This is a genomic window from Deltaproteobacteria bacterium, assembly GCA_035063765.1.
Classification (GTDB): Bacteria; Myxococcota_A; UBA9160; order UBA9160; family PR03; genus CAADGG01.
Genome location: JAPSFT010000031.1, coordinates 1 through 41,578, shown reverse-complemented (window position 1 = coordinate 41,578; position 41,578 = coordinate 1). Strand labels below are relative to the sequence as shown.

Below are 41,578 nucleotides of genomic sequence, written 5' to 3'. Positions count from 1 at the left end.
TCGCGGCGACGGGCCGACGCAGCGTTGCGCTCCCTCCCCATGGCGACGGCCATGGCTCGGTCGCGCGCCTTGCGAGCGGCCCGTCGCCGCGATCTCGGTGCACACCCAGCCGCCCGCGACGGCTCGAGACTTCGACGGCGAACTTCCGACACCGGACACTAGAGCTCCACCAGGGCCGCGAGTGCGGCGCGCAGCTTGAGCCGCGTCTCGGCAAGCTCCGCCTCCGGCTCCGAGCCCTCGACGACCCCGGCGCCGGCCCAGAGCGTCGCGCGGCCCCCCTGGAGGAGCGCGCAGCGCAGCGCCACCGCGAGCTCGCCGTTGCCGCCGGCGGCGAGCCAGCCGACGCCCCCACCGTACAGGCCCCGGTCGAGCGCCTCGTGCCGGGCGAGGAAGGCGCGCGCGGCCGCGCGCGGCGCGCCCCCGATCGCGGGGGTCGGGTGCAGGCGCCCGGCGAGCGCGAGCAGATCGGGCGGCGCGCCAGGCTGCAGCCGGCCCTCGATCGCCGTGTGGAGGTGCTGGACGCCGTCGAGGCGCAGCAGATCCGGCGCCTCGGGGACGTCGAGCTCTGCGCACACGGGAGCCAGGGCCGCGGCGATCGCGCGCCGCACCACCGCGTGCTCGGCCTGCTCCTTCTTGCTCTCGCGCAGCGTCCGGGCGAGCTGCGCGTCCTCGTCGGGCGTGCGGCCGCGCGGCGTGGAGCCGGCGAGGGCGCTCACCCGCACGCGCAGCGCGTCGCGGCGCACGAGCCGCTCGGGGCTCGCGCCGACGAAGCAGGCCGCACCCGTGCCGATCCCGAACACGAAGCAGCCGGGATGCTGGCGGGCGAGCGTCGCCAGCACGCGCGCGGCGTCGAAGCGCCCGCGCCGGGCGACGCGGCAGGCGCGGGCGAGCACGACCTTCTCGAGCTCGCCGCGCGCGATCGCGGCGAGCGCGGTCGCAACGCCGCGCCGGTAGGCCCGGGGGCTGCGGTCGGCGCGTACGGCGAAGCCGGGCGCCGCGTCCTCGCCGGCGGGGTCGGCAGGCGCCCGCGCCGGCGGATCCGGCGTGCGCAGGCGGGCCGCGATGCGCTCGGGATCGTCCGCGGGCCCGACCTGCGCGCACAGGATCCGCCAGGCGCGCGCGCCGGCGCGCACGAAGGTGCGCTCGGGCAGGGTGAAGCGCAGCGGCGGGAGGCCCGCCCAGGGTGCGTGCGTGCTCGCCTCGTCTCCGTGGGCGAAGGCGCCGAGCAGGAGGGGGCTCGCCTCGGCGGGAGCCGTCCCGTCACCCGGCTCGGTGCCGCTGCGCAGGCCCGCAAAGAGCGCGCGGGCGCGCGCGGCGGCGTCGGCGAAGCGGGCGGCGCCCGCGGCCTCGACGGCCGCGACGGCGCCCTCGCCCGCGATGGCGAGGCCCTGCGCCGGCACCGACCAGTAGCAGCGCTCGGTGCCGGCCGCGGCGAAGCACGCGAGCGGATCGAGCGTCCCGGGCGCCCGCTCGCGCCAGGCGGCCAGGAGCGGCCGGCCCGTGCGGCGCGCCTCCGCCGCCACGCGCGCGAGGTGCGCGGCGAGCGGGTCGCTCATCGTGCGGCTCCGGCCCGCGTCGCGGTCAGGAGCTGCGCCGCGCCGAGCAGGAGCGGGCGCTTCGCGGCGCCCGCGAAGCCGGCCGCCCCGAGCCGCGCGAGCAGCTCGGTGGCGGGCGGCAGGTAGCCGGTCGAGCGGGGCAGGTAGGCGTAGGCGGCGCGGTCCGAGAGCAGGCCCCCGATCCGGGGCACGACGCGGTCGAAGTAGAGCGAGTGGGCAGCGGCGAGCGCGCGCCCGCGCGGGCGATCGACGTCGAGCAGCGCCACGCGCCCGCCGGGCACGAGCACGCGCGCCAGCTCGGCGAAGACCGGCGCCAGGGTCTCGAAGTTGCGCAGCGCGAAGCCACACACGACGGCGTCGATCGACGCGTCGGCGAGCGGGAGCCGCTCGGCATCGCCCTGCGTGAGGCCGGCGGCGACGCCGCGCCGCCGGGCGCCGCGCAGCATCCCGCGCGAGAGGTCGATCCCGACCACGTGCGCCCCCCGCCGCGCGGCCGCGGCGGCGAGGTCGCCGGTGCCGCAGGCGAGATCGAGGACGCGGTCGCCGGGCCCGACGCGCGCCGCCTCGAGCGCGAGCCGCCGCCAGCGCTGGTCGAGCCCACCCGTGAGCAGCCGGTTCAGCGCGTCGTAGCGCGGCGCGATGCGATCGAACATCGCCTGGACGGTGGCGCGCTTGGCTCCGGCGGCCGGTAGCACGCTCACTTCCAGCGCACCTCCAGGCGCGCGGACTCGGTGGCCGCGATCGCGGCGCGCAGCGCCTCGCCGTCGCCGGCGCCCTCGAGGCGCGCCAGGGCGCGCGTGACGAGCGTGCGCTGGAAGAAGAGCGCCACGAGCCGGGTCGCCTGTGGCAATAGCTCGCGGAAGCGGGTGGTCACGGCCTCGACGTCGGTGGTGGTGCCGTCCGGGCGTCGCACGTGGCGGTCGAAGAGGTCGATCGCCCGCTCGGCGAGCTCCTGGGTGGCGCGCGCGTGCTGCACGGCGAGCTCGATCAGCTGGCCGAGAGGCAGACCGGCGCCGAGCAGCGCGAGGCCCGCGCGCGCCATCTGGAGATCCGCCTCGCTGAAACGCTCCTCGTCACCGATCCGCAGCGGCTGCACGAGGCCGGCGGCCTGCGCCGCCCCGATCAGCGCTTCGGGAACGCCCGCCTCGCTGGCGAGCTCCGCCCGGCAGAGCGTGCGCCGCCCGACCTGCTCCTCGACGAGCGCCGCGAGGAGCGGCTCGCGATCGGGAGCGGCGCTCGCCTCGGCCGCGAGGACGCGCCGGATCAGCTGGAGCGAGAGGCCGTCGGCGAGCAGCCGGCGGATCCGGCGCAGGCGCTCGAGGTGCGCCTCGTCGTAGAGCGCGATGCGGCCTTCGCGCCGGGGCGGGGGCAGCAGGCCGCGGCCCTGGTAGAAGCGGATCGTGTCGACGCGGACGCCGCTGTGGCTGGCGAGAGCCTCGATCCGATATTCCATGTAGTGACTATGAGAGTATTCACTCCTATTGTCGACCCGTGGATCCCCGTGGGGTCGATCGCAGGTCGATCGCACGGTTCGCTAGGCTCGGCGCCCGTCGAGTCGCGGGCGCGAGGAGCAAAGCCGCTCGCGGCCCGTTCCGCGATTCCGCAAGGGGGAAGCCAGTGAGCGGCGGCGCCACGGCCTTCGCACCCTCGGTCGACGCCGCGGCCTACGTTCCGAACGCGGCCGCCGCGCGCGTCCTTGCGGCGCTCGAGGGCTGGGCGGCCGCCGGCGAGCCTCCGGTCCGGGTGCTGCGCGGGCCCGAGGGCGCCGGCAAGTCGATGCTGCTGGCCGTGCTCGCCGAGCGCACCGGGCGGCGCACCGTTCCGGTCCTGGTGTCGGCCGTGAGGCTCGATCCGGATGGGCTCGCGCGCCGCGTGCTCGACGCGCTCGGGGCGCCCTGGGACGGCTCTCCGCGCGTTGCGGTGGCCCGTGCGGTCGAGCAGCTCGGTGCGCGCCGGGTGCTGCTCCTGGTCGACGACGCCGACGCGCTCGCACCGCGCACCGAGATGTGGCTCTTCGACTCCGTGCGGCGGAGCGGGGGCGGACTGCTGGCGCTGCTCGCGGTCCGCGACGGGCGCCTTGCCACCGAGCTCGCGAACGCCTTCCAGGGGGGCACCGAGGTGGTAACGATCGAGCCCGCCCTGAGCCGCGAGGAGATCGAGACCTGGCTGCGCGCCGAGCTCGTCCGCTGCGGGGCCGGGCCCGAGGCACGTGCCCGCTTCGACGCACCCGCGCTGGCGCGGATCCACGAGCGCTCGGGCGGCGTTCCGGGCCGGGTGAGGATGGAAGCGGCCGCATTCCTCGCGGCCGCCGGCGAGGCTGCGGCCCGACCGAGCGCCCGCGAGGCGGCACCCGTGCCGCCGGCCCGCGAGGCGGCACCCGTGCCGCCGGCAAGGGACGCGGCACGCGTTCCGCGCGCGGCCACGCCGCCTGCGCGGGACGTCGCAGCGCCCGCGCGCGCGAGCACCTCGCTGACACCGGAAGATGTCACTGGCGGGCGCGAGGTGCCGCGCGGCGCGAACGGCGCACCGTCCCCGCTCGCCGCGCCGAGATCGCGGCCGGCGGCGCGAGCCGCGGTCGCGGCCCGCCGCGACTCGCTGCTGCGCTGGCTCGTGCTGCCCGTTGCCCTCGCGGCCGCCTACGTCGCCGGCTTCCTGACCGCGCAGATGCTCGAGGCGCTGCGCGCGGGGCCCGCGGCGGTGCCCGCGCTCGCGACCGAGGCGGACTCCGCCGCGGCCGCGCCCCCCGTCTCGGCGCCGCCCCCGCTTGCGTCCGGCGCGGCTTCCGCCGCGCTCTCGCCTCCCGCGGAGGCGGATCCCGCAGTGGCGCCGGCCCCGCCGCCGCCCACCGCGCTCCGTGGCCACGATCCCTTCGCGTCGCCCGTCCTGCCCGCAGCCGGTGCCCAGACCTCCGCTGCCGCGCCCGCCGCGCAGGCCGCCGCCGCCGCGCCGCCCGCAGTGTCGGCTCCGCCGCGCACGCTCGCGAGCGAGCCGCGAGCGGCAGGCGACCCGCTCGCGCCGCCGCCGGCCTCCGCTGCCGCGCCGCCCGCGCTCGCGCCCGAGCAGCCGGAGCAGCCCGAGCGGCCACGCCGCCGCGCCGAAGCCCCGCGGAGCCCCACCGCCGTCGACGTGGAGGCCGAGCCCGGCGCCTCGATCCTGGTCGACGGGCGGCCGGTGGGCTCGGGCACGGTGCGCGACCTGCGCCTTGCACCGGGACCGCACCGGGTCGAGGTGTGGCTGCCGGACGGGCGCGTCGTCGAGCGCGTGGTCGAGGTGCGCGGCACCCGCTACCAGATCCACGTGCGCTGACGCGCCTCCGTGTCGCCTGGCGCAACGGGAGGGGCGCCGCGCCGTGTCCTCGCGGTGGGGCATCACAAGTGCCAAGGTAGGGGGCGTGGCGAGGCTCGACGCACGGACCGGTCAGGCCGCGCTCGACGGGCGGCTCGCACGCTCCGAGCGCAGCCGCCATGCGATCGTCGAGGCGATGCTCGCGCTGGTGGGCGAGGGCGAGCCGAGCCCCACCGCCGAGCAGGTGGCGGCCCGCGCCCGGGTCGGGATCCGGACCGTCTTCCGCCACTTCCGCGACATGGAGGGCCTGTTCGCCGCGATGGACGCGCGGCTCGAGGCGCGGGTGGCGCCGCGCTTCTCGGGGCCGCCCGTGCCCGGTCCTCTCGAGCAGCGCGTGCGCGCCCTGCTCGAGCGGCGCTGCCGGCTCTACGAGACGATCGCCCCCTACGAGCGCGCGGGCGCGCGGCGCCGCGCCGGCTCGCCGTTCCTGCGCGCGAGCCACGCCGCGCTCGCGCGCCGCCTGCGTGCCGAGCTGCGCCGCTGGCTGCCCGAGCTCGCCCGTGCGCCCGAGCCCCTGGCCGAGGCCTTCGAGCTCGTGACCTCTTTCGAGGCCTGGGACCGGCTGCGGGCCGAGCAGCGCCTCGGGCCCGCACGGGCCCACGCCACGCTCGAGCGGATGGCGCTCGCGCTCGCGAAGGCGCTCGCGCGCTGACGCGCCGCGGGTGCAGCCGCGGCGCTGCGCCGCGTGCGTCCTGCGAGCCGGCCCGCCGCCATGCCCCGACGCGCGCGGGGGCGGCCCGCGCGACCGCGACACGCGCACGCTCGGCTCGAGAGGGACCGCGCTGCCGCTCTCCGCGCGAGGACGATCCACCGCCGCGTCACGCGGCGAGCCGGTAGCCTTCGCCGCGCACGGTCTCGATCAGGCGGCGCCCCGTGCCGAGCTTGCGGCGCAGCTTCGCGATGTGGACGTCGACGGTGCGGGTCTCGACCCGCTCCGGCGCGCGGCAGCCCCAGACCTCGGCCAGCAGCCGCCGGCGTCCGACGATGCGCCCGCGCTCGCTCGCGAGGAGGCGCAGGATCTCGAGCTCGCGGCGCGAGAGCCCGACCGACGCGCCCGCGCGCGTGGCGGCGAGCCGCACGGGCTCGATCCACCAGTCACCGAAGGGGAAGGGCGCCGGGGCCGGCTCGCCCCGCCCGCTGCGGCGCAGGAGCGCGTCGATGCGCGCCAGGACCAGCGGGACGGAGAAGGGCCTGGTGACGTAGTCGTCGCTCCCGCAGCGGAAGCCTTCGAGCACGTCCTCCTCCCGCGCGCTGGCGGCGAGCATCAGGATCGGCAGGCGCGGGTCGCGCGCGCGGAGCGCGCGGCACAGCTCGAAGCCGTCGAGCCCGGGAAGGAGGGGGTCGAGGATCACGAGGTCGACGCCGCCCGCGAGCCCCTGGCGCAGGCCGTCGTCGCCCGAGGTCGCGGCGGCGGGCTGGTAGCCGCGATAGGCGAGCACGTCGCACAGCCCGCGCCGGGTCGCGGGCTCGTCCTCGATCACCAGGATCCGCGGGCGCGCTGCCGGCATGCTGCTCTCCGGTGTAGGAAGCCCCGTGCCTCGCCTGCGTAAACCGCCCGTAACGGGATGGGTTGCGCTCTTTACCGCTCTTTTCCGGACGGCGCCCCGGGCGCCGGGTACTTCCGGCAGGAGCGCACGGGAGCGCTCCCCGACCCGCTGGAGGAGATCCCATGACCGCCCACGATCCGACCCGAGCCCCGTCGCGCCTCGGCCGCCGGCCGCTGCGCCTGGCCTGCCTGCTGCTGGCCCTCACTGCCGCGGCCGGCGCCGCGGCGCGCCTCGTCGAACGCCCGGCGCCCGCGCCGGCGCCCATCGACCTCCCGCGCAGCTTCCGCGCGCCGGGCGGCGGTGCGCTGCACTTCTCCGGAGCCCTCGAAGGGACGGCGGTGCTCCCCGGCCAGGACGGGCTCGTGCGCATGGAGCTCGTGCTCGGCGCCGCGGCGCGCGAGGCGAGCACCCCGCCGGTGCGCGTCCCGACCGACCTCGTGGTCGTCCTCGACCGCTCGGGGTCGATGATGGGCGAGAAGATCGTGCACGCGCGCGCAGCGGTGCGCGGGCTCGTCGAGGCGCTCGGTCCGGCAGACCGCTTTGCGCTCGTGGCCTACGCCGACACCGCCGTGCCGGTACTCCCGCTCGGGAGCCCCGGCGCCTCGTGGCGGGCTGCGGTCGAGTCGATCGCGGCCGAGGGCGGCACCCACCTCTCGAGCGGGCTCGACCTCGGGCTCGCGATCGTGGACGGCGCTCGCGTCGAGGGCCGGAGCCCGCGCGTCGTGCTGATCTCCGACGGGCTCGCGAACCAGGGCGACACCTCGCGCGAGGGCCTGCTGGCCCGTGCCCGGCGCGCCGCGCACGGCGAGTACGCGCTCTCGACCGTCGGGGTCGGCGCGGACTTCGACGAGGGTCTGATGGCGGCGCTCGCCGACGCCGGCACCGGCAACTTCCACTTCCTGGCGAGCGCGGGCGGCCTCGGGTCGATCCTGGAGGCCGAGCTCGCCACGGCGCGCGAGACGGTCGCCACCGGCCTGCAGGTCACCATCGAGCCCGGCCCCGGCGTGTCCGTCGTGGACGCGTCCGGCTACCCGCTCACGCGCGCGGAGGGCCGCACGAGCTTCACGCCCGGCGGCCTCTTCGCCGGCCAGGAGCGACGCATCTGGGTGACGCTTCGGGTGGCGCCCGGGGCAAGGGGAGTGGTCCCGCTCGGCGCCTTCTCGCTCGACTACCGCATGGCCGGCGAGCCCCATCGCCTGGCCTTCTCCGAGACCCCGCGCGTCGCCGCCGTCGCCGACGAGGCGCGCTACGTGGCCTCGCTCGACCGCGCGAGCTGGGAGCGCAGCGTGATCGTCCACCAGTACAACGCGCTGCGCCGTTCGGTGGCCGAGGCCGTGCAGGCGGGCCGCGAGCAGGAGGCCGTCGCCGAGATCCAGCGCTATCGCACGCAGGTCGAGCAGCGCAACCGCGAGCTGGCCTCGCCCGCGGTCGCTGCCCAGCTCGACGAGGCCGCGAAGCTCGAGACGCGCCTGCGCGACGCGGCCAGCGGGGCCGCGCCGATGGCGCCGCTCGAGACCAAGGAGCTGCGCGCGCGCTCGGAGAACGAAGGCCGCCCGGGCAGCCGGAAGTAGGGAAGGAGGACGCCATGGGCCTGCGACTGCTCGACCGCATCGCGCTGCTCCTGCGCGCCGACGCGCACGCCGTGGTGGGCGCCCTCGAGGAGCGCTCGCTGCTCCTCGAGCAGACGCTGCGCGACGCGGAGCTGGATCTGCTCGAGAAGCGCGCGCGCGTGGACGCGCTCGCCCAGGAGGAGGAGCGCGTGCGCGCACGCGCGGCGCGCTCCGCCGCGGCGGGCGCGGCGCTCGACGAGGACGTCGAGCTCGCGCTCGCCGGCGGCCGCGAGGAGCTGGCGCGCTTCGCGATCCGCAAGCTCCTCCCGCTGCGCGCCGAGGGTGCTGCGCTCGCGCGCGAGGCGGCCTCGCTGGCCGCCTCGCGCGCGGCGCTCGCCGAGCGGCTGGCAGCGCAGGAGGGCGAGCTCGAGGAGCTGCGCGCGCGGGTGCGCGCGCGCCTCGCCGAGGGTCCCGGATGCGCGGGCGCGCCGGGCACGCCGCCGCCCGTGGACGAGGCCGAGGTCGAGCTCGAGCTGCTGCGCCGGCGCGGCCCGGCTCCGGAGGCCGGGGGGGCCGCCCCTGGATCCGGGGACCCTGCATCCGGTGCAGCGAGCAGCGCGCGCGCCGCGGGGGGCTTCGAGGGCGCGCCCGAGGAGACGGCGCGATGAGGGGGAACGACTTCGGGACCAGCGTCGTCTTCGCAGCCACGGTGGCCATCGCGTGGCCGGCGGTCGCGCTGGTCGCGGCGCCGCTCCTCGGCGCACGCGGGGCGCTCTCGCTCTACCTGGTTGCAGCCGCCGCGCTCTACGGCTACGGGATCGCGCCCGATCGCGTCCGCGGGACGGGAGCCGCGCTCGCCACGGCGGCGCTCGGCGCGCTCGTGCTCCTGTTCGCGCGTGACGCCTGGGAGGCGGCGGTGGGCGCCGCGGTCGCGCTCGGCGTGGTCCGCAGCGCGCTGCTCTACCGCTCGCGGCCGGCGCGCGCGCTCGCGATCGAGACGGCGCTCCTCGGGGGCGGCCTCCTGCTCGCGCGCTGGCTCGCCACCCCCGGGCCGCTCGGCATCCCGCTCGCGCTCTGGGGCTTCTTCGCCGTCCAGGCGGGCTTCTTCGCGATCGGTGGCGTACGCGAGCGGGCGCCCGAGGCGGGCCCGGGCGACCGCTTCGAACGGGCCCGGCGGCGGGCGCTCGCGCTGCTCGACAGTCCCTGAGGCGAGCCGCCGGGCGGGCGATGGCGGTTCGGCTATAGAGCGGCCATGAGCAGCGAAGAGCGGCGCCGCGATCCCGGCGCGCCGCTGCGGATCGGCGACCTGCCGCTGCGGATCGGCGTCTCGAGCTGCCTGCTCGGCGAGCGGGTGCGCTGGGACGGCGGCCACAAGCGTGACGCCTTCCTCGCCGGCGAGCTCGCGCCCTTCGTCGAGTGGGTTCCGGTGTGCCCGGAGCTCGAGCTCGGCATGGGCGTACCGCGCGAGCCGATCCGTCTCGTTGGGCGCGCGGGCGGGGCCCGCGCCCGCGCGCCTGGCGGTGCCCGCGCCGCGGGTGCGCACCCGCGGCTCGTGGGCGAGCGCAACGGGCGGGATTGGAGCGGTCCGATGCGTGCCTGGGCGCGCCGGCGCGTGCGCGCGCTCGCGGCGCTCGGGCTGTGCGGCTACGTGCTGAAGCAGGGCTCGCCGAGCTGCGGGCTGGAGCGGGTCGCGGTGTGGAGCGCCGCGGGCCGCGCGGCTCGGCGCGGTCGCGGCCTCTTCGCCGAGGCGCTCCTCGAAGGCCTCCCGCTCCTCCCGGTCGAGGAGGAGAGGCGCCTCGCCGACCCGTGCGTACGCGATCACTGGCTCGAGCGCATCTTCGCCCAGCGCCGCCTGCGGGCCTTCTTTGCCGGCCGCTGGTCGCGCGCCGGGCTCGCCGCCTTCCACGGCGCGCACGAGCTGCAGCTCCTCGCGCACTCGCCCCGGCACCTCGCGGAGCTCGCGCGGCTCGCGGCGGGCGATCCCGCCCTCGGGCGCGCAGCGCTGCGCGCGCGCTACGAAGCGGGCTTCGCGGCGGCGCTGCGCGTGCCGGCGACACCCCGGCGCCACGCCCGCGCGCTCCGGCACGCCGCCGAGCGGCTGCGCTCCGGGCTCGACCCGCGCGAGCAGCGCGCGCTCGCGGCGCGGATTGCGGACCATGGCCGCGGCGAACTGCCGCTGCGCGCGCCCCTCGCCTGCGTGCGTGCCCACGCCGCCCGGCTCGGGATCGAGGCGCTCGGCGGGCAGCTCTACCTCGCTCCGTCCGCGGCGGAGCGGACGCTCCGCAAGCTCGGCTAGGGCCTCGCAGCGCTGCGATCCCCGGGCGAAGCGCGGGCGGCGCGATCCGCGCGGCGGCCCGCGGGTGCGCCGGCGCTCGCGTCAGCAGAGCACGATCAGCAGGATGATCCCGGGGATGATGAAGAGCAGGAAGCCCAGCACGATCGCGATGATCTCGACCGTGTCGTAGTGGCAGCGGCCGCTGTTGCCCGAGACCGTCACGCCGTTGCCCGCGAGCCGGACCAGGCCTTCGAACTCGCGGGCGGCCTCGGCGGGGGTCGCGGCCTTCGCCACCCTCGCCTCGTAGGCGGCGAGCGTCCCGTGCGCGCGGCGCAGGCTGCCGCTCCAGGGCGCAAGCCTCCGCGCAGCGCCGAGCGCCCGGCGCGCGAGGCCGCTCGGGCGGATCGCGAGCCGGCGCGCCTCCTCGGCGCTCCGCGCCTGCGCGACGAGGTCGCGGTAGCGCACGAGCTCGGCGACGTCGATCTCGCAGGCGCAGTCGGGCACGCCGAGCGCACCGAGCAGCTCCGGGAAGGTCGCCGCCGGCGCGGCCGCCGAGGCCCCGGCGGGCGGGAGCGCGGCCCGGGCCGGCGCGCTCGCGAGCGCGAGCGCCGCGCACGCGGCCCCGAGCGCCGCCACGAGGCGTCCTGCAACCCGACGCCGCCCACGACCGATGGCGCTGCGCATGCCGAGCCCTCCCTCTCCGTGCGGGCGCACAACGATAGCCGCGGCGCCCCGGGCCGGCAGCGCTTCACGCCGCGCCGAGTCGCGCCGCGCCGCGCCGCGCTTGCCCCGCGCACGCCCCGCCCTGTCGCGCGGGCGCGCGGGCGCGCGGGCGCGCTGCGGTCCTCGTCGGCGAGGACGGCGGAGCGACCGCACCCGATCGCGGGCGGCCGGGGCTACTTCCGCGGAAGCCCGCGCAGGACGATCTCGGTCACGGCGTTCGCGCTCTCCTGCGCCGGCTGGGCGAGGACGCTCGCGACCCGCGGCTGCGCGAACTCGCGGCCCAGCCCGCCGAGCACGTGCGCCAGCGCCGCCGGGTCGACGGGCGCGATCTCGCCCTCGGCGATGGCGCGCTCCACGAGCTTGCGCGCGACCGCGACGATGTAGGCCTCGTGCGCGTCGATCAGCTCCCGACTCCCGGCGATCCCCTCGAACTCGCGCGCGAACGCGATCGTGGCCGGCTGCAGCGCCTCGTTGACCGCGCGGAGGTAGCGCCGCAGCGAATCGAGGGCGCCGTCGCCGCGGCCGATCGCCTCGATCGCGCGCCGGCCGATCCGGCGCAGCCTCCGGTCCATCACGGCGAGCACCAGCTCGTCCTTGCTCGGCGCGATGCCGTAGAGGGTGCGCAGCGAGCAGTTCACGCGCGCGGCCATCTGCACCATCGTGAGCTCGGCGAAGCCCCCGCCCACGACCAGCGCCTCGAGCTGGTCGAGCACCTCGCGCCGCCGCGGCGTGAGGCGCGCCTCCGCCTCGGGGCGCAGGCGCGGCTTCGGCGTCCGCACGCCCGCCACGGTGAAGCGCGCGGGCGGGCGCTCCGCCCGCTTCACGGGAGCAGGGCTCGGGGGATCTCCACGAGGCGCGCGCGCAGCCACTCGCCGAGGCCCTTGGCCTGCGGGTCCTGGCGCGTGGACGCGGCGACCCCTTCCTCGAGCAGCCCGTGGATCACGAAGTTGAGCGCGCGCAGCGCGGGGAGCCGGTGGCGCTCGATCGCGAGGCCCGCCGTCTCGGGCAGGAGCGCGCGCAGGCGCTCGACGTCGAGGAAGGCGTCGAGCCACGCCCAGGCCGCGTCGCTGCGCGCGAAGATCCCGAGGTTGGCGTCACCGCCCTTGTCGCCCGAGCGCGTGCCGAAGAGCCGGCCGAGCGGCACGCGCTCGGTGGGTCCGCCGGGGGCCGTGGCGCGGGGCTCCGGCGCGGGCGTCACGGCCGACGGCGCCGGCGGGATCACCGAGGACACGCTGTGCCGCTCGCCGTTCCAGAGCGTCACCACCTCCTGGGGGGCGGCGGCGGCCGCGATCCGTGCCGGCTCGTACACGCCGTAGGGTCGCCCCTCGTTCGGCCCGCCCGAGAGGCCGAAGAAGCCCGGGATCGAGGCCAGCGCGGTCTCGATGATCGCGTTCGAGAAGGCGCGCCCCACCTTGTTGGCGTCGGGGTCCTTGACGCCCAGCACCCACATCGCGACGGCCTGCTCGTTGCACTCCGGGTCGGGCTGGTCGGTGCGTACGAGCCGGGTCGTCACCTTCGCGAAGTCCTCGGGGCGGTAGGGGCAGGCGGCCCAGAAGGTCTCCTCGACGAGCTTCGCCTTGGCCTCGATGTCGAGCCCCGTGAGCGCCATCCGCAGGTCGCTGCGGAAGCCGCCGTGGCGGTTCAGGCAGACCTTCAGGGTCGGCGGGGGCGGCTCGCCCTGGGTGCCGTGGAGGCGCACGCGGTCGGGCGCGATCGCCTCGAGCTCGATCGTGTCGAAGCGCGTGGTCACGTCGGGCCCGAGGTAGCGGGGGCCCCCGATCTCGTAGAGGAGCTGCGAGGTGACCGTGCCGATCGAGACCTCGCCGTCGGTGCCCTCGTGCTTGCCGATCACCGCCGAGCCGTCGGCTGCGATCTCGGCCCACGGGAACCCCGCGCGCGCGAGCTTCGGGATCTCGCGGAAGAAGGAGTAGTTGCCGCCCGTGGCCTGGCAGCCGCACTCGATCACGTGGCCGGCGGCGACGGCGCCGGCGAGGGCGTTCCAGTCCGTGCGTTGCCAGCCGTGGTGCCACGCGGCCGGGCCGCAGACGACGGCCGCGTCGGTGGTGCGGCCCGTGATCACGACGTCCGCGCCCTGCGCGAGCGCCTCCACGATGCCCCAGCAGCCGAAGTAGGCGTTGGCGGTGAGGAAGCTCGCGTCCCCGATCGGCTCGTCCGTCGCGAAGCGGCGCAGCGCCCCCTGCGCGAGCAGCTCGGGCATGCGCGGCATCAGGTCGTCGCCGCGCACGTAGGCGATCTTCGGGTGCAGCCCGAGCTTCTGGGCGGCGCGGGCCACGTCCTCGGCGCAGCCGTCGGGATCGAGGCCGCCCGCATTCGACACCACCTTGATCCCGCGCTCGAGGCAGGCGCCCATCACCTGCTCCATCTGCGTGACGAAGGTGCGCGCGTAGCCGCCGCCCGGCCGCTTGCTGCGCGTGCGCGCCAGGATCAGCATGGTGAGCTCGGCGAGCCAGTCGCCGGTGAGCACGTCGATCGGCCCGCCTTCCACCATCTCGCGGGCGGCCGAGAGCCGGTCGCCGAAGAAGCCCGAGCAGTTCGCGATGCGGATCGGATCGGCCATCAGGTGCTCCCCTCGTCCGCGGCGGCCGCTCCCTCGATCACGAGCAGCAGCGCGCCGTTCTCCACCTGCTCGCCGAGGGCCACGCGCAGCTCGCGTACGACGCCGTCCTCGGGCGCGCGGATCGGGTGCTCCATCTTCATCGCCTCGAGCACCAGCAGGGTCTCGCCGGCACGCACGGAGCGCCCCACCTCGACGAGGAGCTGCGCCACCTTGCCGGGCATCGGCGCCACCAGCCCCCCGCTCGGCCCGCTCGCCCCGGGCGGCTCGAAGCGCGGCTGGATCCCGAGCTCGACGTCGCCGTGCGGGGTCTGGATCCAGAGCTGCTGGCCGGCGCGCGTCACCCGGCCGCGCCAGCGCCGGCCGCCGATCTCGACGTCGATCGCCGTCGGGCTCCAGCCGTGGACGCGGGCCGGGGTGTCGCCGGCGATCCGGAAGCTCCCGTCGCGCAGCGCGCGGTAGGAGACGCGGTGCTCGCGGCCCTCGTGGAGCAGCACCACCCAGGGGTCCGGCAGGCGCGCGTTGCGCCAGCCGCTCGGCGCCGCGGCGAGGACGGGCGCCTCCGCGCGGTTCGCGCCCTGGAGCCAGAGCGCGGCGGCCGCCCCCGCGCGCGCGAGCTCGTCCTCGCCGAGCACGCGCTGGCGCGGCGGGTCCACGCGCTCGATGAAGTCGGTGGTGGTGTCGCCGGCCCCGAACGCGGGCGTGCGCAGCGCGGCGACCAGGAAGTCGCGGTTGGTGGTGACGCCCGCCAGGTGCGTGCGCTCGAGCGCGAGCGCGAGGCGGGCGGCCGCCTCGGCGCGGGTCGGCGCGTGCGCGATCACCTTGGCGAGCATCGGGTCGAAGCGGGTGCCGATCACCGAGCCGCTCTCGACGCCCGAGTCCCAGCGCACGGCGGGCGCGGCTGCCGGCTCGAAGGCGTGGAGCGTGCCGGTGGCGGGGAGGAAGTCCGCCGCCGGGCTCTCGGCGTAGAGCCGCGCCTCGATGGCCGCCCCGGCGAAGCGCAGGTCGTCCTGCGCGAAGCCGAGCGGATGGCCCGCCGCGATCCGGAGCTGCTCGCGCACGAGGTCGATCCCGGTGACGGCCTCCGTCACCGGGTGCTCGACCTGGAGGCGCGTGTTCACCTCGAGGAAGTAGAAGCGGCCGCTCGCGTCGTCGAGCAGGAACTCGACGGTGCCGGCCGACTCGTAGGCGAGCGCCCGCGCGAGGGCGAGCGCCGCCTCGCCGAGCGCGCGGCGCAGCGCCGCGTCGACGCGCGGCGAGGGGCACTCCTCGAGGATCTTCTGGTGGCGGCGCTGGATCGAGCACTCGCGCTCGCCGAGGTGTACGAGGTTCCCGTGGCGGTCGCCGAGAATTTGGATCTCCACGTGCCGGCAGCGCGGCACGTAGCGCTCGAGGAAGACGCGCTCGTCGCCGAAGCCGCTCTGCGCCTCGCGCCGGGCGGCGGCGACCGCCTCGGCGAGCTCCGCGGGCGCGCTGACGACGCGCATGCCCTTGCCGCCGCCGCCGGCCGCGGCCTTCACGAGCAGCGGGTAGCCGATCCGGCCGGCCTCGGCGGGATCGGTGGCGCTCGGGAGCGTCGGCACGCCGAGCTCCTCGGCGAGCGCCTTGGCCGCGAGCTTGTCGCCCATGCGCTCGATCGCGGCCGGCCCGGGGCCCACCCAGGTGAGGCCGCGGGCGAGGACGTCGGCGGCGAAGCCCGCGTTCTCGGAGAGGAAGCCGTAGCCCGGGTGGATCGCGCCGGCCCCGCTCGTGCGCGCGGCCTCGAGGATCGCCTTGCCGTCGAGGTAGGAGCCGCCCGGCAGGCAGACGGCCTCCGTGGCCTCGCGCACGAAGGGCGCCCGCGCGTCGGCGTCGGTGTAGACCGCCACCGTGCGCAGCCCGAGCGCGTGGGCGCTGCGCAGGATGCGGCGGGCGATCTCGCCGCGGTTCGCGACCAGCAGCGTCTCGAAGCTCACAGCCGGAACACTCCGTAGCCCCGCGCGCCCTCGATCGGCTGGTTGCGCACGACCGAGAGGCAGATGCCGAGCACCGTGCGCGTGTCGCGCGGGTCGATGATGCCGTCGTCGCTGATCGCGCCGGTGGCCTCGAGCGCGCGCGAGCCCTTCTCCTGCACCGCCTCGACGGCGGCCACGAGCTTCGCGTCGGCCTCCTCGTCGAAGGGCAGGCCCTTGCGCGCGGCCTGGCCGCGGCGCACGATCGACATGACGCCCGCGATCTGCTTGCCGCCCATCACCGCGATCTTCGCCGAGGGCCACAGGAAGGTGAAGCGGTTGTCGAAGGCGCGCCCCGACATCGCGTAGGTACCGGCCCCGTAGGAGTTGCCGATGATCACCGTGAAGTGGGGCACGGTCGAGTTCGTGACCGCGTTGATCAGCTGCGAGCCCTTCTTGATGATGCCCGCGCGCTCGTAGTCGCGGCCCACGATGAAGCCGGTGATGTTCTGCAGGAACAGCAGCGGCAGGTCGATCTGGTTGCAGAGCTGGATGAAGTGGGCGCCCTTCTCGGCCGACTCCGGGTAGAGGACGCCGTTGTTCCCGAGGATCCCGATCGGGTAGCCCTCGATCGAGGCGAAGCCGCACACGAGGGTGCTCCCGTAGCGGGGCTTGAAGTCCTCGAAGCGCGAGCCGTCGACGATGCGCCCGATCACGTCGCGGATCTCGACCGGGCGGCGCAGGTCGGGGCTCACGATCCCGAGCAGCTCCTCCGGGTCGAGGCGCGGCGGGTCCGGGCGCAGGCTCGGGGGCGGCCCCGGCTTGCGCCAGTTCAGGTGCGAGACGATCTCGCGGCACAGCCGCAGGGCGTCCGGCTCGTCCTCCGCCAGGTACTCGCCGAGGCCCGACACCTCGGCGTGGAGCTGCGCGCCGCCGAGCGTCTCGTCGTCGGAGTCCTCGCCGGTCGCCATCTTCACGAGCGGCGGTCCCGCCAGGAAGATCTTCGACTGCCCGCGGACCACGACGTTGTAGTCCGACATGCCGGGCTGGTAGGCGCCGCCGGCCGTCGAGGAGCCGAAGACCACGCACACGGTGGGGATGCGCAGCTTCGAGAGCTCGATCATCTCGTAGAAGAAGCGCCCGGTCTCGGCAAAGTGCAGGGTCCGCGCGGGGCGCCGGCGCTTGCCGCCGCCGCCTTCGTCCGGGTTCATGCGCAGGTCGGCGCCGGCCGACTCGACGAAGCTCACGTAGGGGATCCCGTTGTCGCGCGCGATCTCGAGCGCGCGCATCCACTTCTTGCTGACGTAGGGGGTGAGCGCTCCGCCGAGCACGGTCGGGTCGTTGGCGAAGATCACGCACTCGATGCCGGCGATGACCCCGATGCCGAGGACCGCGCCGCCGCCGATCGCGTAGTCCGAGTCGTAGGCGGCGAGCGCGCTCAGCTCGAGGAAGGGGCTGTCGGGGTCGAGGGCGAGCGCGATCCGCTCGCGCACGGGGAGCTTGCCGCGCTGGGCGAGGCGCGCGTGCGCCTCGGGCCCGCCGCCGGCGGCCGCCTCGTCGAGCAGGCGGTCGATCTCCGCGAGCTTCTCGAGCATCGCGGCGCGGTTCTCCGCGAACTCCGGCAGCCGCGGGTCCAGGCTCGAACGCAGGGGCGGGGCATGGAGCACGTTCATGGTCGGCGTCCCTCGGCTCGCGGTGCGATTGACCGAGCGTGGCACGGCCGGTAATGTGCCGCAAGGCCGATTACCGAAGCCGCGGGGAGCCCAGGATGGAGCCGGTACGGGTCACGATCGAGCGCGGCGTGATGACGGCCACGCTCGCCGATCTCGACAACCGCAACGCGCTCGGGGCGGCGCTGGTCGCCGGCCTGCGCGAGGCGCTGCAGGCCGCCAACGCCGACCCGGCGATCCGCGCCCTCGTCGTGACGAACGAGGGCACGACCTTCTGCGCCGGCGCCAACCTGAAGGAGCGCGCGGGCGCGCCCCGGGGCCGCGCGGGGCTCGGCGCCTTCGAGGAGCTCCTCGGTGAGATCCAGCGCTCGCCGACGCCGGTGGTCGGGCGCATCGCGGGCCACGTGGTGGGCGGCGGCAACGGCCTGGCGGCGGCGCTCGACATCGCGATCGCGGCCGACGACGTGCACTTCGGCTTCACCGAGGTCCGGCTCGGCGTGGTGCCGGCCATCATCTCGGTGGTGTGCCTGCCGAAGCTGCGCCGCGGCGACGCCCTCGAGGTCTTCCTGCGCGGCAACCGCTTCCCCGCGGCGCGCGCCGCCGAGCTCGGCCTGATCAGCCGCGCGCTGCCGCGCGCGGAGCTCGACGCGGCCGTGGACGAGGTGCTCGCGGACCTGCGCAAGGGAGGGCCCCAGGCGCTCGGCGCCGCCAAGCGCCTGGTCTACGAGGTGCCGGCGATGCGCGACGAGGAGGCCTTCGCCTACACGGGCGCGCTCTCGCGCGAGCTCTTCGCCGGCGACGAGGCCCGCGAGGGCATGGCGGCCTTCCTGGGCCGCCGCCCCGCCGCCTGGGCGAAGCAGGAGCCCTAGCGTGTTCGAGCAGGTCACCGACTTCCTCGCCGAGAGCGAGGCGCTCCACGCGCTGCTCGCGCCGCTCGCCGACCGCGACTTCGAGCGCGAGACCCAGTTCCGCGGCTACACGATCGGCGACGTGGTCGGGCACCTCCACCACTGGAACGTGGCGGCCGACCTCTCGCTGCGCGACCCGGAGGCCTTCCAGGCCTTCTTCGCCGGGATCGCGCAGGGCATCGGGGCCGGGCGCCGGCTGCCGGAGCTCTGCCGCGAGTGGCTCGCCGGCCTCGCCGGCCGCGCGCTGCTCGAGGAGTGGCGCCGCTTCGCGCACGAGCTCGCGCGGCACTTCGGCAGCGCCGACCCGAAGGCGCGCGTGCGCTGGGCCGGGCCCGACATGAGCGTGCGCTCGAGCATCACGGCGCGCCTCATGGAGACGTGGGCCCACGGCCAGGAGGTCTACGACGTGCTCGGCGCCGAGCGCACCGACACCGACCGGATCCGGAACATCGCGCAGCTCGGGGTCGGCACCTTCCGCTGGACCTTCGTCAACCGCAAGCTCGAGGTCCCGGCCGAGGTGCCCTACGTGCGCCTGCGCGCGCCCTCGGGCGCCAGCTGGGAGTGGAACGATCCCGGGTCGGCCTCGCGCGTGGAGGGCGACGCCACCGCGTTCTGCCAGGTCGTGACGCAGGTCCGGAGCATCGGCGACACGCAGCTCGTCGCGACCGGCGAGAGCGCCCGGCGCTGGATGGCGATCGCGCAGTGCTTCGCCGGGGCCCCCGCCGACCCGCCCGCGCCGGGCACGCGCTTCCGCCAGCCGCGCTGAAGCGCTTCGCGCCGCGGGCCCCTCCTCGCGCGTCGCGCTCCGCGGGCGACGACGCCCGGCAACCTCCTCAGCTCGCCTCGAGCACCCGCTGCCAGGCCTCCTCCAGGCCGCGCTGTCGCAGCTCGGTGTCCAGGAAGGCGCGGTCGAGCTCCAGGCCTGCCGCCAGCATGGCGCGCACGTCGCGGAGGTGCTTCTCCGAGCTGCCCTCGCGCCAGAACTCGAGCTTCCGCAGGATCACGTACTCGGGTGGCGCCAGGGCGAGCTGTCCCTCGCCGAGCCCGACCCGGCGCCGATGCGCGAGCCCCCAGCGGCGCAGGGGGTCGCGCGCGGCCAGGTAGACGTCCGCCCTCATCCCGCTCGCGTGGTGGATCAGGTTGAAGTGTCCTCGCGCCGGCCGCGCGCACTCGAGACGCAGCACCTCGAGGGGGGGGCGGTAGAACTCGGAGTCCGGGAAGGCGGCGAGGAGGTCCGCGGCGCGCTCGGCGCCGAGGTCGAGGACGATGTCCACGTCGAGCGTCAGGCGTGGCTCGCCGTAGATCATCGAAGCGACCGAGCCGGTCACCATGTACGGCAGGTCGAGCGCCTCGAGGCGCTCGACGAAGAGCTCAATCCAGCCGGGCGCTGCCATGGAGCTGCCAGGCGCGGAGCCGCCGCTGGATCGACGCGTCGTCCTCGCCCGGATGCTGCTGGCGCAGCCAGGCCTCCTTCAGGGCCAGCGCCTCCTCGCGCAGGCGCCGCGCGATCTCGAGCTTGCGCGCCGGGGGGAGGCCGGCCAGCACCCGCATCTGCTCGGGATCGGGACGGTCCGGGGGGCTCATGGTGCGGCGGAGGGTACTCGCCGTGCACACGGCCTGCCGTCGGGTCCGGACGGGAGGGCCGCGGCGCGGGCGCGCCCGCGAGGCTCCGGCTGGCTCAGCTCGCCCGCAGCACCGGCGCGCCCGCCGAGCGCACCTGCTCGTACGCGGGCGGCTCGCCGACGGCGAGCTCGCGGCGGATCTCGTCGATCGGGCGCTCGAGGAGCGCTTCCCAGTCCTGGTCGACGAGCCACGCCGCACGCCGGCCGCGCTGGAAGCCCTGGCGCACCAGCCGGCCCATGTCGGAGCGCCAGCCCGCTCCCCAGAGGATGCGCGCGACGAGGTAGGCGATGCCCGGGCTCCGCGTCTGGGGCAGCGTGAAGGCGAGCACCGCGGCTTCGCCGCGCAGGTCGCGGTCGTAGCCCGCGAGCACGTGGAAGATGTCGTGCATGTTGAGGAGCCGCGTCGTGAAGACGCGCTCGTCGTCGCCGGCCGGGTCCGCCATGCCGAGCTGCGAGCGCGCCATCCCGGCGGCCTGCGCGAGGCCCTGCGCGCCGATCTGCTCGCGCGCGAACCAATCGCCGATCGCCCGGCCGAGCGATCCCGGCGGCATCGCGCGCAGGCGGTCGAGGTCGCTCAGGATCGCGTAGAGGTCGCGGCGTTCGCGCAGGATCGCCGCGGAGCGCGGCGAGCGGCGGAAGCGCTGGAAGAGGCGCTTGCCCGAGTTCCCGGCGAGCGCCCCGACCACCACGATCGCCTGCGCCGTGTCGTCCGGGTTGTCGACGAGCTTGCGCATGGCGCGCAGCGCGACGAGGGGACGGATCCGGTTGCGCGCTTCCATGGGATCGCCTCCTGCGGAACACCCGAGGGCGCCCTCGGCAATCGCGGGCACGCCGCTGCGTCCCAGGGTGCGACGAGCACGCTAGGACCGTGGGCCCGGGCGGAATATGACGTTCGTCATACCGGAGGTGCGCCCCGTGAGAGGGCCGCGTCCCTTCAGCGGGTGCCCGGCGCGGGAGGCGGCAGGCCGCCCTCCAGGCTCGCTCTCCGCAGCTCGGCCGCGGCGAAGCGCCGGATCGGCTCCACGCCGCTCGCAGCGGCGTCCTGCAGGACGGCCCGCGCCGGCTCGCTGCCGATCTGGGCGAGCGCGCGCAGCGCCGCTCGCGCGACACGCTCGTCGGGATCGCCCGTTGCCGCGGCCAGCGCCGGAACCTGCTGTCCGTGCCACGGCTCGCCCAGGGCCGCTGCCGCATCGCGGCGGACGAGGGGATCGGGGTCGCCGAGCTCCCCGGCGAGCCAGCGGGAGAGCCGGGGATCGCGCGAGCGGCCGGCGGCGCGCGTCAGGGCGGCGCGCTCGCCCGGCGCGAGCGGCTGGCCGGTGAGGGCGAGCAGGTGGGGCGCGGGCTCGAAGCCCCCCTGCCGCTCGAGGAGGCCGGCGAGGACGATGCCCTCGGCCACCGGGAGCGCCGGCACCAGCGCGGCGAAGGGAGCCATCTCCCCGGGGTCCTGGAGGAGGGGAGCCCGCCCGAGGCGGATCCACTCGCGAAGCGCGTCCTCGCGAAGCCGGGGGTCGGCCGCGCGCAGCTCGCGCAGGAGGATCGCCCGGAAGCGGGCCGTGCCCTCGCTTCCCTGCGCCCCGCGGAGCGCCAGGTACTCGCGCACGACGGCGACGAGCTCGTCGCCGTGGGGACCGAGCCGCCACTCCTGGCGGGGGTCCTGGAGCGAGGCGAGCGAGAAGCTGCCGGCCCGCTCGAGCGGGCTCGCGAGGTGCTCGAGGAAGAGGAGCGCGCGCTCGCCCGCCGCGAAGCCCGGGGAGCCCTCGGCGTGCGACGTGATTTCGAGGTGCGGCGACGGTGCCACACCGAAGAGCGTCGACAGGACCTTCACGGGGAAGACCTCGTGGCTCTGCGAGCCGTCGCCGGCGCGCCCCTGCCGGCGCGGCCCTTCGAACTCGACGACCACCGCCAGGTCGCAGCGCGCGGCCAGCTCCCGCAGGCCCTCCGCTCCGTAGGCCAGATGGGCCCGGGCCGCCGCCGGCCCGGAGAGCAGCGCGGCAGCGAGGGCGAGGAGCCGGAGCCGGAGCCGGGTGCCGGGAGGCCCGTGCGTCCGGGGCCGTGCCTTCACTCGTTCGTCTCCTCGAGCAGGGGCTCGAGGAGGCCCCGGAAGAGCGGGTCGGTCCCCGGGCCGATGTTGTTCAGGAAGACGGTGCCGCAGTCGAGCGTGTCGAAGAGGGGGCACGACTCCGGGTCCCCGAGGACGGCCTCGGCGAAGCACAGGAAGCAGGTCGGGTTGAACTTCTCCTCGGGCATCTGGTAGCCGAGCTCGTCGTTGGCGAGTCCCGCCACGAAGCGGTGCTCGGCCCGCGTCATGAGCGCGCGGTAGCCGTCGCCGATCTGGGGGTCGAGTTCGTTCGGGGTCAGCACGACCTGCGCCGGCCCGATCCGCAGCACGTGGACCTCGCTCAGGAAGGCCACGTCGAAGGGTCCCTGTCCGGGTGCCGGCGTGACCCGCCGCCGCCCGAGGAGCCCGAAGCCGCCGAGGAGCGCCATGCCGGGGTTCTCGATCGGGACCTGGACGGGCGCGACCGTGCGCAGCTCGATCTCCGGCGCCCCGAGCCAGTCGTGGCTCGCGTCGAGCGCCTCGGCGGCCCGCTCGGCGAGCAACGTCCCCATCCGCTCGGCGAACGCGAAGGTGTTGTACGGGATCTCGTGCCCGGGGTTCGCCGGGTCGGCGAGGTCGACCCGCGGGCTCTGGAGCACGCCCACGTCGGCGCTCATGTGGATCGCGGTCCCACCGTAGCGGGCCTCCAGGACCTCTCGCGTGTAGTGCGGGAAGTCGGAGCTCACGAGCGTGTTGTCCCCGCCCAGGGCCTCCGGGTGGCTGGCGAAGTTCACGAGGGTCGCGATCACCTCGCGCTCGGGGTGGGGCCCCGGCCCCGGCGCGCGCGCCCCGCGCCGCCGGCCGTGCGCTCCGTGCTCCCGGCGCTCGCGGATCTGGAAGGAGGGCACCGTCGGGTTGGTGAACTCCTGCCCGTCGTCGCCCTGGACGACGATCGTTCCCTCCCGGCCGATCGGTGCGAGGTCGATCGTGAGTGCCTCGAGGATCTTGGTGTCGCGCACGAGATCCGGGTGGGGCGGCAGCGAGGCACCTCTCGTCGATCCCGTCGCGAACTTGATCTTGGCGGGCGTGAGCCGCGTCGAAGCCTCGCTCACGCAGTCGGCGATCTGCTGGTTGACGAAGTCCAGGTATCCGAAGTCGACACCCGGCGTGAAGAGGTTGGGGCCCCAGAGCCCGAGCGTGTCGGCCGACTCGTGGGTGTGGGTGCTGGTCACGAAGATGGCGTCGAAGCCGAGGGCCGGGTCCACGAGGCTCCGGGCCGCCAGGACCTCGTTGTGGAAGTAGCCGACCACGTCGAGGGTCACGAGGGCGAGCTTGATCCCCGCATCCTCGAGCACGACCCCCCGCGCCCAGGTGTCGTCGTGGACGCCGGTGGCGGGCCGGTTCTGGTCGAAGCCGGCGATGTAGACGGGGTCCGAGTGGTTCACGCCCGCGATGGGCGTGATCCGCCTGGCGCAGGCCGCCGCGCGGAAGCCCGGGCGGTAGGTGAAGCGGGCTTCGCGGTGGGTCTCCGGGACGCCGTCGCGGTCGAGGTCGGCGTCGAGGAGGAGCGTGTGGGGGCCCTGTCCGAGCAGGCCCGAACGCAGGCGCGCCTTGGCGAGCGGCCCGTGGACCGTGAACTGGTCCGTGACGTCGGTCGCCGGTCCGGATCCGGCCCGCAGGGAGACCTCGAAGGGCGGCGTCGGGACGCGGGGCGGGCCGAGCGCGATCACCACCCGGACGTCGCCCGCGTGCTCGAGCACGGCGCCGTCGCGGGGGTGCAGGATCGCGGCGCCGTCCCGGCAGCGCCCGAAGCCGAGCCCCGAGGCAGCGAGCACCGCACAAGCCAGGAGCAGGGTTCTCTTTCCGTTGGTCATGGCGACCTCCCTCGTGGGCTCGGCGGGCCGGGCTCCGCACCCGGGGGCTCGGCTACATCCCGAGCTCCCGCGCGATCATCTCGCGCTGGAGCTCGCTCGAGCCTTCGCCGAGCTCGAACACCTTGCAGTCGCGGTAGAGGCGCTGGATCGGCGAGTCCGCCAGGAAGCCCGCCGCCCCGTGGTAGTGGAGCGCGCGCTCGGCGATCTGCGTACACGCCTCGGTGGCATAGAGCTTCGCCATGCTCGCCTCGCGGCCGTGGGGGAGGCCGCGGTCGGCCGCGAGCGCGGCGCGGTGGCAGAGCAGGCGCGCCGCCTCGATCCGCACCGCCATGTCCGCGATGCCGAAGCGCACGGCCTGGAACGACGCGATCGGCTGCCCGAACTGCACGCGCTCGCCGGCATGGGCGCGGGTGGCTTCGAAGGCCGCGCGGGCCACGCCCGTGGCGAAGGCCGCCGAGGCGATCCGGCCGAGGGTCAGCGTGCGCAGGGCGTCGAGGAAGCCGTGGTGCTCGCGGCCGATCCGGTGGGCGCCGGGCACGCGGCAGTCCTCGAAGACGAGCTCGGCCATCTCCGAGGCCCGCACGCCGAGCTTCGCGAGGGTGCCCGCCACGCGGAAGCCCGGCCGGTCGCGCTCGACGAGGAAGAGCGAGAGGCCCTTGAGCTTGCGCTCGGGGGCGGTGGAGGCCACCACGACGAGGAAGTCGGCGATCGGCCCGTTCGTGATGAAGAGCTTCGCGCCGTTCAGGACGTAGTCGCCGCCGTCGGCGACGGCGCGCGTCGCCACGCTCCCCGCGTCGGAGCCCGCGCCGGCCTCGGCGAAGGCCCAGGCCCCGATCCGCTCGCCGCGCAGGGCGGGCGGCAGCCAGGCCTGCTTCAGCGCCTCGCTGCCGAAGGCCTCGAGCGCCGCGCAGGCGAGCGCCATGTGCACGTAGACGCCGAGCGCGATGCCGGCGGAGCCGTAGGCGAGCTCCTCGCACAGGATCGCGTAGTCGAGGTTCGAGCCCCCCGCTCCCCCCACGGCCTCCGGGAAGCGCAGGCCCAGGTACCCGAGCGTGCCGAGCTTCGGGAAGATCGACACCGGAAAGCGTTCCTCGGCGTCGCAGCGGGCCGCGATGGGCGCGATCTCCTTCGCGACGAACTCGCGCAGCGCGCGCTGGAGCTCGCGCTGCTCGGGCGAGAGGTAGAAGTCGGGCTCGGCCATCTCAGCGCCCCTGGAAGGCGGGGGCGCGCTTCTCGTCGAAGAAGGCGCGCACGCCTTCGCGGTGGTCCTCGGTCTGGATGCACTGCACCTGGGCGAAGACCTCGTAGTCGAACTCGGCGTTCCGATCGAGGTCGAGCGAGCGGCGGATCGCGCGCTTGGTGAAGGCGAGCGCGATCGGCGGGCCGTTGCGGAGCTGCGTGGCCAGCTCGGCGACCGCCCCGTCGAGCTGCGCCGCCGGCGCCACGCGGTGCACGAGCCCGAGCGCCAGCGCCTCGTCGGCGCGCACGAGCCGGCCGGTCATCATCATCTCGGTGGCCGCGCCGAGCGGGATCAGGCGCGGCAGGTAGTAGCCGGCCGCCATGTCGCAGCCGGCGAGCCCGATCCGCACGAAGGGCGCACCGAGGCGGATCCCCTCGGCGGCCACCCGGAAGTCGCAGGCGATCGCGAGCCCGAAGCCGCCCCCGACCGTGTCGCCCTGGAGGCGCGCGATCACCGGGATGTCGAGATCGGCGATCCGGCGCACGGGCTCGAGGTAGCGCGCGACGATCGGCGCCCACTCGGCGGGCTTGCGCTCGATCATCTCGCTGCGGTCGGCGCCGGCGCAGAAGGCGCGCCCTTCGGCGGCGAGCACGAGGACGCGGTCGCCACCGCGCGCGACGGTGTCGAGCGCCTCGACGAGGGCCTCGAGCATGGGGAGGCTCAGCGCGTTCAGGCGCTCGGGCTGGGCGAGGGTGATCGTCGCGATGCCGTCCTCGCTCGTGAGTCGCAGGGGGGCCGTCATGGGATCTCCAGGGGCTGGTAGGCGCAGGCGAGGCCGCGGCCGGCCACGGTCGCGCCGGAGGTGTCGTGTGCGCCGGTGTCCACCCTCAGCGCTCCAGGCCGAAGGCGCGCAGCGCGTTGTCGCGCACGATCTTGCGGTAGGCGGTGTCGGAGACCCCGAGGGCGCGCAGCTCCCGGAGCGTGCGGTCGAAGGTGAGGAGCGGGTAGTCCGTCGCCCAGAGCACCTTGTCCTGGCCGTAGCCGCCGGCGAACTTCACGAAGGACTCGGGCCAGTGCTTGGGCGCGCGCGCGCTGGTCTCGATGTAGACGTTCGGGTGCTTCCAGGCGAGGATCATCATCTCCTCGTGCCAGGGCTGGCCCAGGTGGCAGCCGAGGATCACGAGCTCCGGGAAGGCGAGGGCGACCTCGTCGAGGTAGATCGGGCGCCCCGCCTCGGAGGGCAGCAGCGGCCCGGTGTGTCCGACCTGGATCGCCACCGGAAGCCCGAGCTCCACGCACTTGGCGTAGACCGGCCAGTACATCTTCTGGTTGGGCGGCGCGCCGACCGTGCCGTCGCCGTAGGCGTAGGGCTCGAGGCGCAGGCCGCGCAGGCCGAGCCCGGTCGCGAGCCGTTCGATCTGGCGCACCACGTCCATCGGCTTGCCGCGCGGGTCGACGGTCCCGACGCCCGTGAAGCGGTCGGGGTGCTTGCCGCAGATCTCGGCGACCTCCTCGTTCGTGATGATGTGGTGGTTGCCGTAGCCGAAGGCCGAGAGCAGCAGCCGCTCGACGCCCGCGGCATCCATCTCGTCGAGGATCTCCTCGACCGTCATGCCGCGCTCGAAGAGCGGCAGCGTCCCGTAGCGCCGGAAGATGGAGAGGAACTCGGCGGGCCAGCGGTCGAGGGTGCCGGGCCGCACCAGGGTGGCCCAGGCGTCGATCGCGCGGACGGTCTCGGGCATCGCATCTCCTTCGCTCGGCCTCGGGGCCACGGGGTCCAGGCCTTCCTTTCTATCAACTTGACAAAAAGACGTCAACTGTTAACTTGCCCCTCCGATGAGCGACCACGCCGCCGCCGACGCTCCGGGCCGCACCCGCGACGCCATCCTGGAGGCCGCGCGCCGCCGCTTCCTCCGCTTCGGGCCGCGCAAGACGACGGTCGACGAGGTGGCGCGCGAGGCCGGCTGCTCGCGCACGACCCTCTACGCGCACTTCCGCAACAAGGAGGACCTCTACCGGAGCCTCCTCGAGCAGGACGCGGAGGCCTTCATCCGCGAGGCCTCGGCCGTGCTCGAAGCCGAAGGCAACGCGCGGCGCAAGATCCGCCGGATCGTCGAGATCACGCGCCGCACCTACGCGCGCAACCACGTGATGCGCCTCGCCCTGGCCGGCGACGCCGAGATGACGCTCGAGCCCGTCGCCCACGCCTTCACCCGCGACCAGGAGCGGCGCATCGTCGATCTCCTGCGCCAGGTCCTCGAGCAGGGCGTTGCGGAGGGCTCGCTGCGCGCCGTCGACCCCGAGCGGGTCGCCTACCTGATGTTCCACCTCGGGAGCTTCCTCGTCGAACGCGAGGCGTCCGGGATCGGCGACTACGACTTCGACGAGATCATGTCGGTCATGGACGACGTCTTCTCGCGCGGCATCGCGAGCGAGGCGGCGCCGCGCGGCCGGCGCCGGTAGCGGGAGGTCCACGCGGTGGCGTTTCCCGAATGGAGCGAGGAGCACGAGGCCTTCCGCCGGACCGTGCGGAGCTTCGCGGCCGAGCGGATCCGGCCGCACGCCGAGCGCTGGCAGGCCGACGGCCACTTCCCCGACGCGCTCTTCCGCGAGGCCGGCCAGCTCGGCCTGCTCGGCGTGCGCTTCGATCCGGCGTGGGGCGGGAGCGGGCTCGACTACTGGTACACGGTGATCCTCGTCGAGGAGCTCGTGCGCGGCCGCGATCTCGGCTGCGTCGTGGGGCTCCTCGTGCAGTGCGAGATGGCGACCTCCGTGATCCACGCCCACGGGAGCGACGAGCTGCGCCGCGAGTGGCTCGTGCCCGCGATCCGCGGCGAGCGGATCGCCGCGCTCGGCGTGACCGAGCCCGGCGGCGGCTCCGACGTCGGGTCGCTCCGGACGAGCGCCAAGCGCGACGGCGACGACTACGTCGTGCGTGGCTCGAAGATCTTCATCTCGAACGGCGCGCGCGCCCACTTCGTGACGCTCGCGGTGCGCACCGGCGAGCCCGGCCCCGGCGGCGTGAGCCTCCTGGTCTGCCCGACCGACGCCCGGGGCTTCTCGGTGGGCCGGCGGCTCGAGAAGGTCGACCTCGAGTCGAGCGACACGGCCGAGCTCTTCTTCGACGACGTGCGCATCCCGCGCCGGAACCTGATCGGCCAGGAGGGCCACGGCTTCCGCTACATCATGGGCGCCTTCCAGGGCGAGCGCCTGGTGCTCGCGACGATGATGAACGCGCTCTGCCGCGACGTGCTCGAGGAGACGCTCGCCTACCTGGCGGAGCGCCGCGCCTTCGGGCAGCCGATCGCCTCGATGCAGGCCTGGCGCCATCGCATGGCGGACCACATGACGGAGCTCGAGGCCTCGGAGCTCCTCACCTACCGCGCCGCCGGGCAGCTCGCCGCGCGCGATCCCGAGGGCGAGGTGGGCGTCAGCATGGCGAAGCTCTACGGCGCCGGGCTCGTGCGCCGCCTGCTGCTCGACTGCGCGCACGCCCTCGGCGGCTACGGCTTCATGAAGGAGAGCTACGTCGCGCGCGCGACGCGCGGCGTGCAGAACTGGGGGATCGGCGCGGGGACGAGCGAGATCATGCGCGAGATCATCGCCAAGCGGCGCATGCCGGCGGCAGCGCGCGCGTGAGCCGGCGCGCCGTGATCGCGGGCGTCGGGCACACGGCCTTCGGGAAGCTCGCGGGGCGCACGGCCTGGGAGCTCGAGGCGGAGGCGGCGGCTGGCGCCGTCGCCGACGCAGGGCTCGAGCCGGCGGACGTGGACGGCCTCCTCACCGACCCGGGCCCGGCGCAGGGGATCCTCGACGGCATCACGCCCCACTTCCTCCGCCTCGGCGCCCAGCTCGGCCTCGCCCCCGACTTCGCGGGCTCGGAGCTCCTCGGCGGGGCCGGGAGCGTCGCGATCGTCGAACGCGCGGCGCTCGCCGTGGAAGCGGGCCTGTGCTCGGTGTGCCTGTGCGTCTACGGCGACAGCGCCCTCTCGAGCCCCGGCTCCTACGGCTACGGGCGCGGCGACGAGGCGGCCTTCGGTTTCTTCGGCGCGGTGGGGCTCCACGCGCTCGCGGCGCGCCGCCACCTGCACCGCTACGGCACCCGCCCCGAGCAGCTCGGGGCGGTGGCCGTGGCCGCGCGCGCGCACGCGGCCCGCACGCCCCACGCGCAGCTGCGCCAGCCGATCACGATCGACGACTACCTGGACTCCGAGCCGGTGGTCGAGCCCCTGCGCCGCCTCGACTGCTGCCTCGTCTCCGACGGCGCCGCGGCCGTGGTGGTGACGACCGCCGAGCGCGCGCGCGACCTCGGGCGGCCGGCGGCCCGCATCCTCGGCCACGCGCAGGCGCACCGCCTCGCGACCTACACGTCGCCGGAGCACTTCGAGACCCTTCCCGCGGCGCGCTGCGGGCCGCGCGCCCTCGCGCGCGCGGGCCTCGGCGTCGCGGACGTCGACGTGGCGCTCCTCTACGACTGCTTCACGATCGTGGTGCTCCTCCAGCTCGAGGACTACGGCTTCTGCAAGAAGGGCGAGTCGGGCGCCTTCGTCGAGGGCGGGCGCATCGGGCCGGGCGGGAGCCTGCCCCTGAACCCGAGCGGCGGGCTCCTCGCCGAGGGCTACGGCGGCGGCATGCTCCACGTGATCGAGGCGGTGCGCCAGCTCCGCGGCGAGGCGGAGGGCCGCCAGGTCCCGGACGCCGAGGTGGCGCTCGTCTCGGGCCACGGCCTCGGGATGAACACCCACGCCACCCTCGTGCTGGGGCGCTGAGCGCGATGGCCGGCGCGCCCCCGCTGCCGCGGCCGGACCCGCTCACGCGGCCCTTCTGGGAGGCGTGCCGCCGGCGCGAGCTCGTGGTGTCGCGCTGCGAGGCCTGCGGCCACGCCTTCCTCCCGCCCGGGCCCTGCTGCCCGCGCTGCTGGAGCCGGCGGCTCGCCTGGCGGCGCGCCTCGGGGCGCGGCCGCGTGTGGAGCTTTGCGGTGTACCGGCGGACCTACGACCCCGCGCTGCCCGCCCCCTACGTCGTCGCGCTCGTGGAGCTCGAGGAGGGCGCGCGCCTCGTGTCGAACCTGGTGGGCTGTGCGCCCGAGGCGGCCCGCGTGGACCTGCCGGTGCGGGTGCGCTTCGACGAGGTCGGCGAGCTCGTGCTCCCGCGCTTCGAGCCGGCGCCGGGCGAAGGGGAGCGCCCGTGACGATCCGCTTCGAGCGCGAAGGCCCGCTCGCGATCCTGACGATCGACCGCCCGGAGGTCCACAACGCGCTCGACCCCGAGACGAGCCGCGCGCTCGCCGAGGCCTGGATCCGCTTCCGCGACGACGACGAGCTGCGCGTCGCGATCCTGACCGGGGCCGGCGAGCGCTCCTTCTGCGCGGGCGCCGACCTGCGCGGGGTCGGCGCGTTCTACCGCAGCCAGACGCCCGCGCAGCGCCTGCGCCGCGCGGAGCAGGAGCCGGGGCTCGGCGGGCTCACGCGGAACCTCGCGATCGACAAGCCGGTCCTCGCGGCCGTGAACGGCCACTGCCTGGCCGGCGGGCTCGAGCTCGCGCTCGCCTGCGACCTGCGCATCGCCGCCGAGCACGCGAGCTTCGGCCTGCCCGAGGTGACGCGCGGGATCGTCCCCGGCGCCGGGGGGACGCAGCGCCTCCCGCGCCTCGTCGGGCCCGAGCGCGCGCTCGACCTCATCCTGACGGGCCGGCGCATCGACGCCGCCGAGGCCCTGCGGATCGGGCTCGTGAGCCGCGTCGTCCCGCCCGCGGAGCTCCTCGCGCAGGCCCGGGCCCTCGCCGGCGCCATCGCCGACAACGCCCCGCTCGCGGTGCGCGCGGCCCGGGCCGCCGTCTGGCGCGGCCTCGACCTCGCGCTCGAGGAGGGCCTGCGCCTCGAGCAGCTCCTCGCCGAGCCGGTGCGCCAGAGCGAGGACGCCCAGGAGGGCCCGCGCGCCTTCCTCGAGAAGCGCAAGCCCGAGTGGAAGGGGAGATAGCGCGATGCCGACCCCCCGGCGCCGACACATCGGCGAGTACGTCGCCTCCGGCGACTGGAGCGACTACTGGACGACCCGCATCAGCCGCGCCGAGAGCGGCCGGATCCGGGTGCGCGGCTACCCGGTCGAGGAGCTGATCGCGGGGCTCTCCTACACCGAATCGGCCTTCCTGCTCCTGCGCGGCGAGCTCCCGGACGCGCGCGAGAGGGCGCTCTTCGACCTCGCCCTGCGTGCCGGCATGGACCAGCAGCTCGTCAGCTCGGCCGCCTGCGCCGCGCGCTTCACGGCCTCCGCGTTCCCCGATTCGGCCGTGCCGGCGCTCGCGAGCGGGCTCCTCGCGAGCGGCTCGGTCACGGGCTCGCCGCAGGAGCCGGCCGAGATGCTGATCGAGGCGGTGGGCTGGCATCTCGCCGACGACGCGGCGGCGGCCGCGCGCGCGATCGAGGCCTGGCTCGAGAGGCGCGGGGCCGTCCCGGGCCTCGGCCATCCCCTCCACAAGGCGGCCGAGCCGCGCGCGGAGGCCGTGCGCCGGCTCGCGCGCGAGCACGACGGCTGGCGCGCGCACGGGCGGGTGCTCGACGCGATCGAGGTCGAGCTCGCGCGGCGCAAGGGCCGCCCGATCCCGGTGAACCTCGCCGGCGCCCTCGGCGCGCTGCTCGCGGACCTCGGCTTCGACCCGCTCGCGATCGGTGGCCTCGGCGCGCTCGGCTACGGGATGGCGCTCCTCGCGCACGTCGTCGAGGAGATCCGCGAGGGCGTCCCGCTCCGGATCATCCCCGACGCCCTCGGCGCGCACTACGCGGGCCCGCCGGAGCGGCACCTCCCGAAGGGCCGCCGCGGGGGCCCGCCGTGATCCATCCCTACGCGCACTACCCGGCGCGCGCCGCGCAGCGCTGGCCCGAGCGCACGGCGCTCGTGGACGGCGAGCGCCGGCGGAGCTACCGCGAGCTCGACGAGCGCGCGACGCGCCTGGCGCGGGCGCTCGTCCGCCTCGGCCTCGGGCCGGGCGAGCGGGTCGCCGTCCTGCAGGAGAACCGGATCGAGTACGTCGAGACGGTGATCGCCGTCGCGCGCGCGGGCGGCGTGCTCGTGCCGCTCCTCGGCGCCCTCACGGGCCCCGAGCACGCCTTCCTGGTGGAGGACGCCGAGGCGCGCTTCGTCGTCGCGCTCGACGCCGGGGCGATCGCGCGCGCGCGCCAGGCGGCCGGCGCGCGGGCCGCCGTGCTCGCGCTCGGAGCGGGCGAGGGCGCCGGCGACCTCGCCGCGCTCGCCGATCGCGAGTCCGCCGAGCCGCTCGCGATCGACCGCGCGCCGGGCGCGCTCGCCCAGATCCTCTACACCTCCGGCACGACGGGACACCCGAAGGGCGTCACCCACAGCTACGCGAGCGTCTCGGCGGCGATGGGGGCCTGGGCGGGCCTCTTCGCGATCGGGCCCGAGGATCGCCTGCTCGGCCAGCTCGCGCTCAGCCACTTCGGCGGGCGCGCGATGGACGCCTGCTGGATCGCGGGCGCGACGCTCGTGATCCTCCCGGGCCCCGACCCGAAGGCCACGCTCGGCGCGATCGCGCAGCACCGCGTCACGCTCGTGCTCGCGATCCCGACGCTGCTGCGGATGCTCCTCGACCACCCCGACGCCCCGGGCGCGGACCTCTCGAGCCTGCGCGCGGTCGTGTATGCCGGGGCCCCCGCCTCGCCTGCGCTCGTGCGCCGCTCGCTCGAGCGCCTCGGGCCCGTCCTCCACACGGGCTTCGGGCAGACCGAGGCCTACGGGCTCAACACCTGGATGGGCCCCGCCGAGCACCTGGCCGCCCTCGAAGCGGGCGGCGAGCGGCTCGCCTCCGTGGGGCGCGAATGCAGCGCCTTCGCGCAGGTGCGGATCCGGAGCGAGGACGGGCGCACGCTCGCGCCCGGCGAGGTGGGCGAGATCTGCGTGTGCGCGCCCTGGACGACGCCGGGCTTCTGGAAGCGCCCCGCCCTCGACCGCGAGCGGCTCTCCGACGGCTGGCTGCGCACCGGCGACCTCGGGCGCATGGACGAAGCGGGCTACGTCTTCCTCGCCGACCGCAAGGAGGACAAGATCATCACGGGCGGCTTCAACGTCTATCCGGCCGAGGTCGAGGCGGCGCTCGCCGAGCACCCCGCCGTGGCCGAGTGTGCCGTCTTCGCGGTCCCCGACCCGAAGTGGGGCGAGGCGATCCGCGCCGCCGTGACGCTCCGGCCCGCGGCGCGCGCGACGCCCGAGGAGCTGCTCGCCTTCTGCAAGGCGCGCCTCGCGCGTTTCAAGGTGCCGAAGGCGATCGAGCTGCGGGCCGAGCTTCCGAAGAGCGGCGTCGGGAAGATCCTGCGGCGCGCGCTGCGCGAGCCCTACTGGAAGGGCGAGGCGAGCGGCGTCCACGGCGCCGAGTGAAAGGCGGGGCAGGGCATGCAGGCAGTGCGTCTCCACGCGGGACCGGTGGTGCAGGTCGAGGAGGTGCCGGAGCCCGCGCTCGGGCGCGGCCAGCTCCTCGTGGCGGTGCGCGCCGCGGGCCTGTGCGGCACCGATCTGCACGCGGCGCACGGCCGCCTGCCCGTGCCCGCGCTGCCCGTCGTCATGGGCCACGAGGGCGCGGGCGTCGTCGAAGCGGTGGGGGCGGAGGTCTCGGGCGTGGCCCCGGGCGCGCGCGTGCTCCTGCTCCCGAGCGAGACCTGCGGCGCCTGCGCCGCCTGCGAGGCCGGCCACCTCGGGCTCTGCCCCGAGGCCCGGATCTTCGGGATGGCGCGCGACGGCACCTTCGCGGAGAAGATCGCGGTGCCCGCCGCGTGCGTGCTCCCGCTCCCGGCGCAGGTCTCCTTCGAGCACGGCGCGATCCTCGCCGACGCGGTGGCCACGGCCTACCACGCGGTGGTGAGCCGCGCCGGGGTCGCGGGCGGCGAGCGGGTGGCCGTGATCGGCTGCGGCGGCGTCGGCTACCACGCGATCCTCCTGGCCCGGCTCCTCGGCGCGAAGACCGTCGTCGCCGTGGACGCGAGCGAAGGGGCGCTGCGGCGGGCCGCGGCCGCCGGCGCGGACGCCGGCGTGGACGCGCGCGCGCCGGACGCGCGCCGCGCGATCCGCCGGGCGGCGGGCGGCGAGGGACCGGAGGTCGTGATCGAGTACGCGGGCCGCCAGGCGTCCGTCGAGCTCGCGCTGGCGTCGGTCGCGCGCGGCGGGCGCGTGGTGGTGGGCGGTGTCGGCATGGAGTCGCCCGCGCTCGGCCCGCTCGTCTCCTTCGTCGGCAAGGAGATCGGCGTCCAGGGCTCGATGGGCTACACGCGCGCCGAGCTCGCGCGCGTGGTCGAGCTCGCCGCCTCGGGCCGCCTCGACCTCTCCGGCTCGATCACGGGGCGCTATCCGCTCGCGCGCGCCCGCGAGGCGCTCGACGACCTCGCGAGCCGCCGCGGGGACCCCGTGCGCCTCGCCCTCCTGCCCGGAGCGCCCGCGTGAGCGGCGGGGTCCGGGCGCGCGCCGCCGTGGCGCCCGGACGCGGGGCGCCGCTGCGGATCGAGGAGGTCCAGGTCCGCGACCCGGGGCCCGGGGAGGTGCGCGTGCGCATCGCCGCGTGCGGGATCTGCGCGAGCGACCTCCACGTGTGGCGCACGGGCGAGGGGATCGGCTTCCCGGCGGTCCTCGGCCACGAGGCCTCGGGGGTGGTCGAGGCGACCGGGTCCGGTGTCACCCGGCTCGTGCCGGGTACGCCCGTCGTGCTCGCCTGGATCCCCCGCTGCGGGCAGTGCCGGGCCTGCCGCGCGGGCCGCACGCACCTGTGCGCGGCGATGCGCACCCACGGCGACGACGGCTCGCTCTCGCTCGGCGGCCGGCCGCTCGGCCGCTACATGAGCGTGTCGGGCCTGTGCGAGCGCGTCGTCGTGGGCGAGCGCTCCGCGATCCCGGTGCCCGGCGACCTCCCGCTCCGCTCGGTCTGCTCGATCGGCTGCGGGGTCGTGACGGGCTTCGGCGCCGCGGTCCTCACGGGCCGCGCGCAGGCGGGCGAGAGCGTCGCCGTCTTCGGCTGCGGCGGGGTCGGCCTCTCGGCCGTGCAGGGCGCGCGCATCGCGGGCGCCGCCCGGATCTTCGCGGTCGACCCGAATCCCGCGCGCCGCGCGCTCGCGGGCGAGCTCGGCGCGACGGATCTCCTCGCGCCCGCGGACGGCGACCCGGTGGCCGCGATCCACGCGCGCACCGGGGGCGGCGTCGACCTCGCCGTCGAGGCGGTCGGTACCGGCGCGGCGGCGCGCCAGGCCTTCGACGCGCTGGCGCCCGGCGGCCGGGCCATCGTGGTCGGGCTCCCCTCCTTCCGCGAGGAGATCCGGGTGCCCATGATCTCGCTCCTCCTCGACAAGTCGCTCCACGGCTCGATCCACGGCTCCGCGGACCCGGCGCGCGACTTCCCGGAGCTCTTCGCGCTCGCCCGCGCGGGCGCGCTCCGTCTCGAGGAGATCGCGGGCCCCGACTTCCCGCTCGAGGCCGCAGGCGACGCCTTCGAGGCGCTCGCGAGCGGGCGCGCGGTGCGCCCGCGGGTGGTCTTCGGCGAGCCGGCCGCGTGAGCGGCCTTGGGCTCGTCCTCTCCGGCGGCTTCCTGCGCGGCGCCTTCCAGGTCGGGGTGATCGAGGCCCTGCACGCGCAGGGCCTCCGCTTCGACGTCGTGGTCGGCGTGTCGTCGGGCGCCTGGAACGCCGCCTGCGTGGCCACCGGCCAGATCGGCGAGATGCGCCGCTTCTGGCTCGCGGTGGCGCGCGCCCCGAAGCTGCGCCTCGGGAACCTCTGGCGTCACGGCACGCCGTCGAACTTCCCCGAGATCGTGCGCCGGATCCCCATGCGCTCGCTCCGCTTCGAGCGCCTCGCGGGCTCGGGGATCCGGCTCCGGATCGGCGCCTCGTCGCTGCGCGAGCGCCGCCTCCACTTCTTCGAGCGCTGGGAGCACCGCGAGGCCTTCCTCGCGAGCCTGATGGCGGCCAACTACCTGCCGGGCGTGTATGGTCGCCCCGTGCGGATCGACGGGCGCTACTACGCGGACGGAGGCCTCGTCGACAACGTCCCCTACGAGGCCGCGCTCGAGGCCGGCTGCCGGCGGGCACTCGTCGTCGTGGCCGATCCGCAGGGGCGGATCCGCAAGCGCCTCCTGGCGCGCCGCCCCCACGCGCTCGCCGCCGCCGAGCGCGAGCGCGTGGTGGTCCTCCATCCCGCGGCGCCGCTGCCGATCGACCGGCTCTCGGCGAGCACCGACGCCGTCCTGCGTTGCATCGACGCCGGCCACCGGGCCGTCGCGCGCGGGCTTGCCAGCGGCGCGCTCCCGAGCGACCGGGCGGCCCCGGAGCCGTGAGGAGGTGATCCGTGCTGACGACCCTGGAGGAGTCGGGTGGGGTGGCCGTCCTCACCCTGGCCCGGCCCGAGAAGCGCAACGCCCTCTCGGCGGCGCTGCGCGCGGAGCTCGTCGAACGCCTCGACGCGCTCGAGGCGAGCGACGCGGTGCGCGCCGTCGTGCTGACCGGCGCCGGGCCGGCCTTCTGCGCCGGCTTCGACCGCTCCGAGCTCGGCGCCGGGATGGTCGAGGTCTTCGCCAGCGCCGTCGCCTATCACCGGCGCGTCTATACCTTCGCGAAGCCGCTCGTGGCGGCCGTGAACGGCCCCGCGCTCGGCGGCGGCTGCGACCTCGCCGCCCTGTGCGACCTCCGCCTCGCGGCCACGACGGCCGTCTTCGGCCAGCCGCAGGTGCGCTTCGGCGCGCCCGCGCTCTACGAGCTGATGCGCCACGTCCTGGGCACCGGGGCGGCGCGCGAGATGTGCCTCACCGGGCGGAGCTACGACGCCCGCGAGGCGCTCGCGATCGGCCTCGTCGGGCGCGTCGTCGAGCCCGCGGAGCTGCTCGGCGCCGCGCGCGAGCTGGCCCGGAGCATCGCCGCGCTCCCCGCCGGCCTCCCCGAGGCCGCCAAGCGCAGCTTCCTCGCCCACCAGCCCCGCCTCTTCGAGCCCTGACCCTTCGAGCCCCGACCCACCGGGCGCTCGCCACCCAGGAGGTTCCCATGCAGCGCAACGAGCAGGTGATCCGCGAGTTCATCGCCGCCTGGTCGCGTCTCGACGCCGACGAGCTCGCCGCCTACTTCGACGAGGACGGCCTCTACCACAAGGTCACCGTATCCGATCAGGTCGTGGCGACCTGCTTCGAGTTCTATGGGTTCCGCTTCGTCCTGTGGCTCGCCGGCGGGCCGATCCCGTCGAACCTCCTGGAGCTGTTCTCGGACGAGGAATGGCGGCGGGCAGTTGCCCACCCTCGGCCCAGCGGAATCATCGCGAGCAGCGGCGAGCGCATTTCCCAAGTAGTGAACTTCAGGTGGTAGCCCCCGAGGAGGACTCACTTGTGGACGACGTCGATCGAGCGTTCGAGGCTTGGCTATCCGAGAGCGAATGGTACGAGGACTATCCGACCGATTTGGGCCGGTTCTACGAGGCGGTTCTGGCACTACGGGCGGCCGGCCAGGGCTCGTCGGACCCGGCGGTCATGCGGGCGCTGGTCCGCGACGAGATCGATTTCCGCCACCCGGATTTCCCGGAGCAGGACCGAGCGAGGATCGCCGAGGACCTGGGCGGGCGAGCCGCAGCGGTCTGCGAGTTCCTGTCCCTATACGCTCAAGGCCTCCTTGCGCCGCGTTCCGGCTGCGGGATGACTGATTTCTGCATCGGCGTTTTCCAGTGTCTGGTAGTAAGCTTGGGCGCGGGGAGGCAAGGGCGATGCGGGCGTCAACCGTCCGGCGCTGGTCGACGTGGGCTGTCCTCGGTGCGGGGATCCTCTCTGCCTGGGCCCCCGCAAACGATTCCGACGCAGTCGATTCCGTCGAAGAACTCCTGCGGTCCTACGAGGCGCCAGCGGAGCCTCCGCCCAACGCGCATCCGACGCTCGGGGGCGGTTGGGAGTGTGACTGGGGCTTCCAGCGCGCCGCCGATGTCTGCGAGCCGATCAGCGTTCCCGAAAATGCCAGCTTGAACCCGATCGGTAACGGCTGGGTTTGCAACTGGGGTTACTACCTATCAGGCGACGGGTGCCAACGGGTGGAAGTGCCCGCTAATGCGCGGCCCCGCCTGTTCGGCAACGGTTGGACTTGCGCTCGAGGCTTCGTACGTGAAGGCGATCGCTGCCTGCCAGTGACAATCCCGCCGAACGCGCAGCTCGACACCTTAGGGCGTGGCTGCGTATGCAAGCCCGGGTTCATTCGGCTCGGGAACGCTTGCTTCTCCTTCGCGGCCGATCCGCAGTTGCCGACCTACCGGGCGCCCACGATGCCCCCGGTTTGGCTCGGGACTGGAGAAGGCCGCGAGTACGACGTCTCGGGGACGTCGGACAGCGGCGACTACGTGAGCGGCACCGTCGAGAAGTCAGGCGACGGCGAGGTCGAGGGATATCTGGAGCTAGAGGACGGCAGGACGGTCTACTTCGAGGGCGAGTGGGACGGACCCGGTGAGATCGAGGACTACGACGAGGACGGAAACCACTACGACCTCGAGGTAGACTGGAGGGTGGCACTCAACGCAATCCTGCGAGCCGCAGAAGCGACGCTCGCGGCGCCGCGCTGGATCCTCTAGCGTGCGCGCCGTGCGAGGCCCCCTCCGATGCGACCATCCGTTGGCGGGAGCGGGCATGGCCGATCGACCGTCCGCGGGCTTCGAGCGCGAGGCCGACCTTCAGGGGGCACTCGCGAGTCCGGAGGTGCTGGGCGCCGCGCTCGATGAGATCGGGTTTGGTGGCTTCGATCGCGTGCTCGCCAGGCGCGAGGTGCCCGTCGGAGGATGCATTCCCGACCTCGTCGTCGTGGGCTTCGCCGGGGAGCCGTGCCTGGACGTCTGGCCGCGGCGGCGCACGTACCGGCACGCCTACGTCGTGTCGATGCTCCGGCGGCACGGGCGGCTCCGTCCGGAGACGATCGCGGCCAAGGCATTCGCTCCGCTCGACCGGATCCGTCCTGTCCTGGACGACCTGCTCGCCTCGGGAGCGATCTGCCAGGCCGAGTCGGGAGCGGTCTCGCTCTCGCCGTCCCTCGCGGAGAGCGACGCCGAGGTCGTCGCGGTCGAGGCGAAGCTCCGCCGGTGGCGGGAGGCCCTTGAGCAGGCGAGTTCATACGCGACCTTCGCAAACCGCGTTCTAGTAGCGATGGACGCGGCCGGAGCGCCCAGCACGCCGGAGGCGCTAGCGGCCTTCCGGGAGCGCGGAGTCGGGCTGCTCACCGTCCGTTCGGGGACGGTCGAATGCCTGGTCCCGCCTCGGCGATCGAGCCGAAGGGCGGATCCGCAGTGGGACTATCTGGTCTCCTCGGCGGCGGCTCCCGGCCCTCAAACCTTGTGGCTCAAGCGGTAGCCGCTGAAGGCCTCGAACCATTCCGAGACGTGGGAGAGCCTCGTCTTCGCGCCCGCCGGGAGAGTCGTTCCCGCCCAGGCGGCCGTCGCCTCCGCGTCGCGGAGCCATGCTTCGACGTGGGCGAGCTGGGCAGTTCCGACGCCGAGCGCGGTGAGCCTCGCGTCCATCTGTACGGCTGATTGGAGGAAGTGAGTGATCGCAGCCGTCGCGTTGGACTTGGCGTACCGCCAGTCGGGCAGCGTGTTCGAGGCGACGCCTTGGGCTGCCGCGGCGAGTAGGCCGCCGCAGGCGGGTGTAGGGTCGGCGATCCTGGAGAGGTCGGCCTTCGCCAATGCGTCGAAGTCCGCCTCAAGGTTCACGTCCAGGGCGGAAGGCTGGCTCCAGTAGAGCGGGTACACCGCACCGCCCGCCACCGTATCCCCCAGGCGCAAGCGGTGGAGGCTCTTGTACCAGTTGCTCGCCCACCACGAGGCACCGGCTGCCCTACACGCCAGCGCGAAGGCTCCGACGAAGTTCACCCCGACTTGGAGGTTGCAATCGTTCGCGAATCGGTGGACGAGGTAAAGCAACGATCGGAGAGTGCGAGAGCTGCCGCACTGGCGGGCGTTGGGGTCTTCGCCGCTTTGCTCGAGGACCAGGTAGATCCCGTTGACCTCGCGCGCGCTCACCTGGTCCAATAGGAGGCCCAGGATAGGATTCTTCGACGGGTCAGCGAACACCAGTGCGCGATCGGAAATCGCCACCGTCGCGTAGATCGGGGCGTCGACGCCTTCGAGGAACTCTAGGTGCCTCAGTCCGGCGTCGAGCCACTCGAGTTCCGCGGAGTAATCCGACGTGAAGTCGACGGTGAGGGGGCTCGGGAGGATGACTGCCCAGGTGTCCAGTCGGACCTGGAAGTCGATGCATTCGCGCACGCCGGCCTCGATGGCCTGCGGATCGCCGGGCAACGTGCCCGGCCAGATCCGTCGGATCCTCTGGCGCGCGGTCTCCATCCATTGCGATTGCCGGTGCTGGCCACTGTCGAACGCGGGAAGGTCAGCCACACCGAACCAGGGGTACGTCGCGAGCTTGGCGCAGTGATCCGTCGCCCTCGTGGCGTCGAGCCCGGAGAGGTAGAGCTGCGGATCGAACAGGCGCTGCTCGAGATACGGGTAGCGTCGGAGCTTGCGTCGTTCGAGCTGGTGGCGGGGCATCGCGCTGCAAAGGATCAAGCCTCCGTCGGGCGTGACGGACGGGTCGAGCGCGAACCGGTATCCGACGTTGACAAAGAACAAGGGACGTTCCTCCTCTCCTAGGGGTGGAATGCCGCGAGTGCGGTGAGGATCGCCGGCGGCAAGGGCCGACGGTACGGATCGGGGTCGAGCATGCGGCGGACCAGGTCCGCGTGGGCCCACGCGGCGAGGGCTGGGACGAGGGTCTGGTGGAAGGGCTGGGCGAGAAGTCGGTTCTGATCGCGACCGGTGGGGTGCGTTCCCGACGCAGCCTCGAGGAGCACGACGCCCAGCGCGAAGACGTCTGACTTGCAGGAGAGGGCCTTGGCGCACTGCGCCTGCTCGGGGGAGAGGTAGCCGCGCGTCCCCCAGGTCATCCCGGCGGCGGTGAGCGAGGACTCGTCCAGGTGCCGCGCGAGCCCGAGGTCGATCACGCAGGCCCGCCCGTTCTGGCGCAGGAGGATGTTGCCTGGCTTCAGGTCGCGGTGGACGATCCGCCTCTTCCACATGGCGCCGATCGCCTCCGCGACGTCGAAGCAGAGGACGCCGAGTTCGCCGCCACCGAGCGCGCGCTCGCCTGCCAGCACGTCGTGAAGCGGCGCCCCGTGGACGAACTCGGTCGCGACGACGTGGAGGTCCTGTCCCTGCGCCTGCACGATCCCGTGCCAGAGGGGACGGACGATCGAGGGGCAGGCCAGCTCGTGGAGCGCGGCGACCTCTCGCTCGATTCGCTTCTCGACCTGGCCCGGCACGTAGAGCTTGATCGCCGCGGGCGCGCCGTTCGCGGTCCCGCTGTAGACGACGCCTTGTCCGCCGTCCGCCAAGAGCGGACCGAGGGTGAGATTGGGCGGGAGCAGCGGCGCCACGTTCGCGGCGTCCTTCAGCCAGTTCTTCACGGTGCCGTCCCTCGACTGAAGCGGACGTGGCACGCGTGGGCGCGCTCGTCGGCTCGCGGCGTGTTCGGGCTTGTGGCAGGAAGGCGGGGGGAGCTGGGGGGCAGGTTAGGGGCGTACGGAAATCTGCGCAACGCTGGCGCGTGTCGCGCCCGCGCACCTTTCCGCGCCCTTTCCGCCAGTTTCGACGATGCGCAGGTTCGGCGGATAAGTGGTGGAGCCGACGACCGGATTCGAACCGGTGACCTGCTGATTACGAATCAGCTGCTCTACCAGCTGAGCTACGTCGGCTGAGGTCGCCGCGGGGGCGGCGGGGCGGGGAGGGCGGCAAGGTAG

General features: G+C 75.2%; 41 protein-coding genes and 1 tRNA gene. 22 read left to right on the top strand and 20 right to left on the bottom strand.

Annotated features, from left to right (window positions below; all coding sequences use genetic code 11):
- Positions 1–158 precede the first annotated feature (158 nt).
- From OZ948_18005 to OZ948_17995, 3 genes are read right to left on the bottom strand one after another with little or no spacing between them, the layout of a single operon-like run.
- A complete protein-coding gene (locus OZ948_18005) occupies positions 159–1,556 on the bottom strand; it encodes an isochorismate synthase (protein ID MEB2346624.1) in 1,398 nt (465 codons plus the stop codon).
- Positions 1,553–2,257: a ubiquinone/menaquinone biosynthesis methyltransferase gene (locus OZ948_18000; protein ID MEB2346623.1), complete on the bottom strand. Its 705-nt coding sequence runs from the start codon at positions 2,255–2,257 to the stop codon at positions 1,553–1,555. The genes OZ948_18005 and OZ948_18000 overlap by 4 nt, the downstream gene beginning before the upstream one ends.
- Positions 2,254–3,009, bottom strand: coding sequence for a MerR family transcriptional regulator (locus OZ948_17995; GenBank protein MEB2346622.1), 756 nt, complete (start codon positions 3,007–3,009; stop codon positions 2,254–2,256). The genes OZ948_18000 and OZ948_17995 overlap by 4 nt, the downstream gene beginning before the upstream one ends.
- A 164-nt stretch (positions 3,010–3,173) precedes the next feature.
- Here OZ948_17995 and OZ948_17990 point away from each other — a divergent pair, with 164 nt between their 5' ends.
- The gene (locus OZ948_17990; GenBank protein MEB2346621.1) at positions 3,174–4,862 is read left to right on the top strand and encodes an AAA family ATPase; all 1,689 of its coding nucleotides are present in this window, start codon (positions 3,174–3,176) and stop codon (positions 4,860–4,862) included.
- Positions 4,863–4,947: 85 nt separating this feature from the next.
- Positions 4,948–5,553 carry a TetR family transcriptional regulator gene (locus tag OZ948_17985; GenBank protein ID MEB2346620.1) on the top strand — a complete coding sequence of 202 codons (606 nt, stop codon included), beginning with the start codon at positions 4,948–4,950 and terminating at the stop codon, positions 5,551–5,553.
- A 166-nt stretch (positions 5,554–5,719) separates the two neighbouring features.
- Here OZ948_17985 and OZ948_17980 read toward each other — a convergent pair whose 3' ends face one another.
- Entirely contained in the window at positions 5,720–6,409 is a 690-nt protein-coding gene (locus OZ948_17980; protein ID MEB2346619.1) for a response regulator transcription factor, read from the bottom strand.
- A gap of 161 nt (positions 6,410–6,570) precedes the next feature.
- Between OZ948_17980 and OZ948_17975 the strand changes: the two genes are divergently transcribed.
- From OZ948_17975 to OZ948_17960, 4 genes are read left to right on the top strand one after another with little or no spacing between them, the layout of a single operon-like run.
- Positions 6,571–8,019 carry a VWA domain-containing protein gene (locus OZ948_17975; GenBank protein MEB2346618.1) on the top strand — a complete coding sequence of 483 codons (1,449 nt, stop codon included), beginning with the start codon at positions 6,571–6,573 and terminating at the stop codon, positions 8,017–8,019.
- 14 nt (positions 8,020–8,033) lie between these two features.
- On the top strand, positions 8,034–8,666 hold the full coding sequence (locus OZ948_17970; protein ID MEB2346617.1) for a PspA/IM30 family protein: 633 nt from the start codon (positions 8,034–8,036) through the stop codon (positions 8,664–8,666).
- The gene (locus OZ948_17965; GenBank protein ID MEB2346616.1) at positions 8,663–9,205 is read left to right on the top strand and encodes a hypothetical protein; all 543 of its coding nucleotides are present in this window, start codon (positions 8,663–8,665) and stop codon (positions 9,203–9,205) included. Before OZ948_17970 ends, OZ948_17965 begins: the two co-directional genes overlap by 4 nt.
- Before the next feature lie 45 nt (positions 9,206–9,250).
- Positions 9,251–10,294 carry a DUF523 and DUF1722 domain-containing protein gene (locus OZ948_17960; GenBank protein MEB2346615.1) on the top strand — a complete coding sequence of 348 codons (1,044 nt, stop codon included), beginning with the start codon at positions 9,251–9,253 and terminating at the stop codon, positions 10,292–10,294.
- 81 nt (positions 10,295–10,375) lie between these two features.
- On the opposite strand, the gene OZ948_17955 is transcribed toward OZ948_17960, so the two are convergent.
- From OZ948_17955 to OZ948_17935, 5 genes are all read right to left on the bottom strand, one after another.
- Complete coding sequence (locus tag OZ948_17955) at positions 10,376–10,957, bottom strand: hypothetical protein (GenBank protein MEB2346614.1); 582 nt, start codon at positions 10,955–10,957, stop codon at positions 10,376–10,378.
- Positions 10,958–11,169: 212 nt separating this feature from the next.
- Complete coding sequence (locus OZ948_17950) at positions 11,170–11,820, bottom strand: TetR/AcrR family transcriptional regulator (GenBank protein ID MEB2346613.1); 651 nt, start codon at positions 11,818–11,820, stop codon at positions 11,170–11,172.
- Positions 11,817–13,574 (bottom strand): DUF1446 domain-containing protein, encoded by a 1,758-nt coding sequence (locus tag OZ948_17945; protein ID MEB2346612.1) that lies wholly within the window; start codon positions 13,572–13,574, stop codon positions 11,817–11,819. Before OZ948_17945 ends, OZ948_17950 begins: the two co-directional genes overlap by 4 nt.
- The gene (locus OZ948_17940) at positions 13,574–15,526 is read right to left on the bottom strand and encodes an ATP-grasp domain-containing protein (protein MEB2346611.1); all 1,953 of its coding nucleotides are present in this window, start codon (positions 15,524–15,526) and stop codon (positions 13,574–13,576) included. Before OZ948_17940 ends, OZ948_17945 begins: the two co-directional genes overlap by 1 nt.
- Positions 15,523–17,175, bottom strand: a complete 1,653-nt coding sequence (locus OZ948_17935; protein MEB2346610.1) for an acyl-CoA carboxylase subunit beta — start codon at positions 17,173–17,175, stop codon at positions 15,523–15,525. The genes OZ948_17940 and OZ948_17935 overlap by 4 nt, the downstream gene beginning before the upstream one ends.
- 95 nt (positions 17,176–17,270) lie before the next feature.
- On the opposite strand from OZ948_17935, the gene OZ948_17930 reads away from it, so the two are divergent.
- Both OZ948_17930 and OZ948_17925 read left to right on the top strand, forming a co-directional pair.
- Positions 17,271–18,041, top strand: a complete 771-nt coding sequence (locus tag OZ948_17930; GenBank protein MEB2346609.1) for an enoyl-CoA hydratase-related protein — start codon at positions 17,271–17,273, stop codon at positions 18,039–18,041.
- Between the two features lies 1 nt (position 18,042).
- On the top strand, positions 18,043–18,846 hold the full coding sequence (locus tag OZ948_17925; protein ID MEB2346608.1) for a TIGR03084 family metal-binding protein: 804 nt from the start codon (positions 18,043–18,045) through the stop codon (positions 18,844–18,846).
- Between the two features lie 67 nt (positions 18,847–18,913).
- Here OZ948_17925 and OZ948_17920 read toward each other — a convergent pair whose 3' ends face one another.
- The 8 genes from OZ948_17920 to OZ948_17885 all read right to left on the bottom strand — a co-directional run bounded on the left by OZ948_17920 (position 18,914) and on the right by OZ948_17885 (position 26,536).
- Positions 18,914–19,474 (bottom strand): hypothetical protein, encoded by a 561-nt coding sequence (locus OZ948_17920; protein ID MEB2346607.1) that lies wholly within the window; start codon positions 19,472–19,474, stop codon positions 18,914–18,916.
- Positions 19,452–19,664, bottom strand: a complete 213-nt coding sequence (locus OZ948_17915; GenBank protein ID MEB2346606.1) for a hypothetical protein — start codon at positions 19,662–19,664, stop codon at positions 19,452–19,454. Before OZ948_17915 ends, OZ948_17920 begins: the two co-directional genes overlap by 23 nt.
- A 94-nt stretch (positions 19,665–19,758) precedes the next feature.
- A complete protein-coding gene (locus tag OZ948_17910) occupies positions 19,759–20,481 on the bottom strand; it encodes a Coq4 family protein (protein MEB2346605.1) in 723 nt (240 codons plus the stop codon).
- Between the two features lie 155 nt (positions 20,482–20,636).
- Positions 20,637–21,764, bottom strand: a complete 1,128-nt coding sequence (locus OZ948_17905) for a HEAT repeat domain-containing protein (protein ID MEB2346604.1) — start codon at positions 21,762–21,764, stop codon at positions 20,637–20,639.
- On the bottom strand, positions 21,761–23,614 hold the full coding sequence (locus OZ948_17900; GenBank protein MEB2346603.1) for a hypothetical protein: 1,854 nt from the start codon (positions 23,612–23,614) through the stop codon (positions 21,761–21,763). Before OZ948_17900 ends, OZ948_17905 begins: the two co-directional genes overlap by 4 nt.
- A 52-nt stretch (positions 23,615–23,666) precedes the next feature.
- Positions 23,667–24,815 carry an acyl-CoA dehydrogenase family protein gene (locus OZ948_17895; protein ID MEB2346602.1) on the bottom strand — a complete coding sequence of 383 codons (1,149 nt, stop codon included), beginning with the start codon at positions 24,813–24,815 and terminating at the stop codon, positions 23,667–23,669.
- 1 nt (position 24,816) lies between these two features.
- The gene (locus OZ948_17890; GenBank protein ID MEB2346601.1) at positions 24,817–25,596 is read right to left on the bottom strand and encodes an enoyl-CoA hydratase-related protein; all 780 of its coding nucleotides are present in this window, start codon (positions 25,594–25,596) and stop codon (positions 24,817–24,819) included.
- 85 nt (positions 25,597–25,681) lie between these two features.
- Positions 25,682–26,536 (bottom strand): amidohydrolase family protein, encoded by an 855-nt coding sequence (locus OZ948_17885; GenBank protein ID MEB2346600.1) that lies wholly within the window; start codon positions 26,534–26,536, stop codon positions 25,682–25,684.
- 94 nt (positions 26,537–26,630) lie between these two features.
- Between OZ948_17885 and OZ948_17880 the strand changes: the two genes are divergently transcribed.
- The 14 genes from OZ948_17880 (at position 26,631) to OZ948_17815 (ending at position 39,138) form a co-directional block, all read left to right on the top strand.
- Entirely contained in the window at positions 26,631–27,257 is a 627-nt protein-coding gene (locus tag OZ948_17880) for a TetR/AcrR family transcriptional regulator (protein ID MEB2346599.1), read from the top strand.
- Between the two features lie 15 nt (positions 27,258–27,272).
- A complete protein-coding gene (locus OZ948_17875) occupies positions 27,273–28,433 on the top strand; it encodes an acyl-CoA dehydrogenase family protein (GenBank protein ID MEB2346598.1) in 1,161 nt (386 codons plus the stop codon).
- Positions 28,430–29,563: a thiolase family protein gene (locus OZ948_17870; GenBank protein MEB2346597.1), complete on the top strand. Its 1,134-nt coding sequence runs from the start codon at positions 28,430–28,432 to the stop codon at positions 29,561–29,563. Before OZ948_17875 ends, OZ948_17870 begins: the two co-directional genes overlap by 4 nt.
- Positions 29,564–29,568: 5 nt before the next feature.
- Positions 29,569–29,985 carry an OB-fold domain-containing protein gene (locus OZ948_17865; protein MEB2346596.1) on the top strand — a complete coding sequence of 139 codons (417 nt, stop codon included), beginning with the start codon at positions 29,569–29,571 and terminating at the stop codon, positions 29,983–29,985.
- Positions 29,982–30,773 carry an enoyl-CoA hydratase-related protein gene (locus tag OZ948_17860; protein ID MEB2346595.1) on the top strand — a complete coding sequence of 264 codons (792 nt, stop codon included), beginning with the start codon at positions 29,982–29,984 and terminating at the stop codon, positions 30,771–30,773. The genes OZ948_17865 and OZ948_17860 overlap by 4 nt, the downstream gene beginning before the upstream one ends.
- 4 nt (positions 30,774–30,777) lie before the next feature.
- The gene (locus OZ948_17855; protein ID MEB2346594.1) at positions 30,778–31,626 is read left to right on the top strand and encodes a hypothetical protein; all 849 of its coding nucleotides are present in this window, start codon (positions 30,778–30,780) and stop codon (positions 31,624–31,626) included.
- Positions 31,623–33,182 (top strand): AMP-binding protein, encoded by a 1,560-nt coding sequence (locus tag OZ948_17850; protein MEB2346593.1) that lies wholly within the window; start codon positions 31,623–31,625, stop codon positions 33,180–33,182. The genes OZ948_17855 and OZ948_17850 overlap by 4 nt, the downstream gene beginning before the upstream one ends.
- A gap of 15 nt (positions 33,183–33,197) precedes the next feature.
- Complete coding sequence (locus OZ948_17845; protein MEB2346592.1) at positions 33,198–34,238, top strand: alcohol dehydrogenase catalytic domain-containing protein; 1,041 nt, start codon at positions 33,198–33,200, stop codon at positions 34,236–34,238.
- Positions 34,235–35,338 carry a zinc-binding dehydrogenase gene (locus tag OZ948_17840; protein ID MEB2346591.1) on the top strand — a complete coding sequence of 368 codons (1,104 nt, stop codon included), beginning with the start codon at positions 34,235–34,237 and terminating at the stop codon, positions 35,336–35,338. Before OZ948_17845 ends, OZ948_17840 begins: the two co-directional genes overlap by 4 nt.
- A complete protein-coding gene (locus OZ948_17835) occupies positions 35,335–36,114 on the top strand; it encodes a patatin-like phospholipase family protein (GenBank protein ID MEB2346590.1) in 780 nt (259 codons plus the stop codon). The genes OZ948_17840 and OZ948_17835 overlap by 4 nt, the downstream gene beginning before the upstream one ends.
- 11 nt (positions 36,115–36,125) lie before the next feature.
- On the top strand, positions 36,126–36,767 hold the full coding sequence (locus tag OZ948_17830) for an enoyl-CoA hydratase/isomerase family protein (GenBank protein ID MEB2346589.1): 642 nt from the start codon (positions 36,126–36,128) through the stop codon (positions 36,765–36,767).
- A gap of 47 nt (positions 36,768–36,814) precedes the next feature.
- Positions 36,815–37,129 (top strand): hypothetical protein, encoded by a 315-nt coding sequence (locus OZ948_17825; protein ID MEB2346588.1) that lies wholly within the window; start codon positions 36,815–36,817, stop codon positions 37,127–37,129.
- Between the two features lie 913 nt (positions 37,130–38,042).
- On the top strand, positions 38,043–38,369 hold the full coding sequence (locus OZ948_17820) for a hypothetical protein (protein MEB2346587.1): 327 nt from the start codon (positions 38,043–38,045) through the stop codon (positions 38,367–38,369).
- A gap of 55 nt (positions 38,370–38,424) precedes the next feature.
- Positions 38,425–39,138, top strand: a complete 714-nt coding sequence (locus OZ948_17815; protein MEB2346586.1) for a hypothetical protein — start codon at positions 38,425–38,427, stop codon at positions 39,136–39,138.
- Here the strand turns inward: OZ948_17815 and OZ948_17810 are convergent.
- From OZ948_17810 to OZ948_17800, 3 genes are all read right to left on the bottom strand, one after another.
- Complete coding sequence (locus OZ948_17810; protein MEB2346585.1) at positions 39,114–40,412, bottom strand: hypothetical protein; 1,299 nt, start codon at positions 40,410–40,412, stop codon at positions 39,114–39,116. The genes OZ948_17815 and OZ948_17810 overlap by 25 nt on opposite strands.
- Before the next feature lie 17 nt (positions 40,413–40,429).
- Positions 40,430–41,245: a serine/threonine-protein kinase gene (locus OZ948_17805; GenBank protein ID MEB2346584.1), complete on the bottom strand. Its 816-nt coding sequence runs from the start codon at positions 41,243–41,245 to the stop codon at positions 40,430–40,432.
- Between the two features lie 212 nt (positions 41,246–41,457).
- A tRNA-Thr gene (locus OZ948_17800) sits at positions 41,458–41,533 on the bottom strand.
- Positions 41,534–41,578 lie beyond the last annotated feature (45 nt).

Excerpts from the sequence above, each read along its gene's own strand:
- OZ948_17995 (MEB2346622.1), bottom strand. The coding sequence starts at position 3,009 with ATGGAATATCGGATCGAGGCTCTCGCCAGCCACAGCGGCGTCCGCGTC.
- OZ948_17825 (MEB2346588.1), top strand. The coding sequence starts at position 36,815 with ATGCAGCGCAACGAGCAGGTGATCCGCGAGTTCATCGCCGCCTGGTCG.
- OZ948_17955 (MEB2346614.1), bottom strand. The coding sequence starts at position 10,957 with ATGCGCAGCGCCATCGGTCGTGGGCGGCGTCGGGTTGCAGGACGCCTC.
- OZ948_17865 (MEB2346596.1), top strand. The coding sequence starts at position 29,569 with ATGGCCGGCGCGCCCCCGCTGCCGCGGCCGGACCCGCTCACGCGGCCC.
- OZ948_18005 (MEB2346624.1), bottom strand. The coding sequence starts at position 1,556 with ATGAGCGACCCGCTCGCCGCGCACCTCGCGCGCGTGGCGGCGGAGGCG.
- OZ948_17965 (MEB2346616.1), top strand. The coding sequence starts at position 8,663 with ATGAGGGGGAACGACTTCGGGACCAGCGTCGTCTTCGCAGCCACGGTG.
- OZ948_17970 (MEB2346617.1), top strand. The coding sequence starts at position 8,034 with ATGGGCCTGCGACTGCTCGACCGCATCGCGCTGCTCCTGCGCGCCGAC.
- OZ948_17935 (MEB2346610.1), bottom strand. The coding sequence starts at position 17,175 with ATGAACGTGCTCCATGCCCCGCCCCTGCGTTCGAGCCTGGACCCGCGG.
- OZ948_17815 (MEB2346586.1), top strand. The coding sequence starts at position 38,425 with ATGGCCGATCGACCGTCCGCGGGCTTCGAGCGCGAGGCCGACCTTCAG.
- OZ948_17915 (MEB2346606.1), bottom strand. The coding sequence starts at position 19,664 with ATGAGCCCCCCGGACCGTCCCGATCCCGAGCAGATGCGGGTGCTGGCC.
- OZ948_17945 (MEB2346612.1), bottom strand. The coding sequence starts at position 13,574 with ATGGCCGATCCGATCCGCATCGCGAACTGCTCGGGCTTCTTCGGCGAC.
- OZ948_17895 (MEB2346602.1), bottom strand. The coding sequence starts at position 24,815 with ATGGCCGAGCCCGACTTCTACCTCTCGCCCGAGCAGCGCGAGCTCCAG.
- OZ948_17855 (MEB2346594.1), top strand. The coding sequence starts at position 30,778 with ATGCCGACCCCCCGGCGCCGACACATCGGCGAGTACGTCGCCTCCGGC.
- OZ948_17980 (MEB2346619.1), bottom strand. The coding sequence starts at position 6,409 with ATGCCGGCAGCGCGCCCGCGGATCCTGGTGATCGAGGACGAGCCCGCG.
- OZ948_17900 (MEB2346603.1), bottom strand. The coding sequence starts at position 23,614 with ATGACCAACGGAAAGAGAACCCTGCTCCTGGCTTGTGCGGTGCTCGCT.
- OZ948_17960 (MEB2346615.1), top strand. The coding sequence starts at position 9,251 with ATGAGCAGCGAAGAGCGGCGCCGCGATCCCGGCGCGCCGCTGCGGATC.
- OZ948_17880 (MEB2346599.1), top strand. The coding sequence starts at position 26,631 with ATGAGCGACCACGCCGCCGCCGACGCTCCGGGCCGCACCCGCGACGCC.
- OZ948_17845 (MEB2346592.1), top strand. The coding sequence starts at position 33,198 with ATGCAGGCAGTGCGTCTCCACGCGGGACCGGTGGTGCAGGTCGAGGAG.
- OZ948_17890 (MEB2346601.1), bottom strand. The coding sequence starts at position 25,596 with ATGACGGCCCCCCTGCGACTCACGAGCGAGGACGGCATCGCGACGATC.
- OZ948_17910 (MEB2346605.1), bottom strand. The coding sequence starts at position 20,481 with ATGGAAGCGCGCAACCGGATCCGTCCCCTCGTCGCGCTGCGCGCCATG.
- OZ948_17930 (MEB2346609.1), top strand. The coding sequence starts at position 17,271 with ATGGAGCCGGTACGGGTCACGATCGAGCGCGGCGTGATGACGGCCACG.
- OZ948_17975 (MEB2346618.1), top strand. The coding sequence starts at position 6,571 with ATGACCGCCCACGATCCGACCCGAGCCCCGTCGCGCCTCGGCCGCCGG.
- OZ948_17885 (MEB2346600.1), bottom strand. The coding sequence starts at position 26,536 with ATGCCCGAGACCGTCCGCGCGATCGACGCCTGGGCCACCCTGGTGCGG.
- OZ948_17920 (MEB2346607.1), bottom strand. The coding sequence starts at position 19,474 with ATGGCAGCGCCCGGCTGGATTGAGCTCTTCGTCGAGCGCCTCGAGGCG.